Origin of the sequence: Galactobacter caseinivorans, from assembly GCF_003640665.1 — a bacterium.
Classification (GTDB): domain Bacteria; phylum Actinomycetota; class Actinomycetes; order Actinomycetales; family Micrococcaceae; genus Galactobacter; species Galactobacter caseinivorans.
Map to the genome: position 1 here is coordinate 1 of NZ_QQXL01000008.1, position 57,274 is coordinate 57,274.

51 protein-coding genes (1 of these 51 cut by a window edge) are annotated in these 57,274 nt (G+C 68.1%); 21 read left to right on the forward strand and 30 right to left on the reverse strand.

Going from position 1 to position 57,274, the window contains the following annotated elements:
* The 3 genes from DWQ67_RS13805 to DWQ67_RS11995 all read left to right on the forward strand — a co-directional run.
* On the forward strand, positions 1–918 hold a 918-nt coding region (locus tag DWQ67_RS13805; RefSeq protein ID WP_199712705.1), incomplete at its 5' end, for a hypothetical protein.
* Between the two features lie 131 nt (positions 919–1,049).
* Positions 1,050–1,358, forward strand: a complete 309-nt coding sequence (locus tag DWQ67_RS11990) for a hypothetical protein (RefSeq protein ID WP_121485855.1) — start codon at positions 1,050–1,052, stop codon at positions 1,356–1,358.
* 46 nt (positions 1,359–1,404) lie between these two features.
* Positions 1,405–1,821 (forward strand): hypothetical protein, encoded by a 417-nt coding sequence (locus DWQ67_RS11995; protein ID WP_147433692.1) that lies wholly within the window; start codon positions 1,405–1,407, stop codon positions 1,819–1,821.
* A 25-nt stretch (positions 1,822–1,846) separates the two neighbouring features.
* On the opposite strand, the gene DWQ67_RS12000 is transcribed toward DWQ67_RS11995, so the two are convergent.
* Positions 1,847–3,076: a M20 metallopeptidase family protein gene (locus DWQ67_RS12000; RefSeq protein ID WP_199712707.1), complete on the reverse strand. Its 1,230-nt coding sequence runs from the start codon at positions 3,074–3,076 to the stop codon at positions 1,847–1,849.
* A 192-nt stretch (positions 3,077–3,268) separates the two neighbouring features.
* Between DWQ67_RS12000 and DWQ67_RS12005 the strand changes: the two genes are divergently transcribed.
* Together DWQ67_RS12005 and DWQ67_RS12010 are read left to right on the forward strand one after the other, a co-directional pair.
* The gene (locus DWQ67_RS12005; protein WP_199712709.1) at positions 3,269–3,883 is read left to right on the forward strand and encodes a DUF308 domain-containing protein; all 615 of its coding nucleotides are present in this window, start codon (positions 3,269–3,271) and stop codon (positions 3,881–3,883) included.
* Positions 3,884–3,930: 47 nt separating this feature from the next.
* Entirely contained in the window at positions 3,931–4,677 is a 747-nt protein-coding gene (locus DWQ67_RS12010) for an SDR family NAD(P)-dependent oxidoreductase (protein WP_121485858.1), read from the forward strand.
* A gap of 39 nt (positions 4,678–4,716) precedes the next feature.
* Here the strand turns inward: DWQ67_RS12010 and DWQ67_RS12015 are convergent, their stop codons facing one another.
* The 3 genes from DWQ67_RS12015 to DWQ67_RS12025 all read right to left on the reverse strand — a co-directional run bounded on the left by DWQ67_RS12015 (position 4,717) and on the right by DWQ67_RS12025 (position 8,324).
* Positions 4,717–5,409 carry a histidine phosphatase family protein gene (locus DWQ67_RS12015; RefSeq protein ID WP_121485859.1) on the reverse strand — a complete coding sequence of 231 codons (693 nt, stop codon included), beginning with the start codon at positions 5,407–5,409 and terminating at the stop codon, positions 4,717–4,719.
* Between the two features lie 183 nt (positions 5,410–5,592).
* Positions 5,593–7,038: an aldehyde dehydrogenase family protein gene (locus DWQ67_RS12020; RefSeq protein WP_121485860.1), complete on the reverse strand. Its 1,446-nt coding sequence runs from the start codon at positions 7,036–7,038 to the stop codon at positions 5,593–5,595.
* Positions 7,039–7,151: 113 nt separating this feature from the next.
* Entirely contained in the window at positions 7,152–8,324 is a 1,173-nt protein-coding gene (locus tag DWQ67_RS12025) for an acyl-CoA dehydrogenase family protein (protein ID WP_233556080.1), read from the reverse strand.
* Positions 8,325–8,503: 179 nt separating this feature from the next.
* Between DWQ67_RS12025 and DWQ67_RS12030 the strand changes: the two genes are divergently transcribed.
* Positions 8,504–10,096 carry a PucR family transcriptional regulator gene (locus DWQ67_RS12030; RefSeq protein WP_121485973.1) on the forward strand — a complete coding sequence of 531 codons (1,593 nt, stop codon included), beginning with the start codon at positions 8,504–8,506 and terminating at the stop codon, positions 10,094–10,096.
* Here the strand turns inward: DWQ67_RS12030 and ppk2 are convergent.
* The 5 genes from ppk2 to DWQ67_RS12055 form a co-directional block, all read right to left on the reverse strand.
* Positions 10,066–10,956: a polyphosphate kinase 2 gene (gene ppk2 / locus DWQ67_RS12035; protein ID WP_121485861.1), complete on the reverse strand. Its 891-nt coding sequence runs from the start codon at positions 10,954–10,956 to the stop codon at positions 10,066–10,068. The two genes, DWQ67_RS12030 and ppk2, sit on opposite strands and share 31 nt — an antisense overlap.
* A gap of 236 nt (positions 10,957–11,192) precedes the next feature.
* The gene (locus DWQ67_RS12040; protein ID WP_121485862.1) at positions 11,193–12,299 is read right to left on the reverse strand and encodes a magnesium and cobalt transport protein CorA; all 1,107 of its coding nucleotides are present in this window, start codon (positions 12,297–12,299) and stop codon (positions 11,193–11,195) included.
* A 502-nt stretch (positions 12,300–12,801) separates the two neighbouring features.
* Entirely contained in the window at positions 12,802–13,935 is a 1,134-nt protein-coding gene (locus DWQ67_RS12045; RefSeq protein ID WP_121485974.1) for a CaiB/BaiF CoA transferase family protein, read from the reverse strand.
* A gap of 245 nt (positions 13,936–14,180) precedes the next feature.
* Positions 14,181–15,722 carry an APC family permease gene (locus tag DWQ67_RS12050; RefSeq protein WP_233556081.1) on the reverse strand — a complete coding sequence of 514 codons (1,542 nt, stop codon included), beginning with the start codon at positions 15,720–15,722 and terminating at the stop codon, positions 14,181–14,183.
* Positions 15,723–15,892: 170 nt separating this feature from the next.
* Positions 15,893–16,480, reverse strand: coding sequence for an ArsR/SmtB family transcription factor (locus DWQ67_RS12055; protein ID WP_199712711.1), 588 nt, complete (start codon positions 16,478–16,480; stop codon positions 15,893–15,895).
* A gap of 79 nt (positions 16,481–16,559) precedes the next feature.
* Here DWQ67_RS12055 and DWQ67_RS12060 point away from each other — a divergent pair, with 79 nt between their 5' ends.
* On the forward strand, positions 16,560–17,915 hold the full coding sequence (locus DWQ67_RS12060) for an MFS transporter (protein WP_121485863.1): 1,356 nt from the start codon (positions 16,560–16,562) through the stop codon (positions 17,913–17,915).
* A gap of 339 nt (positions 17,916–18,254) precedes the next feature.
* On the opposite strand, the gene DWQ67_RS12065 is transcribed toward DWQ67_RS12060, so the two are convergent.
* The 6 genes from DWQ67_RS12065 to DWQ67_RS12090 all read right to left on the reverse strand — a co-directional run bounded on the left by DWQ67_RS12065 (position 18,255) and on the right by DWQ67_RS12090 (position 25,819).
* Positions 18,255–19,058, reverse strand: a complete 804-nt coding sequence (locus tag DWQ67_RS12065) for a carbon-nitrogen hydrolase family protein (RefSeq protein WP_121485864.1) — start codon at positions 19,056–19,058, stop codon at positions 18,255–18,257.
* Positions 19,059–19,149: 91 nt separating this feature from the next.
* Positions 19,150–20,622: a tetratricopeptide repeat protein gene (locus DWQ67_RS12070; protein WP_121485865.1), complete on the reverse strand. Its 1,473-nt coding sequence runs from the start codon at positions 20,620–20,622 to the stop codon at positions 19,150–19,152.
* The gene (locus DWQ67_RS12075; protein WP_121485866.1) at positions 20,619–21,977 is read right to left on the reverse strand and encodes an AAA family ATPase; all 1,359 of its coding nucleotides are present in this window, start codon (positions 21,975–21,977) and stop codon (positions 20,619–20,621) included. Before DWQ67_RS12075 ends, DWQ67_RS12070 begins: the two co-directional genes overlap by 4 nt.
* Before the next feature lie 221 nt (positions 21,978–22,198).
* A complete protein-coding gene (locus DWQ67_RS12080; protein ID WP_121485867.1) occupies positions 22,199–23,497 on the reverse strand; it encodes an adenylosuccinate synthase in 1,299 nt (432 codons plus the stop codon).
* A 317-nt stretch (positions 23,498–23,814) separates the two neighbouring features.
* Positions 23,815–24,444, reverse strand: a complete 630-nt coding sequence (locus tag DWQ67_RS12085; protein ID WP_158595451.1) for a DUF1345 domain-containing protein — start codon at positions 24,442–24,444, stop codon at positions 23,815–23,817.
* A 55-nt stretch (positions 24,445–24,499) separates the two neighbouring features.
* Positions 24,500–25,819 carry a Gfo/Idh/MocA family protein gene (locus DWQ67_RS12090; protein WP_121485869.1) on the reverse strand — a complete coding sequence of 440 codons (1,320 nt, stop codon included), beginning with the start codon at positions 25,817–25,819 and terminating at the stop codon, positions 24,500–24,502.
* Between the two features lie 60 nt (positions 25,820–25,879).
* On the opposite strand from DWQ67_RS12090, the gene DWQ67_RS14285 reads away from it, so the two are divergent.
* Complete coding sequence (locus tag DWQ67_RS14285) at positions 25,880–26,404, forward strand: TetR family transcriptional regulator (protein WP_121485870.1); 525 nt, start codon at positions 25,880–25,882, stop codon at positions 26,402–26,404.
* A gap of 790 nt (positions 26,405–27,194) precedes the next feature.
* Here DWQ67_RS14285 and DWQ67_RS12100 read toward each other — a convergent pair.
* The 4 genes from DWQ67_RS12100 to fbaA form a co-directional block, all read right to left on the reverse strand.
* A complete protein-coding gene (locus DWQ67_RS12100; protein WP_147433693.1) occupies positions 27,195–27,398 on the reverse strand; it encodes a hypothetical protein in 204 nt (67 codons plus the stop codon).
* A gap of 113 nt (positions 27,399–27,511) precedes the next feature.
* Positions 27,512–28,135: a thymidine kinase gene (locus DWQ67_RS12105; protein ID WP_121485872.1), complete on the reverse strand. Its 624-nt coding sequence runs from the start codon at positions 28,133–28,135 to the stop codon at positions 27,512–27,514.
* A gap of 138 nt (positions 28,136–28,273) precedes the next feature.
* The gene (locus tag DWQ67_RS12110) at positions 28,274–28,693 is read right to left on the reverse strand and encodes a DUF3151 domain-containing protein (RefSeq protein ID WP_121485873.1); all 420 of its coding nucleotides are present in this window, start codon (positions 28,691–28,693) and stop codon (positions 28,274–28,276) included.
* Between the two features lie 2 nt (positions 28,694–28,695).
* Positions 28,696–29,718, reverse strand: a complete 1,023-nt coding sequence (fbaA, locus tag DWQ67_RS12115) for a class II fructose-bisphosphate aldolase (RefSeq protein WP_121485874.1) — start codon at positions 29,716–29,718, stop codon at positions 28,696–28,698.
* Positions 29,719–30,026: 308 nt separating this feature from the next.
* Between fbaA and DWQ67_RS13915 the strand changes: the two genes are divergently transcribed.
* The gene (locus tag DWQ67_RS13915) at positions 30,027–32,276 is read left to right on the forward strand and encodes a hypothetical protein (protein WP_199712712.1); all 2,250 of its coding nucleotides are present in this window, start codon (positions 30,027–30,029) and stop codon (positions 32,274–32,276) included.
* Between the two features lie 251 nt (positions 32,277–32,527).
* On the opposite strand, the gene DWQ67_RS12130 is transcribed toward DWQ67_RS13915, so the two are convergent.
* Entirely contained in the window at positions 32,528–33,124 is a 597-nt protein-coding gene (locus DWQ67_RS12130; protein ID WP_233556091.1) for a TrmH family RNA methyltransferase, read from the reverse strand.
* 174 nt (positions 33,125–33,298) lie between these two features.
* Between DWQ67_RS12130 and DWQ67_RS12135 the strand changes: the two genes are divergently transcribed.
* Positions 33,299–34,516 carry a magnesium and cobalt transport protein CorA gene (locus tag DWQ67_RS12135; RefSeq protein WP_147433694.1) on the forward strand — a complete coding sequence of 406 codons (1,218 nt, stop codon included), beginning with the start codon at positions 33,299–33,301 and terminating at the stop codon, positions 34,514–34,516.
* A complete protein-coding gene (locus DWQ67_RS12140) occupies positions 34,513–35,217 on the forward strand; it encodes a tyrosine-protein phosphatase (RefSeq protein WP_121485877.1) in 705 nt (234 codons plus the stop codon). Before DWQ67_RS12135 ends, DWQ67_RS12140 begins: the two co-directional genes overlap by 4 nt.
* Before the next feature lie 10 nt (positions 35,218–35,227).
* Here the strand turns inward: DWQ67_RS12140 and DWQ67_RS12145 are convergent, their stop codons facing one another.
* Entirely contained in the window at positions 35,228–36,763 is a 1,536-nt protein-coding gene (locus DWQ67_RS12145) for a sodium:solute symporter (RefSeq protein ID WP_121485878.1), read from the reverse strand.
* A gap of 162 nt (positions 36,764–36,925) precedes the next feature.
* Here DWQ67_RS12145 and DWQ67_RS12150 point away from each other — a divergent pair, with 162 nt between their 5' ends.
* From DWQ67_RS12150 to DWQ67_RS12160, 3 genes are all read left to right on the forward strand, one after another.
* Positions 36,926–37,501, forward strand: a complete 576-nt coding sequence (locus tag DWQ67_RS12150; RefSeq protein WP_121485879.1) for a helix-turn-helix domain-containing protein — start codon at positions 36,926–36,928, stop codon at positions 37,499–37,501.
* Between the two features lie 115 nt (positions 37,502–37,616).
* Positions 37,617–38,636, forward strand: coding sequence for an agmatinase (gene speB, locus DWQ67_RS12155; RefSeq protein ID WP_121485880.1), 1,020 nt, complete (start codon positions 37,617–37,619; stop codon positions 38,634–38,636).
* A 1-nt stretch (position 38,637) separates the two neighbouring features.
* A complete protein-coding gene (locus DWQ67_RS12160; protein ID WP_121485881.1) occupies positions 38,638–40,329 on the forward strand; it encodes a thiamine pyrophosphate-binding protein in 1,692 nt (563 codons plus the stop codon).
* A gap of 5 nt (positions 40,330–40,334) precedes the next feature.
* Here DWQ67_RS12160 and DWQ67_RS12165 read toward each other — a convergent pair whose 3' ends face one another.
* Positions 40,335–41,003 carry a CE1759 family FMN reductase gene (locus DWQ67_RS12165; protein ID WP_121485882.1) on the reverse strand — a complete coding sequence of 223 codons (669 nt, stop codon included), beginning with the start codon at positions 41,001–41,003 and terminating at the stop codon, positions 40,335–40,337.
* Positions 41,000–42,187, reverse strand: a complete 1,188-nt coding sequence (locus DWQ67_RS12170) for a CE1758 family FMN-dependent luciferase-like monooxygenase (RefSeq protein ID WP_121485883.1) — start codon at positions 42,185–42,187, stop codon at positions 41,000–41,002. Before DWQ67_RS12170 ends, DWQ67_RS12165 begins: the two co-directional genes overlap by 4 nt.
* A gap of 252 nt (positions 42,188–42,439) precedes the next feature.
* On the opposite strand from DWQ67_RS12170, the gene DWQ67_RS12175 reads away from it, so the two are divergent.
* Complete coding sequence (locus DWQ67_RS12175; RefSeq protein ID WP_121485884.1) at positions 42,440–43,048, forward strand: hypothetical protein; 609 nt, start codon at positions 42,440–42,442, stop codon at positions 43,046–43,048.
* 13 nt (positions 43,049–43,061) lie between these two features.
* On the opposite strand, the gene pyrE is transcribed toward DWQ67_RS12175, so the two are convergent.
* Positions 43,062–43,622: an orotate phosphoribosyltransferase gene (pyrE, locus tag DWQ67_RS12180; RefSeq protein ID WP_121485885.1), complete on the reverse strand. Its 561-nt coding sequence runs from the start codon at positions 43,620–43,622 to the stop codon at positions 43,062–43,064.
* Between the two features lie 87 nt (positions 43,623–43,709).
* Between pyrE and DWQ67_RS12185 the strand changes: the two genes are divergently transcribed.
* Positions 43,710–45,173 carry a hypothetical protein gene (locus tag DWQ67_RS12185; protein ID WP_121485886.1) on the forward strand — a complete coding sequence of 488 codons (1,464 nt, stop codon included), beginning with the start codon at positions 43,710–43,712 and terminating at the stop codon, positions 45,171–45,173.
* A gap of 11 nt (positions 45,174–45,184) precedes the next feature.
* Here the strand turns inward: DWQ67_RS12185 and DWQ67_RS12190 are convergent, their stop codons facing one another.
* Both DWQ67_RS12190 and DWQ67_RS13920 read right to left on the reverse strand, forming a co-directional pair.
* A complete protein-coding gene (locus tag DWQ67_RS12190) occupies positions 45,185–47,179 on the reverse strand; it encodes an HNH endonuclease signature motif containing protein (RefSeq protein ID WP_121485887.1) in 1,995 nt (664 codons plus the stop codon).
* A gap of 307 nt (positions 47,180–47,486) precedes the next feature.
* Positions 47,487–49,151 carry a hypothetical protein gene (locus tag DWQ67_RS13920; RefSeq protein ID WP_199712713.1) on the reverse strand — a complete coding sequence of 555 codons (1,665 nt, stop codon included), beginning with the start codon at positions 49,149–49,151 and terminating at the stop codon, positions 47,487–47,489.
* Between the two features lie 269 nt (positions 49,152–49,420).
* Between DWQ67_RS13920 and nadE the strand changes: the two genes are divergently transcribed.
* The 5 genes from nadE (at position 49,421) to DWQ67_RS12225 (ending at position 54,587) form a co-directional block, all read left to right on the forward strand.
* The gene (gene nadE, locus DWQ67_RS12205) at positions 49,421–50,245 is read left to right on the forward strand and encodes an ammonia-dependent NAD(+) synthetase (protein ID WP_121485888.1); all 825 of its coding nucleotides are present in this window, start codon (positions 49,421–49,423) and stop codon (positions 50,243–50,245) included.
* Positions 50,245–51,024, forward strand: a complete 780-nt coding sequence (locus tag DWQ67_RS12210; protein WP_121485978.1) for an HAD-IIA family hydrolase — start codon at positions 50,245–50,247, stop codon at positions 51,022–51,024. The genes nadE and DWQ67_RS12210 overlap by 1 nt, the downstream gene beginning before the upstream one ends.
* 148 nt (positions 51,025–51,172) lie before the next feature.
* Positions 51,173–52,897, forward strand: a complete 1,725-nt coding sequence (locus DWQ67_RS12215) for an AMP-binding protein (RefSeq protein WP_121485889.1) — start codon at positions 51,173–51,175, stop codon at positions 52,895–52,897.
* Between the two features lie 29 nt (positions 52,898–52,926).
* Positions 52,927–53,736, forward strand: a complete 810-nt coding sequence (locus tag DWQ67_RS12220) for an exodeoxyribonuclease III (protein ID WP_121485890.1) — start codon at positions 52,927–52,929, stop codon at positions 53,734–53,736.
* A complete protein-coding gene (locus DWQ67_RS12225) occupies positions 53,736–54,587 on the forward strand; it encodes a hypothetical protein (protein ID WP_121485891.1) in 852 nt (283 codons plus the stop codon). Before DWQ67_RS12220 ends, DWQ67_RS12225 begins: the two co-directional genes overlap by 1 nt.
* A 7-nt stretch (positions 54,588–54,594) precedes the next feature.
* On the opposite strand, the gene DWQ67_RS12230 is transcribed toward DWQ67_RS12225, so the two are convergent.
* The 4 genes in view from DWQ67_RS12230 to DWQ67_RS12245 are tightly spaced (at most 47 nt apart) and all read right to left on the reverse strand, a layout consistent with a single transcriptional unit that may run on beyond the window.
* The gene (locus tag DWQ67_RS12230) at positions 54,595–55,341 is read right to left on the reverse strand and encodes a hypothetical protein (protein WP_121485892.1); all 747 of its coding nucleotides are present in this window, start codon (positions 55,339–55,341) and stop codon (positions 54,595–54,597) included.
* 47 nt (positions 55,342–55,388) lie between these two features.
* On the reverse strand, positions 55,389–56,000 hold the full coding sequence (locus DWQ67_RS12235) for a hypothetical protein (RefSeq protein ID WP_121485893.1): 612 nt from the start codon (positions 55,998–56,000) through the stop codon (positions 55,389–55,391).
* A complete protein-coding gene (locus tag DWQ67_RS12240; RefSeq protein ID WP_121485894.1) occupies positions 55,997–56,596 on the reverse strand; it encodes an Asp23/Gls24 family envelope stress response protein in 600 nt (199 codons plus the stop codon). The genes DWQ67_RS12235 and DWQ67_RS12240 overlap by 4 nt, the downstream gene beginning before the upstream one ends.
* Positions 56,593–57,274: the 3' portion of an Asp23/Gls24 family envelope stress response protein gene (locus DWQ67_RS12245; protein ID WP_147433695.1), read on the reverse strand. Its footprint extends 194 nt past the window's final position; 682 of the gene's 876 nt are visible here — the last part of the coding sequence; its start codon lies off the right edge, out of view; the stop codon is at positions 56,593–56,595. Before DWQ67_RS12245 ends, DWQ67_RS12240 begins: the two co-directional genes overlap by 4 nt.

Here is a 57,274-nt window from a genome sequence, read left to right on the forward strand (position 1 = left end):
GTGGCGCTGGCACAGCTGGATCCGCTGGATCCGCTGGCGATCCTAAACGACGGCGGGTACTCCCTGAACACCCTGCAGGGCACGCTCCTTGCCAAACTGGCCTTGGCCCTATCCCTGGCCATCCCCGCCCTGCTGGCCTGGCTGATCCCGCGCCCGCTGCGCGCCCTGCCTTACGCTGCCCGCGACCACATTGTTGGCGGAGAGAGGTCCACAAACGCGGACGATGCCAGCAGGGGGATCCTCAGGCTCGTGATCGTCGGCGCTGCGGCGTGGATCATTCCCTCAGTTGTACTTGCAGCAGGTATCGATTTAAGGGACATCTGGTCTGAAATGCAGGACCTCTGGATGCTGTTACTGCTAGCGGGACTCATGGCCGCTCCCCTCGCCGCCATTTCATGCCTCGGCACGGGCTTCGCGACGCTAGGGGTGCTGTGGCCCATCCTTTGCCGCGCCGGAATGCGCACGTGGACTGCTGGGTTGGCGGCCGCTAGCCTGTGCCAGCTTGGGCCGGTCGTGAGGCACACCTGGGCACTCCTGACGTTGCCCAGCGAGGCCACCGACCCAAGCCAACGAGCTGATCTGGGCGGACAAGTCAGCCTCGCAACCGGGTCGTTGTGGCTCATCCTCTTCATCGTACTGATCAGCGCCGCGCTCTCCCGGCTGGCGACCGAGCGCGGGATCATCTATCGCACCCTGCTGGGGAGCATCCCCCTTGCGGGGTTCTCGCCGCACTACTGGCTTTGGGAAATTTTGCTGCAGTCAAGAGGGATCGACTTTCCCTTTCTGTTGCCAATCACTGGCGCGTCCACCATCGTCGTTATCGCGATCATTCTGATGGCGGCCAGGCGAAATACCGCGGCCGAGGGGCGGGACTGCTCGCTAGAGCGTAGGGATCCCCACCTTCGCGCAGACAGCTAGGCACCCGTTCCCACGCCAAGTCACCAGCTCCATGAACCTCACCAAAGCAGAGGACCCCACCCTGGGACCCCTTGAAGACCACGAACACCCCGGTGCCCCGGCCGGACACCCCAGCCCGGCAGGATCGGCCGATGGCCCGCCGCGAGCTGATCCTCAGGCTCGCCATCTTCGTGGTCACCTCGGTGGCGCTGGCACAGCTGGATCCGCTGGATCCGCTGGCGATCCTAAACGACGGCGGGTACTCCCTGAACACCCTGCAGGGCACGCTCCTTTCCAAACTGGCCTGGGCCCTGGCCATCCCCGCCCTGCTGGCCTGGCTGATCCCGCGCCCACTGCGCGAGCTCGCCAGGGCGCCCCGCCCGGGTCGGCCGGCAAACAGCCAGCCGACCGAGGCATTCTCCAGTTGGTCCTCATCGCCGCTGCCGCTTGGATCCCCCTGACCATCTTCCTCGCGGCCGTGAGGGACCTGACTGACAGCTCCACTGAGTGCCCAGCGTGTGGGCCCTCTATCTGATCGTCGAGGTGCTCAGGGCACCGTTCGCGGCGATCGCGACCCTTGGCGCCGACTTCGCCACCCTGGGAGTCCCGTTGCTGATCCTAACGAGGGCTGGAATGACCCCGTGGGCCGCCGGCCTCGCGGCAACGGCCCTGCGTCAGCTAGGCCCGGCCACGCTCCACATCGCCACTTTGCTGACGCTGCCCGGCAACGCGGAAGCCGTCGCCAGACCCGGAGGAGTGGAGCGGCAGCTCAATCTGCCCAGCGGCTCGCTGTGGGTCCTGTTCCTGATCGTGCTCTTGGTGCCGCACGGTCCCTGCTGGCCCCGGGTCGCGGGCTGCGGGCTGCGGGCTGCTCTACCGCACGCTGCTGGGGCCCTCGCGGCAGCGGCCCGGGTGGTGCTGTGATCATCCTGCTGACCGCCCAAAGGCGCTACGCGATCGTCGCCAAATCCCCCAGCGCAACCGGCGCCGTCCGCAACGCCAACTCGGCCAGCACCTCAACAGCGCGGGGCAACACCGCGTCGTCGAACACCGCCAGCGGCGAATGGTTGGTGGGCGCCGACGCAACGTCGACGCCGGGCGGCACGGCTCCAAGCAAGACGTACGCGCCAGGTACCTCGTTGAGCACGCAAGAGAAGTCCTCGCTCCCCGGCTCCGCGGCGGGGAGCTCCGCGAAGGCGTCCGCACCGTAGAGGTCCTCGATGACCCCGCGCGCAAAGTCCACGTGCTCGGCGGAGTTCACGGTGACAGGGAACTCGCAGTCGTGCTTGATGGAGACGGTCATCCCGTGCGCGTCGGCGATGCCGCGCACCAGCCGCTGCACTGCGGGAATCAGGCGCGAGCGCGCCTGGGCAGAGAAGGAGCGCAGGGTGATCGCGAGGGTGGCGAAGTCGGGGATGATGTTGGACGCGGTGCCGGCGGTGAGGTGCCCCACCGTCGCCACGACAGGGTCCATCGCATCAAACTGCCGCGTGACGAGGGTCTGCAGGCCAAGCACCATCTCAGCCGCAACGGGCACCGGATCAAGGGAGAGATGCGGCACCGATCCGTGCCCGCCCTCCCCGTTCACCGTGACGATCAGGTCATCACAGCCGGCCTGAATGGTCCCCGCCCGGGAGACGAACTGACCGTGCGGGTACTTGGCGGAGTAGACGTGCAGCGCGTAGGCGGCGTCCGCCTTGGGTCCGGCCACCGTCAGCAGCCCCTGATCAATCATCTTCTGCGCGCCGCCGTCCGTTTCCTCGGCGGGCTGGAACATCCCGATCACGTCCGCCGCCAACTCCGAGCGGCGCTGGCTCAGCCATGCCAGGGCGCCAAAGAGCCCTGCGGTGTGAAGGTCGTGACCGCACGCGTGCATGGTCCCGGGCACGGGCGGCGCATAGTCCAGCCCCGTCTCCTCCGTCACGGGAAGCCCGTCCATATCCCCCCGCAACAGCACGACGGCGCGCCGGGTCCCCTGCGGGATCGGCGCGGCACCCCGCAGCACGGCCACCACCGAGCTCATTCCCTCACCGGTGGTGACCTCTAGCCCCTCCACCCGCGCGAGCCGCGCCAGCACGGCGGCCTGCGTGCGCGGCAGGTCAAGGTCAAGCTCGGGGTGCGCGTGAAGCTCGCGGCGAAAGCTGATGACCTCTTGGGCCAGGTGCGTGGGAAGCGGCACGGGATCCTCCTGGGGTGACTCTGACGGCGGCGCGCTGGGCACGGGGCTGAGGCCCCGTCATCAGACCCTAGCCGTGCGTCGTAGACTCCGAAGCACAGAGCACCACGTCATCCACAGCGTGCCGCAGATGGCATGCAGACGGGCGGCTGCCTCTCGGCGGCCACCCGATGCACAACGTAAGGGAACAGATTCTTGAGCACCTCACCTGACTCCACACCACGCAACGCGGCTCCCGCTAGCCTCCTGGCCGGCCTAGGGGAAGACCTGCGCAAGCGCACCTTCACGTGGCTGCTGGTCCGCGGCATCCTGGCCCTGATCCTGGGCATCCTGCTCTTTGTGGCCCCCGGTTTTGGCGCCGCAGCCATCGGCATCTTTGTGGCCTTCAGCATCGGCCTGTGGCTCATCATGGACGGAACCATCCTCTGCTCCATGGCCCTGCGGGACAAGAAGGTCGGCGCCGCCAAGTGGGGCTGGGTCCTCGCCGGCGGCATTCTCACCCTCCTGGCCGGACTGGTGGTGCTGATCTTCCCGCTCGCGATCGCCGCGTTCCTTGGCCTGTTCATCCTCTGGACCATGGCCATCGCCTTGGTCCTGCGCGGTGTGGCCGACTTGGGAGATCGCCACCTGGGCGGATGGGGCATTGCGCTCGGCGTGATCAACATCCTGTTCGGCGTTGTCTTCGCGATCCTGCTGTTCGCCAACCCCACCTCCGCCCTGGTGTCCCTGGTCTGGGTGGCCGGGGTCTACGGCGTGGTGTTTGGCGTCACCGGCATTGTCACCGCCTTCCGGGTGCGCAACGCCGCCTAAAGCCACACCAAAAGCACCAGCGCCAGTACCAGCACTAAGGACACCCCATGAGCTTCCACGATCAGTCCGCCCTCGTGACCGGGGCGGGTGCGGGCATCGGCCGCGCCATCGCCCTGCGCCTGGCCGCCGACGGCGCCAAGGTGCTGGTCAGCGACGTCAACGATGAGGCGGGTGCTCAGACCGCTGACCTGATCACCGCGGCAGGGGGCACCGCGCTCTACCAGCACGCCAACGTCGCGGACGCGGCGCAGGTCAAGGCGCTCATCGGCCGCGCCGTCAGCGAGTTTGGCGGCCTAACACTGGCCGTGAACAACGCCGGGGTGGGCGCCCAGCCCAAGCCGCTGCATTACCTCTCGGACGCCGAGTGGCAGCGCACCATGGACGTCACCCTCACCGGCACCTTCCAGTGCCTGCGGGAGGAGTTGGGGCACATGGTCAAGAACGGCGGGGGCGCCATCGTGAACATCGCCTCCATCGGGGCCCTGCAGTCCACACCGCATCTGAGCCCGTACGGCGCCTCCAAGCACGGCGTCCTCTCACTGACGCAGTCTGTGGCGGCCGAGTATGCCGCACGCGGCATCCGGGTCAACGCTGTGGCGCCGGGGCCCATCGTGACGGACGCCCTGGCGTCCCTGCCGCAGGAGGCGCAGGAAGACTACGCCGCCGAGGTTCCCCTGCGGCGCCTTGGCCGGCCGGAGGAGGTTGCTGACGCGGCCGCCTTCCTGCTCTCCGAGCGGGCCTCGTTCATCACCGGCCAGATCCTGGCGGTGGACGGCGGCGCGCTGGTGCGTTAGCGGCGGGCACCGGCCCGCGGCGCGCCACCAGCTGGTGCGTTAGCGGCCCGTCGCCTCGCCGCCGGTGAGGAACGCCCACTGGGCGTCGTCAAGGCCGGTGGCCTCTGCGTTGGCGGGGCTGGGGTGGAAGCGCTGCCACTGATCAAGGGAATCCAGCGCCAGACGGATGAGCGTGCCGTGGGCCACCACAATGATGCGGTCCTCCGGGTACATGCCGTGGACCCGGCGCAGCGCCTCCAGGCCGCGTTCGCCGGTGGCACGCGAGCGCTCGACGCCCGGGAGCAGTCCCAGCCGGTAGCCCTTCTCCTCGACGGGGGTGGGGTCCGCGCCGTGGCCCGGGTGCAGCACGTGGCGGGTCTGCTCCGGCAAATCGGCGTCGACGGCGCCCTCCAGTTCGCCGTAGGCCCGCTCCACCAGGCCGGGGTCCGTGGTGGGCACGGGCAGGCCAAGGTGCGCGGCGATGATGGAGCCGGTCTCAAAGGCGCGGCCAAGCGGGGAGGTCACCACACGGGTAAAGCCCTGCCCCTCGAGCGAGCGCGCGGCCAGTTGGGCCTGCTCCTTGCCCGTCTGATTCAGGGGAATGTCCACCTGCCCCTGCAGGCGGCCCGCCTTGTTCCAGTCGGTCTGACCGTGGCGGATCAGCACCATCTGCGCGGCCCCCAGGGGCACGGCGCTGGCGGTTGTTGGGTCCACGGCGACGACGGGGGTGGCAGGGAAGAGCTCAGAAGTCATGTCCTCCAGCGTATCCAAGCCGCCCGCGCGCCGCAGTGATGGGCGCGACGCTTACCCTCGGAAAAGTCACATCCGCGCACCATGCCCGACGACGCGACGGTTCCGTCGCGTCGTCGGGCGCAGGGTTCCAGCGGGCGCAGGGTTCCGGCGGAGACGGGGCGCCGGATGCCGCCCGGTGCGGGGTCAGCCGCGCAGGTACACCGTGGTGGTGTGGGTGAAGAATTCGCGCGCGGCGAGGCCCTGTTCCTTGGGCCCGTAGCCGGAGCGCTTGGCGCCACCGAAGGGCACGTGCGGGTCGGCACCCGCGGACTCGGAGTTCACGTGCAGCATGCCCACGTCAATCCCGTCCACGGCGGAGAGCGCGGTGGCGATGTCCCGTGTGAACACCGCGCAGGAGAGGCCCAGATCGCCGTGGTTGGCCGCCGCAAAGGCCTGCTGTACGCCGTCCACCAGGCGCACGGCCAGGACCGGGCCAAAGAGTTCCTCCGTCCAGGCCAGGTTCTCCAGCCCCTCGTCGCCGTCCGGCAGCTGCAGGAGCGTGGGGGTGAGGAAGGCGCCCTCGGCAGGCTCGCCTCCCAGGAGAAGGGTGGCGCCCTGTTCCACCGCCTGCTGCGTGGACGCCGCGATGGTGGACGCGGCACGGGCGGAGATGACCGGGCCCATGGCGACCCCGGGGGTCTGCGGGTCCCCCACCGGCCAATCGGCCAAGCGGGCACGCAGGCGCTCAAGGAAGGGCTCGGCGATGGCGCGGTCAAGGACCAGGCGGGAGGTGGCCGTGCACTTTTGGCCGGTGGAGCGGAAGGCACCAAAGAGGACCTGCTCCGCGGCCAGGTCAAGGTCGGCATCCGCGAGCACCACGGAAGCGTTCTTTCCGCCCATTTCCGCCTGCATGGGCACCCCGCGGGAGGCCGCGCGCCCAGCCAGGGCGCGGCCCACTCCGGTGGAACCGGTAAAGGTCAGGCCGTCCAGATCGGCGTGGTCCACGATCGCATCGCCCATCGATGAGGGGCCCATGACCAGGTTCAGGACGCCGGCGGGCAGCCCGGCCTGGTGCAGGGCGCTGGCCAGGCGGTAGGCCAGGAGCGGCACCGCGGAGGCTGGCTTCCACACCACCGTGTTGCCGTACACCAGCGCGGGGGCAATCTTCCAGGCGGGGATGGCGATGGGGAAGTTGAACGGGGTGATCACACCCACCACGCCCAGCGGCTTGTGGGTCACCAGGATCTGCTCGCCGGCGCGCGGCGAGGCAAAGACCGCGCCCTGCTCGCGGTGGGCGGCCTCCGACTGGTAGCGCAGCACCTGGGCTGCGCGGGTCACCTCTCCGACACCCTCTGCCAGGGTCTTGCCCTCCTCGGCGCTGAGCTCTGCCCCCCACTCCTTGGCGTGGGATTCCACGATCGTGGCCGCGGCCGCCAGCAGCTCGCCGCGCGCCTGCAGTGGCATCCGCGCCCAGCCTGGGGCCGCGGCGCGGGCGGCGGCAAACGCCTGGTCCACCTCTGCCGGGCTCGCCGCCCGCCCCACGGAGACGACTTCTCCCGGGCGAGCCGGGTTGCTGGAGCCAATGGCGTCCCCGGCACCCTCGCGCCAGGTGCCGTTGATGAGGTGCTGCAGGGTGATGGGGGCGCTCATGCGGCTCTCCTGGCTAGATGCGTGCGGTCGTGTGGGGCGGTCGTGCGGGACGGGCGGGCCTGCGGGTGAGGTCAGCGGGCCTGCGGGTGAGGTCAGCGGGCCTGCGTGTCAGGTCAGCGGTACGCGGGAAGGCCCGTGAGCTGCTGGCCCAGAATCAGGGTGTGCACCTCGTCGGTGCCCTCGTAGGTGCGCACCGATTCAAGGTTCGCTGCGTGGCGCATGGCGGGGTGCTCCGGGGTGATGCCGTTGCCGCCAAGGATGGTGCGTGCCTCGCGGCAGATCTCGATGGCCTCGCGCACATTGTTGAGCTTGCCCACGCTGATGTGGTGGATCTTCAGGGTGCCAGCGTCCTTCATTCGACCGGTGTGCAGCGCCAGCAGGAATCCCTTGTTGATCTCCAGCGCCATGTCCACCAGCTTCTTCTGGGTGAGCTGGAAGCCGGCGATGGGCCGGCCAAACTGGATGCGCTCCCCCGCGTACGCCAGCGCGTCCTCGAAGGAGTCGCGGGCGGCGCCCATGGCCCCCCACAGGATCCCGTAGCGCGCCTCGTTGAGGCAGGAGAACGGGCCCTTGAGTCCGCGAACGTTGGGCAGCATGGCGCTGCCGGGCAGGCGCACATCCGTGAGCTCAACATCGCACTGCACGGAGGCGCGCATGGACATCTTGGGGGCAATGGGGGTGGCCTTGAAGCCTGGGGTGTCCGTGGGGACAACAAACCCCCGAATCCCGTCATCCGTCTGGGCCCAGACCACACCGACGGAGGCCAGCGAGGCCAGCCCAATCCAGCGCTTGGAGCCGTTGAGCACCCAGTCGTTGCCGTCGCGGCGGGCAAAGGTCTTCATGGAGGCGGGGTCGGAACCGGCCGTGGGCTCGGTCAGGCCAAAGAAGCCGATGGCCTCTCCGGCTGCCATGCGCGGCAGCCATTCCTGCTTCTGCTCCTCGGAGCCGTGCTTGTGGATCGCGGACATGGCCAGCGAGCCCTGCACGGAGACAAAGGTGCGCAGGCCGGAGTCCCCGGCCTCCAACTCGGCGCCCGCCAGACCGTACTCCACGGCGGAGCGTCCGGCGCAGCCGTAGCCCTTCAGGTGCATGCCGAGCAGACCCATCTTGCCCATCTCCGGCACCAGCTCCGTGGGGAAGTGCGCGTCCTCAAACCACTGCGCAATATTGGGGCGAATCTGCTCATCCACAAAGCTGCGCACCCGTGAGCGCGTGGCGAGTTCCTCCTCGCTGAGCAGCTCGTCGAAGTCGATGAGGTCTGCGGGGCTGGGGCCAAGGTTGCTCACGGGTGGGGCTCCTGTCTGGGTAGCCAGGCTGCACGACGGCGCGTGGCTGGCTGGGCGGGCATCGCTGCGTTCCGCGGCGCGGCGGCCACGGACGTTCTTGGTCCACCGTAGGCCCGCGGCGTGAGGGGGGTCATTAGACAAACTATCCAAACCGCCCCGCCGTGTTGGATGATGAAACCGTGATTACCCTGCCCCACCTCGTCTCCGCGCTGGGAAGCGAGCTGCGCGTGGCGCCCGGCCTCGCGGCGTCGAACAGGCCCTTGAGTGGCGTCCACGTGTCAGAGCTCCAGGACCCGACCCCGTACCTGGAGGGCGGGGAGCTGCTGCTGACCACCGGCATGCCGTTGGCCGCGGGCCAGGCGGAGGTGCACGCCTACGTGACGCGCCTTGCCGCGCGGGGCGTGAGTGCGCTCGGGATTGGGCTGGGCCCGTGGGCCGCCACCCCGCCCGCCGCCCTGACGCAGGCCTGCCGCGCTGCGGGGCTTGACCTGGTCCTGGTGCCGGACGGCGTCCCGTTTCAGAACGTCTCCCGCGCCTTTTGGGGCCTGACCCTCAAGGACGGCACCGCCGGCCTGCGTGACTTCCTTGGCACGCAGACGGCGCTGGCCAGGGCAGCCACTCGCCCGGACGCCACCGCCGCCGTGATCCGCGGCCTGGCTCAGGCCCTGGGCGGCTGGGCGGCGTACGTCCCGGCGGACGGCGCGCCCCCCACCGTCTGGCCAGGGGACGTGGAGCCGCTGCTACCCACGCTCCGCGAGGACCTGGCCCGCCTCAACCGCTCCGGCGCGCACTCCGCGGCCACCTTTGAACTGCACGGCCAACCCGTGGTGGCGCACCCGATCATGGGGGCCAGTCGCACCCACGGCTTTTTGGTGATTGGCTCCGGGCGCACGCTGGGAGGGCCGGATCGCCAGGTGATCTCCACCGTCTGCACCCTGCTCGCCATGCGTGCGCGCCAGCGCGAGATCGTCACCGATGCCACCGCCACCTTGGGCGGCGCCGTGGTGCGGTTGTTGCACGCCGGGCAGACCGAATCCGCCCGGCTGGTGGCGGATGAGGTGGGGCTTGGTCCGCTGCCGGAGCGCGTGCGCTGGCTGGTGCTGCGCACCGGCCCCGCGCGGGACGCGGCCACCGCGCTGGCCACGGCGGAGCGGATGCTGGGGTCAGAGCGGATGCTGGGGACCACTCAGATTCCCGGGGCGGAGGAGGGCCCGTTGCCCTGGTTCGATGCCATGCTGGGCGCCCTGCTGGGTGCCATGCACCGCGTAGAAGAGGACGGCACGCTCGCCGTCTTGCTGCCGGCCGGGGGCAACCCGCCCGGCCCGGCCAGCACCGTCGCCGCCTCTCAGCCCCCCACCAACCCGGGCCCCGAACTCCCGCCGTTGCCGGAGTGGGCCGGAGGGGCGCTGGGAGAGGTGGTGGCCCTCTCGGCAGCCAGCCAGGCGCTCACTCTCACTCGTCGCGCTGCCGAGCAGGCGGCGTCGGGCACTATCACCCTGCCTGGCACGCCGCGCCCCGAGCGCGCCGAGGGATGGCTGGAGGAGCTGCGTGCTTACGAGCGGGCGGACCTGCTGCCCACGGTGACGGCGTATCTGCGCTGTCGTGGGCGCTGGGAGGAAGCGGCCAGGGAGCTGGGCGCGCACCGCAATTCGGTGCGTCACCGTATTGGCGTCGCGAGCGATCTGCTGGGCGTGGACCTTGACGATCCGGACGTTTCTGCGGAGCTGTGGCTGGCGCTGCGTCAGTCGCCCACGGCGGCGCGACCGCGCTGAATGATCAGCGGGTCCGGCTTGCCGATGCGCTCGGGGTCCTTGCCCTCGTACTCCACCTGCGTCAGGAAGTAGCGGATCGCGTTCAGGCGCGCGCGCTTCTTGTCGTTGGATTTGATGCTGACCCACGGCGCCCAGTCGGTGTCCGTGCGGCGGAACATGTCCTCCTTGGCCTCCGTGTAGGCCTCCCACTTATCAAGTGACTCCAGGTCCATGGGGCTCAGCTTCCACTGCCGCACCGGGTCAATCTGGCGGATGATGAAGCGGGTGCGCTGCTCCGATTGCGTCACGGAGAACCAGAACTTGGTGACCTTGATGCCGGAGTCCACCAGCATGTGCTCCAGGCGCGGAACGTCGCGCATAAAGTCCTGATACTCCGCCTCGTCGCAGAAGCCCATGACCCGCTCCACGCCGGCGCGGTTGTACCAAGACCGATCAAAGAGGACCAGCTCTCCCGCCGCCGGCAAGTACTTCACGTATCGCTGGAAGTACCACTGCGTGAGCTCGCGGTCGCTGGGCTTGGTCAGCGCCACGGTGCGGGCGTGGCGCGGGTTCAGGTGCTCGGTGAAGCGCTTGATGGTGCCGCCCTTGCCCGCGGCGTCGCGACCCTCAAAGAGGATGATGTGGCGCTCGCCGGTGCGCTGCTGCCAGGCCTGGAACTTGAGCAGTTCCACCTGCAGCTCGTACTTGGCGCTCTCGTATTCCTCGCGGCTCATGCGCTCGTCGTAGGGGTAGTTCTCCCGCCACGTGTCCACGGCGCGCCCCACCGGATCAATGAGCTCGGGGTCATCGTCAAAGTCATTGCCGAGGCTGAAGCCGTCGGTCTGGAGCAGGTCGATGTAGGCACGCACGTCGTCAAACATGGGCTCAGGCTATGCACTGAAGGTGACCGGAAGGTGAACAGTGTTGTGACACTGCCCGACGCCGTGTGGCCGGGTCGGCCGCCGAGCGGTGACTGTCCCGGTGGTGGGAGCGATCCTTGCGCTACTCGCGGTCAAGGCCACGCGGCGTCGGGCAGAAAAAACGGGCGAGGCAGGAGATCACACCCGCCCCGCCCAGCTCAGCGGCGCAGGCCGCCGGGCCGGTTAAACCAGTCCGCTCACATCCACTTCTTCTTGCGGAACGCGATCCAGATTCCCACGGCGAGCGCCACCATGGCGCTCACGGCCATGGGGTAGCCCAGGCTCCAATGCAGCTCCGGCATCTCGTCAAAGTTCATGCCATAGACGGCGCCAATCAGCGTCGGGGCAAAGAGGATGGCAGCCCAGCCGGAAATCTTTTTCATGTCCTCGTTTTGGCGTTGCGTCACGAGGGTGGAGTTCACGGAAAGGATCTGGCTGAGGGAATCGCGCAGTTCCACCACAAAGAGCGTGACGCTAGTGAGGTGATCCGTCACGTCCTGCAGGTAGGCGCGCAGGTCATCGCCGGTGCCGTATTTGCCAAAGCCTGAGCGCAGCCCGGTCAGCACCGCGCCAAGCGGGGCCACGGCATGCTGCAGGTCAATGACCTCTTGGCTCAGGCGATAGATGCGCTCCGTCACCGCGGCGTCGCCACCAAAGACCTGGCGCTCAATCTGCTCCTTATCCACATCCAGGCCGCGCAGCACCGGAAAATACCCGTCTACCAGCGCGTCAAGGAAGGCGTACACCACGGCCTCGGCGCCCAGCTTGAGCAGCTCGGGATCACGCGGGATGCGCTGACCGGCCCACGGCGCATCATCCTGACGCACCTGGCACAGCACGACCACAACATTGCCGCGAGAGAGCGTGTGGAACTCGGAGAACGCCACCTCTTCCTTCTCATCCAGGTAGCTGGCGGCGCGCGTGACCACAAAGAGCACATCGTCATAGCGCTCCAATTTGGGGCGCTGCTTGGCCTTGAGTAGGTCCTCCACAAGCAAGGGGTGAAGGTCCCAGAGGGAGGCCAACTCGGCGATCTGCTCAGGCTGCGGCAGGTCAAAACCAAGGACCACCAAGCGGCCCTCGGCCTCCTGCTCCCAGGCGGTGGCCTCGGCGAGCGCCGTGGGCGTCTTGGCCGCCGCATACTCTTCGGTGCTCACCGCCTCGCCGTCCTGGAAGAGCGACACAGTGAGCGAGCCGCGTGCTATCCGATGCCCGCCGGGATAGGGATTGCGTCGACTCAGGATGTCGATAAAGCGGTGCGGGGTGTGTGTGGTGCCGGCAGTGCGGCGGGCTGGGTTGGTCATGAGACCTCCTGAAGGGAAAACGGCGCGGGCCAACACGGAAATGGTCAGCCGGGCGGGTGCCCTTGCAGGGGGTTCGCGGCGGTCGCGTGCAACGCGAGGGCAGCGGGCCAAGAGGCACCTTGCGTAGGTTATCCCTTGATTGCTATCGAAGCCACCGGGGGCGTCATAGAGCGCGCTCCGCCCGTGGGCGTCGGCACGCATCCCAGCGCCCCCAACACGCTCACGGCGCCGCGCGCCCCCTTGACGGGACCGATTCCCCAGACGCCGGCCTCGACACTTGCCCTGCCAGCCTCACAGGCGTGAGGGACTCACGACGCGCAGGCCGCCTGCACTAGGCGCCAGAGACCCCGCCGTCCGGCCGGGGCACCAGATCCCGGCTGAAGGTTGCACGAACGTTGCATGGCCTCAGGTTCCCCGGGTTCACCGGGCCCCAAGTTCTCCGCGCGCCCCAGCGCGACCCCAGCGCGACCCCAGCGCGACCCCGGCGCGACCCCGGCGCAGCTCAGTCGCGCACCTCAAGCCACGCGCGCACCGCGTCGGAGTGAGCGCCGAGCGCGGGCGGCGCAGCCGCCGGCGCGGGGAAGGCGGGAACCCACGTGGCAGGGTGGCGGAACTGGCGCCCCACAGGCTCTCCAGCGTCGTCGTGCACTGTCAGGACCGGCTCCAAACCCAACGACTCCGCATACTGAACGCCCTCCTCGATGGTGGCGACCTTGCCAGCCGGAACGCCGGCGGCCTCAAAGCGCGCCTGCCAATTCTCGGCAGTGTCCGCGGCCAGGCCGCCCTCCAGCAGCACCTCCAACTCCTCCCGGTTGCGCACGCGGGCGGGGTTCGTGGCAAAGCGCTCGTCGGATTCCAACCCGGCCAGGCCCAGCTCGGCGCACATGCGCGCAAACTGCCCGTCGTTGCCGCATGCCACCGCCAGCGGGGCGTCCGCGCAGCGCAGCGATTGATACGGCGCGATGGAGGGGTGCACATTGCCCTTGCGCCGCGGCACCGCGCCGGCACCAAGGAAGGCCTGGCCCTGATTCACCAGCGCGCCCTGCAAGGAGGAGAGCAGATTGACCTTGACGTGCGAGCCACGCCCGGTGGACTCGCGGGCCCGCAGCGCCGCCAGGATCGCAATGGTCGCGTCTTTGGCCGTGAGCACATCCACCAGGGCCACACCGGACTTCATGGGCTCCCCGCCCGCCTCACCGGTCACGTCCATCAGGCCGCCCAGCGCCTGCACCACAAAGTCGTAGCCCGCCAGCTGCGCCCCGCCCACATCCCCAAAACCGGAGACGGAGGCATAGACGAGCCCCGGATTGTGCTCGGCGAGCGCGGCGTAACCCAATCCCAGCTTGTCCATGCCGCCCACCTTGAAGTTCTCCACGACCACGTCCGCGCGCAGGGCAAGGGCGCGCGCCACCTCGCGATCGGAAGGATCACCGAGGTCAAGCGCGATGGATTCCTTGTTGCGATTCACGGACTCGAAGTACGTGGCGGCGCCGGCCTCGGAGAAGGGCGGGCCCCAGCTGCGGGTGTCATCCCCCGCGCCGGGGCGCTCCACCTTGATGACCCGCGCGCCCAGATCCGCCAGCGTCATGGTGGCCAGCGGCCCGGCCAGGATGCGAGAGAAGTCCGCGATCAGCACGCCCTCCAGCGGGCGGGGTTGCTCGGCGGGTTGTTCGGCGGGCTGCTCGGCGGAATGCGGGGACGGCACGTGCTGGCTCACTCGGAGGGCCTTTCGACGGAGGGTGTGACCCACCTTACGGGCGCCCTGGCGCGGTGCGTGTGTGCACTCCGACCACCGCTTGGACGATTGGGCCCGGCTCCTGACTGAACCACCGGCGTCGGGCCCCCGCTCACCCGCCCATCGCGGCCATGTGGGTTGCGCTGCTACCGGCCGGTGAGCGCAGCCGCGGCAGGAATCGCGTCCCCTGCCGGGGCGTCGCCCTTGAGGTAGGGCTTGGCGATCGCCATGTAGAGCAGGCCAAGGCCAAGCACTATCGCGGTGGAGATGATGACCATCCAGTCAGCCACCCAGCTGTCGTTCACCGGGCGCGGCCAGGCCATGTTGAGCATGCCGAGGATGCCCCAGATCAGCGCCCCAATGTTGACCGGGAGGCCCCAGGCGCCCATCGTGAATTTGCCCGCTGGGCGCCAGCCCTTGAGCCGGGCGCGCAGGGCGGCAAGGACCACCATTTGGAAGCCAAGGTACATGCCCATGGCGGCGAAGGAGATGATGTAGACCAGCGCATTGTCAGAGCCCATGGAGGCCAGGATGACGATCGCGGGGAGCACGCCTGCCACGACCAGCGCGTAGGGCGGCACGTGGCGCTTGTGGGAGAAGCGGGCCAGGAAGGTGGATCCGGGCAGGATCCCGTCGCGGCCCATGGAGTAAGCCAGCCGCGAGGCGGCGGCCTGCAGGCTCAGCACGCAGGAGATGAAGGAGATCAGCACCACGCAGACCACCAACTTGTAGCCCACGGGACCAAAGCCGGCCAGCAGCACCTCGGTGACCGGATCCGTGACGGTGCCATCAATGACCGCGCCGAAGTCCGGCACGGCAAGCACCAGTGAGAGGCAGATGAAGACGCCGGCCGCGCCACCGATGTAGATGGTCATACGCATGGCCTTGGGGATCTGCACGCCGGGGTTCTTGATCTCCTCCGCTACGTCGCCGCAGGCCTCAAAGCCGTAATACATGAAGATGCCGATCAGCGCGGCGGCGGCGAAGGCCCAGAAGTAGGACTGGCCCTCCCCCGCCCCGAAGGTCTGGAAGATCACGCCAAGGTCGTGGTGACGGTTGAAGATCAGCAGCCACAGGCCCACCACAATGGCGCCGCCCAGCTCGGCGATCAGGCCCACCATGGCCACCACGCTGAGCACCTTGGTGCCCATGAGGTTCAGCACGGTGGCGAGGGCAATCAGGACCAGGGCGCAGGTCACCGTGGCGGCGGTGCCGCTCTCCAACCCCAAGAGCGCGGCCACAAACGGGCCGGCGCCGTAGGCCACGGAGGCAATGGTGATCAGCAGCGCCACCAGGTAGACCCAGCCGTTCATCCAGCCCCACTTGCGTCCCCAGAGGCGCCGCGACCAGGGGTACACGCCGCCGGCCACAGGGTAGTTGGACACAATTTCGCCAAAGACGCTGGCCACCAGCCACTGACCAAAACCGACCAGCACCAGCGCCCACACCATGGGCGGGCCGCCATTCCCCAGGGCCGCCGCAAAGAGCGAGTAAATGCCCACCACGGGGGAAAGGTAGGTGAAGCCCAGGGAGACGTTGCCCCAGAAGGTCATTTCCCGTTTGAAGGACGGGTCGTAGTCGTAGCCCAGCTCCGCCAGCTGCGCGGCGTCGTCGTCTTGGGCGACGCCGCCTGGCTGGCTACGTGGCGATGGTTGCGCCGCGTGGGCGGCGTGGTTTTCAGCGGACACGGTGGTCCTCCTCGGGGGGCGGCGCAGGCAGAGCGAGCGGATGACGGGGTGCGGATGACGGGGTGCGGATGACGGGTGCGGACTTGCAGTGATGCGCGTCACGCGAGTGATGCAAAAGACCGTAGCGCTGAGGGTCTTAAGTCACAAGGGCGCCAGCGTCCAAGGACGACTCAGATCTCGTCGCTGGCTGCCAGGATCACCAGATCCCAACCCAGCGCATCCTCCGCCTCCTGCTCGCCGCGAAACTCCTCCACGACCCGCTCCATCGCGTCGATCATGGCAACAAAGCGCTCACGCGTGAGCCGCAGTCGCATATCCGTCAAGGCTCCGCGCACCACGGGGTCCTCACCACTGGTGTAGCCGGGCACCCAGGCGGCCACGCGGTTCAGCACCGACATATCGTCCTCCACCACGCCCGCCAACACCTGATTGCCCAGAAACTTGTCCGCGACCGGATGCTGCGGGGAACCCACCGAGCGGGCCTTGCGCACCGGCCGCCAGACCCGGTCGCGACCATCCCTCGCCAGCTCCGGAGCCTCCTCTATCAACCCGGCCTTGGCCAGGGTGCGCAAGTGAAAGCTGAGCTTGTTGGCCGGGACATCCAGGCTCTGCGCCAGATCCGCGGCGCGACCGTAACCCGCCACCGAAAGCGCCCTCACCAGGCGTCGACGCAAGGGGTTGGCCATGGCCTTGAGCACCTCGGTGGACATGGTCTCGTAGTTGCCCTGCGCCGCGTCGTGAGTCGAGTTCTCAGCCATGAGGCAAGCCTACCGATGCCCGAGAAAAGTTGCGCAATCATACTTGTGCAACTTTTCTTGCGTATGTAGTGTGAGCGGCATGTCCCCCGCCCCAGCCGCCCACAGCACCCGCCTCTTGGGCGGCGCCTACCCTTGGTGGCTTGTCGTGGACACCGCGACGATCCTCAACATCTCCCTCATCGGTTTTGCCGTGCCGCTGCTGGCCCTCATGGTCACCAACTCCCCCGCCCAGGCCGGCCTGATCGGCAGCATTGGAATCGCCATCCGCGTCCTGACCTCCATGCTCGGAGGCATCCAGGCGGACCGTCACCCACGCCTGCGCCTTATGCTCTTGGGGGCCCTGAGCGGCCTGGCCCTCGCGGCGATCTTCACCGCGCTCGCCGCGGCGCAGGCACTGAGTTTTCCCGTTCTCCTGGCGCTCAACGCGGCGATGGCCGCCCGCAACGGGCTCTTTGCCCCGGTCACGGACGCGGCACTCAAGGACCTGGTCCCAGCCCGAGCACTGGGCCGGGCCCAGGCCGCGAACCAAGGGCGCGACGCCGTGTTGTCGCTGGCCGCCGCCCCGCTGGGTGGGGTGCTGCTCGCGGTGGGCGGCTGGCTACTGGGCGCCACTCTCATCTTCAGTCAGCTGATCGCGAGCGCGACCGCTTGGGTGTTGCTGCGGCGTTGGACCCCCCAGCCCGGCCCGGAGGCCGAGCCGGGCGCCGTAGCCGACCCCGCGGCGTCGAGCACCGGACCTGATCCCGCGGCCCGCCGCCGCGGCCACCAGGAACTTGGCTCCGCGTTCCGCTGGCTGTGGCGCCGCCCAGACCTGCGCGGCGCACTGTTGGTCACCACACTCGTGAACCTGGGATTTAATGTGCTCGTGAGCACCTTGGTGTTTGCCATGCAGCAGGACGGCGTCTCGGTGGCGCAGATTGGGCTGGTCTCCGGCGGCATGGGCGCCGGGATGCTGCTGGGCGCCACAACGGCCCCGTGGCTGGTCTCGCGGCTGCCTGCCGGGCCGCTCTCCATCGCAGGATTGGTGCTCCTGGCCGCGGCGTCCGCCACTCTGCCGTGGATCACAGAGCCCCTGGGGCTGGCCATCGCGTTGGCCTGCAGCATGCTCGGCACGCCGGCCCTCAACGCCGCACTGCTGGGGTACTTCATGGTGGCCACGCCGCCGGACATGATGGGGCGCGCCAGCTCCATCGTCTCGGTCTTCTCCACCGGGGCCATGCCGCTCTCACCCCTCATCGCCGGCGTGGGGCTCAGCCTGGCCGGGCGCACCCCCACGCTGTTAGTTGGCATGGGGATCTGCGTGGCAGCCGCGGCGCTGGCGTTGGGGACGCGCCAGCTGCGTCGTCTTCCCAAGGAAGCGCAGTGGACGGCGCACGCGACGGCCGCCGCGGCGCCAGCCGGGCCCGCCGGGCCAACCAGACCAGCCAGACCCTGACTGGCTGTCTTACCCCGCCAGGTGAGGTACGGGTTCGGCGACCGTGCGGTAGTGCCGACCTGAGGCGCCGGGCGACGCCGCTCTGGGGGCGCTCAACGTTTCCGGGGGGCAAGTCCATCTCCCCAGGGCACCCCCGGCCCCGCGCCTGCCACCTGATACGACATTCGCCGCGTTGCACGACGGCGTTTGTCGTATGAAGTGTCACTCCGCGGCAGCGACGTCGTACCAGGTGGCATTTGTCGCACGGGGTGGCAACCCGGCCCCCCGCAGACCCGCGCCCGTCCGAACTCGAGACAGGAACCCCGCCAACCGCGTACCTCACCTAGCGGGGTAATACAGCTAGCCCTCTTGCGGGGCCGGCACACCGATGCGGCGGTTGGCGAGCACGGGCAGGAACTCGCGGACCTCGTCCACGCGCTGGCGCGTGATGTCCGCGGTGACCAGCCCCTCTGGCTCGTCCTCCAGGTAATCCACGGCCTGGGCCATGGGGTCCAGGATGGCGGAGTAGCCGATGGTGCGCTCGTTGGAGGTGCCGGCGGCGGCGACCCACACCGTGTTCTCCACCGCGCGGGCGGCCAACAGGGTGCGCCAGTGAGAGACCTTGCGATCACCCTTGTACCAAGCCGCGCCAATCAGCAGGGCGTCCACGCCCTCCAGTGCCAGGTCGCGTGCCAGCTCCGGGAAGCGGATGTCGTAGCAGGTCATGATGCCGAACTTCAGGCCACCCAGCTCAAAAGTGACGCGCTGATCCGCCGGGCCGGCCGTGATGCGGCTGGACTCCTTGAAGGAGAACGCGTCGTAGAGGTGGATCTTGCGGTAGGTGGTGAGGATGGCGCCCTTGGGGTCCACCGCCACCACGGTGTTGAAGGGGCGGTCCTCGCCGTTGGGCTCGTAGCCGCCGGCCACCACGGCGATGCCGTGCCCGGCCGCGATGAAGGAGAGGCGCTGCACAAAGCGGGACCAGTCCTTGGCCACCTGCTCGGCAAAGTCGCCCTTGATCTTGCCGATGGAGACCATGGATTCCTCGGGGAACAGCACCAGCCCGGCGCCGTCCGCCTTGGCCTGCCCGGCAAGCCGATCCATGGTTTCCAGGTTCTCGAAGACATCCCCGCTCGGATCAAACTGACCGACGCTGACCTTCATGGTGCTCCCTTAGCTCATCTCGCCTGACACGTGCTCTCACTCTATCCGGCGCAACGCTAGCCCATCATGGATCCCCGCGGGCTGGCCCGGCTCACATCAGCCCTGCGACGCGGCTTGCGCCCTGCGCAAACGCTCCCGCGCACACCAACAGGACCACCACCACGCTGGCGGCGGCTTGGTATTGGGCGGACCTGATCTTGCCCGACGCCGCTGGGTCGGCTCCGGCGCCGGAGGGCCGGTTGCGCAGGCGGTTGGCAAGGATGCGCCACGCGTCGCTGCCGCGCAGCATGGCCGCAGCAGCAACCCAGACGCTCAGGCCCATCAGCGCCAGGCCGGAGCCGAGCGCGGGGCCAGCGCCGGGAAAGACGACTGGTGCCAGCAGGAGCAACAGCACAGGGATGGTGACTAGCCAGCGCAGGCGTGGCGGCCCGGACCCACCCACCGCGGCTCGGCTCACCCGCAAGGAGGCGAATTGGGTTTGGATGGAGAGTGGCGAGGCTTGGTCCAGATCATCACGGAGCACCGAGCACCGCACCAGCTCCCCGGCAGCCCACGCCACGGCCGCCGTCGCCACGCTGGCAAGCCACCCCCAAGCGGCCACCAGCCCCGGGCCGCCCGGAAGGGCAAGTGCCGCCGCGGGCGCCCACGCCAGGAGGCTGCACAGCAGCAGCACCCACCGCCCCCAGCGCAGCCCAGGGTGAGCGCTCAAGTACTCCCTGCCCGCGTCGTCGGCCACTACTCCCGCCGCCGCCCGCTCTCCTAGCCACCACACCACCGCGCTGCCCAGCGCACCAGCGGCCGCAAACCCCGCGTTCCACGGGGTGGGAGCCAAGGCCGCGAAGCCGACCAAGCCGAGCGCGCACACGGGCACATAGCGCAGGCGCAGGTGCGCCCTGTGCTTGCGCCGCAGCAGTTCTCGGCGCGCCGAGGTCTCATCCGGGTGCTGGGCCAGGGCGGCCGTCAAGATCTGGCCGGCCCTCCGGTGCCCCTTGGCGTCCTCGCCCAGAATCATGGCGTAGTGCAGGCGTAGCGCTTCGTCCTCGGGATGGGCACCCAGCGCCTCCACCAGAGTGGAGCGCGCACCGGCAGAATCGCCGCGCTGCACCTGCAAGAACGCGGTGAAACGCGCCACCAAGACGGGGTGGGCGCCCAGCCGAGCGGCCTCGGCAATGGCCTGCTCCGCTTGGTCTAAGTACACCTCATCCCCCAGCGCCAAGAGAGCCCTGGCCAACTGCATGTGTGCGTCGCCATCCATGGGGTCAAAGTGCAGAGAGGTATTGATGTAGCTGAGCCCCGCACGGGCCTGCCCCAGGTCCAGCGCCGCGGAGGCACGGTTGAACCAGAGGGCAGCGGACTCGGGTTCAAGGCTCAGTGCGTGGGCCAGGATCTGCTCCGCCACCTCCGGATGCCCGTCCGCCATCTCTACCGCGGACAGCGACTTTAACCACTCGGTGTCATTGCCGTATTCGGACCCCGTGTCCAGTAAAACCCGGCGAGCCTGCGCGTACCGGCCGCCCGCGAAGTAGACGTGTGCTCGCCGGAGAACGTTCTCCAACTCGCTCACGACCACCAGCCTTTGCGCTGCCCCGACTTTCCGCTCGCCTCGCGGGTGGACAGGTATCTGCGCAGATCGTCATAGCGGCCCGAATCGTTGGCGAAACGCACCACGTTGCGGGCAGATTGCATCCATTCCCCCGTGGAGGGGCGGACCTCTGCCAGGGCAAGTTGCAGGTGGTGCATGGTGAGTGGCTGCACGGAACCGGCCGCGATGGACTCCGTCATGGCCTTCTCCGCGGCTGTCACGGTGAGATGCTCAAGATCCGCGCCGGAGAAGCCTTCGGTGGCCTGGGTCAAGGCGGCCAGGTCAATGCCAGCCACTGGACGAGCGGCGAGGTGCGTGCGAAGGATGGCCGCGCGAGCCGTGGCATCCGGTGGGCTGACGAGCACGGCACGGTCCAGGCGGCCTGGACGCAGCACCGCCTCATCCAGGTCCCACGGGTGGTTGGTGGCGGCCAGCACGTAGAGCCCGTCGTTGTTTCCCTGCATTGAATCCATCTCCAGCAGCAGCTGGTTCACGGAGCCGCGGAGCCAGGATGCGGGCCCGGTGAGGCCGGAGCGCTTCAATGCCAATGCATCAATCTCATCCAAAAACAGCACCGTGGGGCCGTCGTTGTGACGGGCCTCCTGGAACACAGAGTGGATATTCTTCTCGGTTTGTCCGCGATAGGAATCAACTACATCCGTCATCACCAAGGACATAAACCCGGCGCCAAGTTCACCCGCCACCGCTCGGGCCATGTAGGTCTTGCCGCAACCGGGCGCCCCGTACAACAACAGCCCGCCGCGCAGCGACTTACCGAAGGCCTTGGCAATCTCCGCATGGCGCATGGGCTGGATGAAGGACTCATTCAGGCGCTGCTTCACATCATCTAGCCCGCCCACGTCCGCAAAGCTGATGCGGGGCAGCCCAGGCTCCAAAGGCGCCACGCCCTCTGCCTGTGGCGGGCCTCCGGGGCGAAGGTGCCCGGTCTCCGCCTGTCGCGGGTCCACAAAGGGAGGCGGCACCGCCGCATCCAACTGCTGCTCGGCATGGTGCCAATCAAAGTCCGGAGGGGTGTCCGCTGCCGGCTCCTGTGGTGCAGCGGCTTCCGAGCTGGCCGTTTCCGGGCTGACCGTTTCCGCGGGGGCCGCTTCCGGGGTGGGGGCCGACGCCGTCGGGCCGTCTCCCACGCCACCGGTCACCAGCGCTAGCGCCTGCGCGTTTCCGGGGTCTCGCGCAAGCACCTTAGCGGCCTCCGTGACGGCCTCTGCGGGACGCCCGCTGGCCACCAAGAGGTCCGCGAGCGCCAATCGCAGTGGCACATTCTCGGGATCGGCGCTGACGGCTGCCTGGACTGCCTTGACTGCTTCGTGACTCATTCGCGGATCCCTTCGGGCTGAGCTGAGAAGGTCTAGCGCGGCACGGAACCCAGCGCCCGCACCGCTACTCCGGAACCAGCGTAGTGGGCGCCGCCGGGGCCGCCCTCAGAACCGCCCTCGATGGATCCCCCGGGTTCTTGGGGATCCCCTGCCCACTCGACGGGGGATCCACGAAAACCCGGGGGATCCACGCCGCACCCCAGCCAGCCAGCCAGCCGGCCTCAGTCCAGCACGGGGCCAATCAGATCGTGAATCACAATGGTCTGGTCCCGGTCCGGGCCCACGCCGATGGCGCTGAAGCGGCAGCCGGACATGGCCTCCAGGGCCAGCACGTAGTCCCGAGCGTTCTGCGGCAGATCCTCCAGCGTCTTGGCGCCGGAGATGTCCTCGGTCCATCCGTCGAAGTACTCGAAGATGGGCTTGGCGTGGTGGAACTCGGACTGGGTCATGGGGACCTCGTCCTGGCGCTCACCATCGATCTCGTATGCCACGCACACGGGGATCTTGTCGATGCCGGTGAGCACGTCCAGCTTGGTGACGAAGTAGTCGGTGAAGCCGTTCACGCGCGCGGCGTAGCGGGCCAGCACTGCGTCGTACCAGCCGGTGCGGCGCGGGCGGCCGGTGTTCACGCCAAACTCGCCGCCCACGGTGCGCAGCTGCTCGCCCATGGAGTCAAAGAGCTCGGTGGGGAACGGGCCGGCCCCGACGCGGGTGGTGTAGGCCTTGATGATGCCGATGGAGCGCTGGATCCGGGTGGGGCCAATGCCCGCACCCACGGAGGCGCCGCCTGCGGTGGGGTTGGAGGAGGTGACGAACGGGTAGGTGCCGTGGTCCACGTCAAGGAACGTGGCCTGTCCGCCCTCCATGAGCACCACCTTTCCCTCATCAAGGGCGCGGTTCAGGACCAGCTCGGAGTCAATGACCATGGGGCGCAGGCGCTCGGCGAACGCCAGGAAGTAGTCCACGATCTCGTCCGTGAGCACGGCCCTGCGGTTGTAAATCTTGACCAGCAGCTCGTTCTTCTGGCGCAGCGCACCCTCCACCTTTTGGCGCAGGATGGACTCGTCAAAGATGTCCTGGACGCGGATGCCCAGGCGCCCCACCTTGTCCATGTAGGCGGGGCCAATGCCGCGGCCCGTGGTGCCGATGGCGCGCTTGCCAAGGAAACGCTCGGTGACCTTGTCCATGGTCTGGTGGTACGGGGCCACCAGGTGGGCGTTGGCGGAGACGCGCAGGCGGGAGGTGTCCCCTCCGCGGGCCTCGAGCGCGTCCATCTCTTCGAAGAGCGCCTCCAGGTTCACCACGCAGCCGTTGCCGAGGATCGGGATGGTGTTGGGGGAAAGGATGCCGGCGGGGATGAGCTTGAGCTCGTACTTCTCGCCGCCCACCACCACGGTGTGCCCGGCGTTGTTGCCGCCGTTCGGCTTGACCACATAGTCCACGCGCCCGCCCAATAGGTCGGTCGCTTTGCCCTTGCCTTCGTCGCCCCACTGGGCGCCGACGATGACGATCGCTGGCATCGGATTCTCCCCCTCCGTGTGCCGCGAGTGCGGCGGATGTGGCCTGGTGGCCGCGGCCCGGTGTCCCGGTGTCCCGGACACAGGAATGCCTCCCGCGCCCCTCCGTGGTGGTGACCGGCGGGGCTTGCAAGAGGCTCTTGCGATCAAAGTTTACCCGCCGAAAGGAGAAAGCAGGAAGGCCAAGCACCTCGGCGGCCGGTTTTTGACGCGCTGGCGCGCATTTTTGGCCGCCAAGTTCCCTGCCCGACGCCGCGTGGTCGCCGTGAGCGGGCAGCGTCGGGCAGATGCGCTGCTGAGTGAGGGGCGCCAGCGCCGCCCTACTTGCCCAGCCCCATAATCGTATTGAACGCCAGCGCAATGGTCAGCGCGTTGAGCCCAAACGCGAGCACGGAGTGGATGGTGACCACCCACCGCGTGCGGGTGTCCAACACCGTGACATCTGAGGCGGCGAAGGTGGTACCGACCGTGAAGGCGAAGTAGACGTGATCCACCAGTCCGGGGTGATCGCTCTCGGGGAAGTCCAGCACCTTGCCCGGCCGGGCCTCCTCACTGCGCAGCAGGTAGAGCTGGGCGAAGCCCCAGTGGAGCATGGCCCAACCCAGCAGCATGGACCACACGCCGAGGAACTTGTTGATGCCGCGATCATCCGCCCCCACGAGTGAATCGGCGAGGATGACCTGCAAGGCGGCTAGGATGCCGATCAGTGCCGGCACCACCGTAAAGATCGTCACGATGGGCTTGCGCGCGCGGCCCAACCACCGCCGACTGGCTTCAGCCGGGGGCCCACCGCCGTTGCGCGCCATAAAACTCAGGACCACCACGGCACCGAAGGCATAGAGAGTGCTCAGCATGCACCACCACGCCGCGCCATCCAGCGTCTCCCCAACCAGGGAGTAGATCCCGATGGCCGCCAGGACCAGCTGGATACCCCAGTTGGACAGGACCACTGCCGTGGGGTGGCGGGGGCGCTGCCTGGGCTGCGGGCGCGGCGGCCTGGCCTGCTCAGCCAATGTTCTGCCACCCGCCATCGTTCGCGGCCGAGCGCTCCACGGCCGCGAGGACCTTTTGCACGCGCAGGGCGTCATCAAAGGAGGGCGAAGGCGTGCGCCCCTCCGCGATGGCATCCAAGAAGTCCACCGCCTGGTGGGTAAAGCCGTGTTCGTAGCCCAGAGCGTGGCCCGGTGGCCACCATGACGCGTAGGGATGGGAGGGATCCGTGACATCGATCCTGCTGAAGCCTGCCCCGCCCCCACCGCCGGAGGAGGAACCGCCCCCCGGCCCCGCGCCGTCGGCCACTGAAAACACCTCAAGAAAGTTCGAATCCGTCAGGTCAAAGGCGATGGCGCCGGAGGAGCCGGAGAGCTCCACGCGCAGCGCGTTTTTGCGCCCCGTGGCGTAGCGGGTGGCCTCAAAGGCAGCCAGCACACCGCCGTCCAGGCGCGCCGCAAACACGGCAGCGTCGTCCACGGTGACCGGCGCGGTGCCGCCGCCGCCGGGCAGCGGACGCTCGTCCACGAAAGTCTGGGTGAGGCCACTGACGCCCAGGACGTGACGCCCGGAGACCCACTGCACGGCGTCCACGATGTGACTCGCGATGTCCCCCAAAGCGCCGGAACCGGCCTGCTCGCGATCAAGACGCCACACCCACGGCGCACTGGGATTGGAGAGCCAGTCCTGCAGATACTGCGCGCGGACCTGCCATAGCTGCCCCAGGAAGCCGTCCGCCACCATTCGCCGGGCCAGGGTCAACGCCGGCGTGCGGCGGTAGCTAAAGCCACACATGGCGCCTGCCCCACTCTGCTGCGCGGCCGCCCTAGCCACATCCGCCATGCGCTGCGCCTCCTCCACCGTGTTGGCCAGCGGCTTCTCGCACAGAACGTGCTTGCCGGCCGAAAGGGCTGCCACGGCGATGGGCTCGTGCGTGTCACCCGGCGTGCAGACGTCCACGATGTCGATATCCTCCCGCGCCACCACCTCGCGCCAATCCGTCGCGACCTCCGGGATGCCCCAGCGGGTGGCGAAGTCCTGCGCCGCCGCGGCATCTCTGCCCACCACCACGGCCAACTCCGGGCGCCGCGCCGGGTCAAAAAAGGCCGGGGCGTTGCGCCAGCCCAGGGCGTGTGCGCGCCCCATAAACGAGTAGCCGATCAGCGCGATGCGCAGGGGGCGAGCGGACTGAGCGGCGGCCTCTTGGCCAGAGGCCGGTGCGGGTGCGGGTACAGCGGCCGGCGCGGGTGCGGGTGCGGGTACAGCGGCCGGCGCTGGTGCGGGTGCGGGTACAGCGGCCGGCGCTGGTGCGGGTGCGGATGCGGATGCGGTCATGGCACCAGCGTGCCGGGTCACGGGCACCGCGTCCAGCGGCGGTCTAGATAGGGTGGTCGCATGGCTTTAACTCGCGCGGACGTGGTGGCGACCGCCACGCGCATTCTGCGCGACTATGGACTGGCCGACTTGACCATGCGGCGCCTGGCGCGGGAGTTGGGGGTTGGCCCCGGTGCACTGTATTGGCACGTCGCGGACAAGCAAGATCTGCTGGTGGCGGTCACCGAAGGGCTGATGGCCAGGCTTCCTGTGCACCACGACGCAGCGGAGCTGGCTTGCTGGCTGGCCTCCACCTTGCTCCCGGTACCGGATGCAGCGGACGTGGTGCGCGTGGCCCTTGCCTGGCGTCCCGAGGCTGTTAGTGCACTGGGCGCGTTTGAGGAGCTAGCTTCCGCAGCCGGGGTGGGTGCCGGTGTGGCCCCTCGCGAGGCTTGGGCCCGCGGGGCACTGGACCTGGTGCTGGGTGCGGTGTCCGATCATCAGGAGGCGGCGCGGGCCGCAGTTGCACGCCAAAGCGAGCCACCCGCCGCGGGTCAGGCCGAAGCGCGAGTGCGTGCGGCACTGACTCGTTGGTCTAGAGGGTAGCTACCGGACTGTTAACGGCCACGAAGGGCGGTAGGCAGAGCGCTTCCTTAGTCGCCCCCCAACGCCCAGGGCACAGCGGTCACAGTCAGCGGCACCACCCTCACACCCACGGCCCCGGCCGCATGGGCTGGCGCGGGCGGTGTGGGCGGTGTGGGCGGCGTGGGTGACAAGAGCAGTATTGTTCTGGCTGGCTATTGGCAGAGAAGTAACGGCACCGCCCCCGGATAGCGCCAGCGAAAATTGCTGAGCAGGCGTCAGATCCGCCAATTGTCCCTTCATTAAAATAGACTCAGCAGCTGGCCCATGAGCCAAACCCAAACTCGCACCAAAATAGAGCCCGGGGTACGCGGCCCTCCATGCACCATCAATTCGAGTCATCGCGGCAATTACGAGTTTCGAAACAAGAAACGAGGGTCCAAAAGAGAACAGTACGATCTCAAATCCGGCGACGACGGCGGCGATGGACACGATGGAGAGAGATACCGCGGTGACGATCAAGCTCGCCAACCGCTCTGCACCAGAAAGCGGCCAAGTCGCAACGACGATCCAGATAACCGTTCCTAGCCCGATAGCAGCAGGCGCCCACGAAAGCCATCCCAAGATCAGAGCGGCTCAAATGGTTACTCCAGGACCCGCTGGGGTTCGAGGCGTCTGGACAGTTGCCGACTTCGCAGGATTGAACTCCTCCTCACTAACCCCAGACTTGACCTGATCGCCACCAAATGCGCCCGACGAGTTGCTCAAGCCTCGTGCCCTAAATTGCGAGAGTCTCCGTCAACTAACCCCGCCGCTAGTCCAGCCAAACCGGAGGCCGAACCGGCAAACGCTCCACCAGGGCCGGGTCGTTGGTGTGCTCCGTGCGCAACAACTTGGCGGCCAGCACGCGGCCATCTCCCGTGCCGACGGTCCACACTTCGCCAACAGCGCCGGAGCCCACTCGCTCCATAAACCGGTACCGCGCGCCCAGCGCCTCGCCGCTGCGCGCAAGTTCCACTCCGACCCCCATCAATCATTCCCCCAGTGAGTCCGCATTAATGCCATCCAAAAGAACTCATCGCTCTCACCGTCATGCGCGGGGACCGCCCTCCGCCCAGAGACCCAAACCGCCTAGCCCAGCCGCCCCCCGGACTCGCTCAGATAACACGTGGCGCACAGGGACTCGTAGCTGACCTCGTCCCCGTCTATCGCCACCTGGTCCCCATCAAACACAATCTGCCCATTCACGCGCCGGGTATTAAAGATGGCTTTTCGCCCGCAGCGGCAGATGGTCTTGAGCTCCTCCAAGGAGTGGGCCACCTCAAGCAAACGCTGGGCACCCGGGAAGGCATGCGTCTTGAAGTCCGTGCGGATGCCGTACGCCAGCACCGGGACATCGTCCAACACGGCAAGCCGCAACAGATCATCCACCTGTTCCGGCTCCAGAAACTGGGCCTCGTCCACGAGCAGGCACGCCACCGGGTCCACCTCTACGTGTGGCACCAGCGCCGCGGGGTCGTCGCCGCGCGCTATGGCAGCAAAGAGCGCGCGCACGTCCCCACCGGCCGGGATCACCAAGTCAACGGCTCGTGTCACACCGAGCCGGGAGATAATCGCAGACTCGCCTTTGGTATCCACGCCGGGCTTGGCCAGGACCACGCGCTGGCCGCGCTCCTCGTAGTTGAACGCCGCCTGCAACAGCCCAGTGGATTTGCCGGAGTTCATGGCTCCAAAACGGAAGTACAGCTTGGCCACGGAAGGCCTTTCGGTGTGGGAAGCGGGGCGCGAACCAGTCTAGTGCGCGGCCCAGACGAATGGAGATGGCCCCCACGGGAAGGGCCCCGTCCCACCGGTGGATACGGCAAAACGGGGCCCTGCCAAAACAACTGGCGGCTATGCGCCGCCCTCAATCCCGGCCACGGCCGCCGGGTCTGAGTCGTTGAGGAAGGTCCCGATACGGTCCACTTCCTCGCTCTCTCCCATCGCAGCGGCGGCTCGGCGTAGTGCGTACAGCGAGCGCAAGAAGCCACGGTTGGGCTCGTGCGCCCACGGCACGGGACCCTGCCCGCGCCAACCGGCCTTGCGCAGGGCGTCCAGCCCGCGGTGGTAGCCAACGCGCGCAAAAGCGTAAGACTCCACTTCCCGCCCGTCCTTCCACGCGTCGTCGGCCATCAACGCCCACGGAAGCTGCGCCGAGGGGAAGCGGCGTGCCAAATCCTCCGGCTCATCCCCCGCCGCGTAACGCGCCTCAAGCTCGGGATCCACGGGCAGCCGCGTCTCCGGGATACCCAACAAATTCTGTCCCAGCTCCATGCTTACTTCACGCTCTTGCCGGCGGAGCCAAGCTGCTTGACGGCCTCCACCACGCGGGCGGACATGCCGGCCTCAGCGGCGGCGCCCCACACGCGCGGGTCGTACGTCTTCTTGTTGCCGACCTCGCCGTCAACCTTCAGCACGCCGCTGTAGTTGCTCATCATGTGACCGGCCACGGGACGCGTAAACGCGTACTGGGTGTCCGTGTCCACGTTCATCTTGATGACGCCATAGGAAACGGCATCCGCGATCTCCTGATCGGAAGAACCGGACCCTCCGTGGAAGACCAGGTCAAAGGGCTCCGCCTGACCGACAGCCTCGCCGACCTCCGCCTGAATGTCCCGCAGAATCTCCGGGCGCAGCTTCACGTTGCCCGGCTTGTACACGCCGTGCACATTGCCGAAGGTCAGGGCCGTGATGTAGCGGCCGTTCTCCCCGTTGCCGAGCGCCTTGATGGTCTCCAGCGCGTCCTGCGTGGTGGTGTAGAGCTTCTCGTTGATGGCGTTCTCCACGCCATCCTCCTCGCCACCCACGGTGCCAATCTCCACCTCAAGAATCTGCTTGTTGGCGTGGGTGCGCGCCAGCAAATCCACGGCAATGCGCAGGTTCTCTTCCAGCGTCTCCGCCGAACCGTCCCACATGTGGGAGTTGAAGAAGGGGTCGCGGCCGGCGGCGACCTCCTGTGCGGAGGCCTCCAACAGCGGCAACACAAAGCCCTCCAGCTTGTCCTTGGGGCAGTGATCGGTGTGCAGGGCCACGTTGATGTCGTAAGACTTGGCGGCCTCACGGATGTAGGCCACGAACGCGAGCGAACCGCGCACCATGTCCTTCACGGAGGATCCCGAGAAGTAGGCGGCGCCACCGGTGGACACCTGCAAAATCCCGTCAGATCCGGCCTCTGCCAGCCCGGCAAGGGCCGCGTTGACGGTCTGCGAGCTGGTCACGTTGATGGCCGGGAAGGCAAACTTTCCGCTCTTAGCGGCGTCCAGCATCTCGTTGTACTTGTCCGGGGTTGCGACGGGCACGGTCACTCCTTGGCTCAGTTGAGGGTGGCTACATCCCGACTGCATCGGTGGGGTCGGTGACGTCCACCACCCATCGTAGCGATGCATATGCCCGACGGCGTGTGCTTTGGACCCAGCGTGACGCTGGGCGCCGTTTTTTGGCGCCCTTGCGGCGCCGTTCTGCGGGCGTCTTTCTGACGTTTGGGTGCGGCACAATGGGCCCACGGATTGCGGTTGGTCCACCAGACTGAGTATTTTTCTTTACAGCACCGCAAAGAATCCGGGGAATACTCGGAGAAGTCGCGAACATTCTTGGGAAGGACACCACCATGAGCGAGCCAACGCCGAACTCCGGATGGGGCGGAGGCCAGCCCAACAATGGGCCACAGGGCTCACCGGCCCAGAACGGGGCGCAGGGTCAGGGAGGCGCGCCAGGCCAGGGTGGCTGGGGCGCGCCGCAGCAGCCGGGCGGGTGGGGTCAGCCCCAACAGCCGCAGCAGGGCCAGCCCGCCTATGGGCAGCCGGGTCAGGGTCAGCCCGGTCAGGGTCAGCCCGCCTATGGCCAGCCTCAGCAGGGCCAGCCCACGCAACCCCAGCAAGGCCAGCAGTGGGGTGCGCCGCAGGGTCAGCCCCAGCAGCAGAACGCTTGGGGTGCTCCCCAGCAGAACCAGGGCCAGTGGAACGCGGGTCAGCGCCAGGGCGGTGCCGGCCTCGGAGTTACGTCCCGCCAGTGGATCACCGCTGCCATCCTCGGTGGAGTGGCGTACATCGCCGCGCTCATCGCGGCCGTGCTCGTGTCGCTGCTGCAGCTAGCGGCCGGATTTAAGACCAGCTTCGGCCTGTTCGTCGCCGACCTCTTCTCCAAGGTCCCCGCCGCCTTCGGTGGCACCAAGTCCATCACGAACTCAAGAGAGATCGGCGGCCAGACCTACGAGTCTTCCTCTCAGATCTCCAGCTTCACCCTGTTCATCGTGGCTTTTGCACTGGTGGCTGTGTGGCTGGTGGGGCGCCGTATTGGACGCAACCCCGCGGCCCCCAAGGCGCTCCCACGGCTGCTGCTCGCAGCGGCGTCGGGCTTGGTCTTTAGCGTCCTGACCATCCTGCTTGGCCTGCTCATCCAGCACCGCTCGGATGAGGGCACGTACCACGCAGTCAGCTTTGGCGGCGTGGTGGCGGGCTTGGTGACGGTCGGATTCGTCAGCTACCTGGCGCTCTCCCCGCGCGGCGACTCGCTGCTGCCCTCTCGCTTCCGCCAGGCCGGCAGCCAGTTCGTGGAGCACGTGGTGCTCGCCGGTGGCCTCATGGCCGTCGTCATGTTCCTTTACTACGGCTTCGCCGCCAAGTCCCAGCAGACCTGGTGGTCCTTCCTGCAGGCCATCCCGGGCACCCACGGTGACTTCCCCTGGAATATCGGCAACAGCTTCATCTTCATGCACTTTGGTGCCGTGGGCGGAACGACGACCAGCGGGTCCGCATCCGAGACGCGCGCCTTGAGCGTGTTCTCCAAGGATCTGATCGGCGATCAGGTGTGGATCTGGATCATGGCCATGGTCCTCATGCTGATCTTCCTGGTCTGGACCAGCCTGCGCTGGCGCCTGCGGGTGGGCGTCACGGAGCCGCGCCAGTCGTGGCAGTCCTGGGCGCTGCTTCCCGGCATGTACTTGGTGGGCGGGCTGGTCCTCATGATCGCTTCCATCACCTCCTACTCCCTCACCACGCCCGGGTTCAACGGCGGAGAGAGCAACACCTACGGCTCCACCACCATGCACGGTGGCTGGGTCTTCCTCATCATCGGTGTCGTCGGTGCAGTGATCGAGGTCCTCTCGCGCTACGCGGCGGATCCCATCCTTCGCGCGCTTCCCGCCGGCCTGCTTGGCTTGGTGGGACTCAAGACCGGTGCCGATCTCGCGGCGACTCGCCAGCACCTGATCACCAACCGTCCGGCCCCCCGGGCCCAGGGCGGTCAGGGTGGCCAGAGCGGTCAGCAGGGCTGGGGTGCTCCCCAGCAGGGCGGCCAGGGCGGTCAGCAGGGTTGGGGCGCGCCTCAGCAAGGCGGCGGGCAGAATGCCGGCCAGCAGGGTTGGGGAGCACCTCAGCAGCCTGTGCTCCCGCAGCGCCCCCAGCAGGGTGGTCAGCAGCAGGGCGGTCAGCAGTGGGGTGCTCCGCAGCAGCCCGCACAGCCGCAGTCCCCTCAGCAGGGTGGCCAGCAGTGGGGCAACCCGCAACAGGGCCCAGGTGGCCAGCACGGTCAGTCCAACCAGCCCGGCCAGCAGGGCTGGGGCGCACCCCAGCAGCCCGCGCAGCCGCAGGCCCCCCAGCAGGGTGGTCAGCAGCAGGGAGGCCAGCATGGCGCCCAGCAGCAGGGAGGCCAGCAGGGTTGGGGAGCTCCGCAGCAGGGTCAGCCCGGCTCGCAGCAGCCGGGCCAGCCGGGCCAGAACCCCAACGATCCGGCGCAGAACGCTCAGCCGCAGTGGGGCACTCCCCCGCAGCAGCCCGGTCAGCCAGGCCAGCCAGGTCAGCCCGGTCAGCCCGGTCAGCCCGGTCAGCCGGGTCAGAACCCGTGGGGCGGCCAGAACTAATCGCCGTGGCCGGCACCTTCGCCGGCACTCACACGGCGAAATGGATCTGAGAAGTAGATCCGAGAACTAACGGAGGGGCCCCGACCGGCATCGCGCCGGTCGGGGCCCCTCCCGCATTCGCCGCAGTGGCCGCGTCGCCGCCGTCGGCCCCAACCGATTTTCCACCGGGTTTCGGACTTTTCCCACGAGCATCGTTCGGTGCAAAAGCCAGAAACCCGGTGAAAATCCCCGGCCCCCCGAGGGCACCCCCTCTAGACCCGCTGCCCAAACTCCCAGCGCCGAATCCAGGCGTGCATGGCGACCGCCGCGGCGGAGGCGGCGTTGATGGAGCGCGTGGAGCCGTACTGGGCAATGGAGAGCGTGGCCTTCGCCGCCGCGCGCATCTCCTCAGACAACCCCGGCCCCTCCTGCCCAAAGACCATGACGCAGCGCTCGGGCAGCTCATAGGTCTCCAGCGGCACGGAGTCGGGGAAGATGTCCACGCCGAGCACCACGAGTCCCTCGCCGTGCGCCCACGCAACAAAGTCCTCCACGGTGGGGTGGTGACGCACGTGCAGGTATTTGTCCGTGACCATGGCCCCGCGCCGATTCCACCGCCGCCGCCCCACGATGTGCACCTGCGCCGCATTAAAAGCGTTGGCCGTGCGCACCACCGTGCCGATGTTGAGGTCGTGCTGCCAATTCTCAATGGCCACGTGCAGGGGGTGCCTGCGGGTATCCAGCTGCGCCACAATCGCCTCGTGTCGCCAATACCGGAACTCGTCCAGCACATTGCGCCGGTCGCCGTTCTCCAACAATTCCGGATCAAAGTGCTCCCCCGCGGGCCATTCGCCCTCCCACGGTCCCAACCCAACCTCTGGCTGGGAGGGGGCCGCGTCGTCGGGCGCTGTGTTTGCGTCTTGAGCTTCTCCCTGCCCGACGGCGTGAGGCTGGGCGGGCGGGGTCGCGGAGGGATCGTGGGAGGTCACCTCTCCAGCCTAGTCACCGCGCGGTGACCCGCCGTGCGGTGGCAGACTGACGGCGTGAGCACAGCACCGCATCAACAGGGCCAGCAGGGCCAACAGGGCCAACAGCAGGGCGAACACGAAACACGCATGGGCCAGCAGGACCTGGCGGAACGCGTGAGCGTCTTTGTGGACGGCACCGTCACGGAACTCGAGTCCCGCGACCGCGAGGCCATCCGTTCGGCTCGGGATCGGGGCGGATGGATCTGGGTTGAGCTTGCGGGGACAAGCAAGGATCAGTGGCATCTCCTGGCTCAGGATTTCACCCTGAACCACCTGGCGGTGGAGGACATGATGGAGTCCAAGCAGCGCACCAAGGTGGACCACTACGGCGAGGACACCTTCTTGGTGATGCACCCGGCCTGCTACGACGAGGACGCAGAGAGCGTGTCGGTGGGCGAGTTGCACCTGTACGCGGGGCGGGACTTCCTGATCACGCACCGGGACGCGGGGACGCCTGCCCCGGATCAGGCCCGCCAGCGCGTGGTCCATAGCCCGGCGCTGGCGGGGCTTGGCCCCCGCGGCGGGGCGTATTCCGTCCTGGATCAGATCGTGGATGACTACGAGCCGGTGGTGGATGAGCTGGCCACTGACATTGAGCAGATCGATGAGGAGCTCTTTGCCCAGTCCCAGGGTGAGGTGGCCACGCGCATCTACAAGCTTTCGCGGCAGGTGGGCCACTTTCAGCGGGCCGTGCAGCCCCTGGATGACGCGCTGATCGCCGCCCGCAAGAACATCGCCGGGGATGACCCCGGCGTGCTGCTGGGTGAGGCGGGCGTGGGGTATAGCTACGCCATGCCGGCCGCGGCCCGCGAGCCGAAGAGCGCAGGCACCCCGGGCTCCGGACATGACCAGGATGCCGCCAAGGACTCAGCGGACCAGCGCGGACGCGTGCTGATAGATGCCCTTTTGCGGGACGTCCAGGATCATTCCACGCGGGTGGAGGCGCGCCTAGATGGCATGCACGCGACCCTGGTCAACGCGCTCTCGCTGGCCCTGACCCTGGCCTCCGAGCGCGCGGCGCAGGTGGGCCTGGAACAGAGCGTGCAGTCCAAGAAGGTCTCCTCCTGGGCCGCGATCCTGGCGGCGCCGACCGTCCTGGCCGGCGTGTGGGGTATGAACTTCAAGTACATGCCAGAGTTGGAGGCCGGGTGGGGCTATCCGGCCGCGCTGGCGACCATGCTCGGCGCCGGAACCACGCTGTACGTGGTCTTCAAGAAGAAGGGCTGGCTATGACTGAACTGCTCAATTCCCGCGAGGTGGTCCCGGGGCTCGTGTACCGCTCGGCGGCGCCGTATGGCCTGGACGCGGAGGATGTCCACACCGTGGTGAACGCCCTGGCGTTGGGCGCGGTGGCGGATCTTCGCGGACCGCGCGAGCGCGTGTTGGTGCCCTGGCTTGGGCTGGAGAGCGCGGGTGTTGAGTTGCTCGACGTCGCGATGGTCGCCTCCGCGGACGACGCCGCGTTGGCGTTGCAGACGCCCCAGGACCTGGGCGAGTTGTACCTGGACTGGCTGGACCTGAAGCGGGAGACCGTGGTGCGGGCGCTCAGCCCTCTGGCCTCTGGCACGCCGTTGTTGCTGCACTGCGCGGCCGGCAAGGACCGGACGGGAGTGCTTGCCGCGTTGGTTGGCCTGCTGGCCGGGCACGAACGCGAGCGGATTGTGGCGGACTACACGGCGACCGCCGCCAACATGGGCCAGGTCAAGGCCGCCATGCTGCAGGCCTACCGCGAGGTGGTGCCTTCTGAGACGCTGGCACACCTAGCGGAGGAGAATGCGCCCATCATCATGTCCGCCCCTGCGGAGGCCATGGAGGTCTTCCTCGATGGGGTGGAGCAGCATTACGGCGGCGTGGGCGGCTTCTTAAACTCCACGCACCTGCACCCCGGCGTAGCCGCCGCATTGCGCGGGCGGCTACGCGAGGTGCAGGGCTAGGAGCCTGCCCTTAGGCGTCTACGCCTTCCTTGGTGCTGCGACCGGAACGGCGCTCGTCCCACTCGGCCAGCACCGTGGCGTCGGTCGGCTTGCCCACGAGGGAGACCACCACGTAGACCAGCGCGGAGGCGATCAGGCCCACGTAGATGGGCTCGTTGGAGAGCACGCCGGCGACGAAGTCTTCCTTGATCACGGCCATGACTCCCATGGTGGCCAAGGTGGCCAGAGTGCCGACCGCCATGGACCAGGTGGCCCCTTCTCCGGTGCCGCGGCGCCACAGCAGGCCGCCGAGGATCGCGACCAGAAGGCCGCCCACCAGGATGTCGTAGGAGATGGTCAGCGCTGCGACCACGTCCTCCACCGCGATGGCGAGGACCACCACGAACAGGCCGAGCCCAAGCACCCAGTAACGGTTGCCCTTCACGTCCTCGCCCGGATCCTTGCCCTCGTCGGTGCCGGTTCCGTCGGAGATCACGGTGCGCCCAAACAGGCGGGCCACCATCGGCACCACGTCGGTGCGGGCCACCGTCGCCGCGGCGATCAGTGCGCCGGAGGCGGTGGACATCATGGCCGCGACGGCGGCCGCCAAGACCAGGCCACCCAGGCCAACGGGGAGCAGGTGAGCCGCGACCTCTGCGTAGACGGCGTCCTTGCCGCCCTCTTCAATGTTGATGTTCGGCAGCGCAACGCGGGCGCCAAGGCCAATCAGGGCACCGGCAATTCCGTAGAGGATGCAGTAGATGCCGGCGGTGGTGCCGCCCCACTTGGCCACCTGCGGGGTGCGGGCGGTGAACACGCGCTGCCAGATGTCCTGGCCGATCAGCAGGCCAAGGGTGTAAACCACGAAGTACGTGATGATCGTGTCAACGCCGATGCCGCCCCACTGGAAGAACTCGGCGTCCAGACGCTCCTGGATCTGACCCCAGCCGCCGGCCGCACCGAGCGTGAAGGGCAGCATGAGCGCAAACACGCCGATGGTCTTGATGATGAACTGCACCTGGTCCGCCAGGGTGATGGACCACATGCCGCCGATCGTGGAGTACACGATGACAACCAGTCCGCCGACCAGAATGGCCGCCCAGCGCTCCCAGTTGAAGAGCACCACAAAGATGGTGGCGTAGGCGCCGGTGGACGTGGCGCACAGCATCAGCGTGTACGCGAGCATCACCACGGATGAGGCCTGCGTGGACTTCTTGCCGTAGCGCAGGGTCAGCATCTGCGAGACGGTGAAGATGCGCAGGCGCTGGATCACCCCGGCGAAGCAGAGGCTCAGCAGGAGCACTCCCACGCCGATGGCGATGACGAGCCAGGCCCCGGAGACGCCGAACTTGTAGCCAAGCCCCACGCCACCCACGGTGGATGCTCCGCCGAGCACCACTGCAGCCATGGTTCCTGTGTAGAGGAACGGGCCAAGGCGCCGGCCCGCCACCAGGAAGTCGGAGCTGGATTTGGTCTTGCTCTTGCCCCACCAACCGAAGGCCAACATGGCCAACAGGTAGAGGGCAACGATTGATGCGTTGATCAGTGTTGCTGTGTTCTGGTCCATGAGGTCCTCGACAGGTAGTTGATGACGAAACAAGAGTTGCATGGTTGGCAACTTGAGATGTTCTCAAAGGTAGACTGTGACCGCGCCCACAGTCAAGGCCCATGCCCGGCGGGGCGTCAGGTGGTGGCACAATCCTCCGAGAGAGAAAGGACCCCCTCGGTCATGAAGGCACTTCCAGTTGAGCCCTCCAATCAGCCCCTGGCGATCGGGTCTCGCATCCGCACCGCTCGGCAGTCCCAGCGCATGACCATTGAGCAGGTCGCGGACGCCACCGGACTCACCAAGGGCTTCCTCTCCCGCGTGGAGCGGGACCTCACCTCTCCCTCCGTGGCCTCCCTCGTCACGCTCTGCCAGGTGCTCTCCCTGCCGGTGGGTGACCTTTTCCTCTCCCCCAACACACAACTGACCCGCTTGGAGGACGCCCCCCGCATCTCCTTGGGCGGCGAGGGGCTCACCGAACGGCTCATCACCCCCCGCTCGGAGACGCGGGTCCAGGTGATCCACGCGGTGATAGACCCGCGCGGCAGCGGAGAGTCGGAGCAGTACACGGTGGACTGCGACCTAGACGTGATGCACGTGAGCAACGGGCATCTGCGTGTGTTTATTGGTCCGGAGACCTTTGACCTTGGCCCGGGAGATACGCTCACCTTCCCCGGCCGGGAGCCGCACACGTGGGTCAACCCCACCAATGAGCCGGCACTGGTCTATTGGGTGCTCGTGCCCGCAGCATCGCGCTAGACACACTCCCACACACCAAAAGATTCCCATGAGTAAACAATGGCTGTATCCTGAATCACATCCGGTCCCGCGCCGGGTCCGGCCCCGCCGGTGAGTCGCATCAGGAGAAGACGTCATGGAAGAGATTCGCGTCCAGAAAAACGGCAACATCGGCCCCGTGGATTCGTCCCGCATCCCGCGGTACTCCGGTGCGGCCACGTTTGCGCTGCTGCCGCGTCTTGACCAGGTGGAACGCGCCGACGTGAAGGTGGTGGGCATTCCCTTTGATGCAGGCGTCTCCTACCGCCCCGGCGCCCGCTTTGGCTCCACCGCCGTCCGCGAGGCCTCGCGCCTGCTGCGCCCCTACCACCCGGCCCTTGACCTCTCCCCCTTTGAGGTGGCCCAGGTCGCGGACGCCGGTGACATGGCCGTGAACCCGTTCAACATCGAGGAAGCCATCGAGACCATCCAGGCTGAGGCGCTGGAGCTCACCGAGGACGGCGCCTCGCTGGTCACGATCGGCGGCGACCACACCATCGCCCTTCCGCTGCTCCGCGCCGCCGCCCAGCGCGCAGGCAAGCCCGTGGCACTGCTGCACTTTGATGCCCACCTTGACACCTGGGACACCTACTTTGGCGCCGCCTACACGCACGGCACCCCGTTCCGCCGCGCCGCGGAGGAGGGTGTCATCGACACAGACGCCGTGAGCCACGTGGGCACGCGCGGCCCGCTGTACGGCAAGAAGGACCTGGAGGACGACGCCCGCTTTGGCTTTGGCATCTACACCTCCGCGGACGTGTTCCGCATGGGCGTGGACAAGGTGGTGGCCGGTCTGCGCGAGCGCGTGGGCGACCGCCCGCTGTACGTCTCCATCGACATCGACGTGCTTGACCCGGCGCACGCCCCCGGCACCGGCACCCCGGAGGCCGGCGGCATGACCAGCCGCGAGCTGCTGGAGATCCTGCGCGGCCTGCGCGGGCTGAACCTGGTGGGCGCTGACGTGGTGGAGGTTTCCCCGGCCTACGACCACGCGGAGATCACCGCCGTGGCCGCCAGCCACGTGGCCTACGACCTGGTCTCGCTGCTGGCGGACCAGGTGGCCCGCCGCGCTGACGGCGCCGCGAGCGGCACCGAGACCGCCGCGGAGGCCAACTAACATGGCCACGCGCAACGGCGGCGATCTGGTCGTAGAGACGCTCACAGCTTTGGGCGTCACCACGGTCTTTGGCATCCCGGGCCAGCACGCGCTTGGCCTCTTTGACGCACTGAGCCGCAGCGATCTGCACTTTGTGTCCTCCCGCGTGGAGAACAACGCGGCCTTCGCCGCGGACGGCTACGCGCGCGCCACCGGCCGCCCCGGCGTGCTGTTGCTCTCCACCGGCCCGGGCGCGCTGACCTCGCTCGCCGGGCTGCAGGAGGCGCTCGCGACGGGCGTCCCCATGGTGGTCATCTCCTCGCAGATCCCCCGCGCCGGACTGGGCGAACGCCACCGCGGCATGCTGCACCAGCTGGATGATCAGAAGTCCTCCGTGGCCAACGTGACGGTGTCCCGCCGCCTGGTCCAGCACGCGTCCGCCATTCCCTCCGCGGTCGCGGCCGCCTGGGAGGACGCCACCTCCGCGCCCATGGGCCCGGCCTGGATCGAGGTCCCCCAGGACATCCTGTTGGGCTCCGCGGAGCACGTCCCGCCGGTCGCGGCCGGCTTCCCGGTGCGCCCCCGCACTCCCGAGCCGCGCGGTGAGTTGCTCGACGCCGCCGCGAGGCTTCTGCGCCAGGCCAAGCGTCCCGCGGTGATCGCCGGAGGCGGCGTGCGCCGCGCAGGCGCGGAGGCGGAGCTGCTGGCGCTCGCTGAGCTGGCCGGGGCCCCCGTGGTCTGTGCGCCAGGCGGCAAGGGCGCCTTCCCCTGGGAGCACCCGCTCTCCCTGCAGTCATGGGTGGAGGACGTGGCCGTCAGCGAGCTGTTGGAGGAGGCGGACGTGCTCTTGGCCGTCGGCACCTCGCTGGGCGAGGTCACCTCCAACTACTTCACGCTCAGCCCGCGCGGCAGCGTCATCCACGTGGACGCGGAGACGCGTGTGCTGGAGGCAAATCACCTGGCCCTCGGCATCCATGCCGATGCCAAGCTGGCCCTCGCGGGACTGGCGCAGCGCCTGGAGAAGTCTCCCCGCGGCGTCGAGCCCAACTGGGACGGTTTTACCGCCCAGGAACTCACCGCCGGGACCCTCAAGACCGTGGCTCAGCGCCTTGACTCGCAGGGGCTGGAGCACGAGCGCGCGTTCATGGACGCTGTGCGCGCCGGCACGCCGGATGGCGCCCAGACCTTCTGGGACATGACCATTGCCGCATATTGGGGCTGGAGCTGCTGGGACGCACGGTCCGGGCAGTTCCACTCCGCGCAGGGCGCGGGCGGCCTGGGCTACGGCTTCCCTGCCGCGCTGGGCGCCGCCGCCGGGCTCGCGGAGGACCCCGACGCCGGGGCGTCCGCCCGCGTGCTTGCCGTGGCCGGAGACGGCTCCTCGATGTACTCCATCGCGGAGCTGGCGACAGCTGTGCAGCACCAGCTCAACGTCACATGGCTGGTGGTGGATGACGGCGGCTACGGGATCTTGCGCGAGTACATGCAGGACGCCTTTGGCAAGGCCACCGCCACCGAATTGGCCCGCCCCGATTTTGTGGCGCTGGCCCAGTCCTTTGGTGTCCAGGCCAAGCAGGTGGAACCCGGAGACGTGGAGGCGGCGCTGCGCCAGAGCTTCCAGACACAGGGCCCGCGCCTGATCGTGGTGCAAACCCTGCTGCGCATGTTCGCGCCCACCCACCTGGAGCGGGAGTCCACCCTGCCCACCGAGTGATGGGCTCAGAGGCTGCCGGCGTGCCCCTTGAGCAGAGAGGCGAAGTCCGGCGTGGCGCCGAGCTGATTGCCTGAGACGCGGCGCGTGAGGTCCGCATCGGACTGCACAAAGCCGCCCACAGCGCTGCCCGCCTGCATCACCTGGGTCACCAGTTCGCTGGCCGCCTGGCGCACCCGGCCCGCGAGCCCTGCCCCGTCCGCGCCCCCACCGAAGTCCTCGGTGGCGGCAAAGACGCCGGTGGGGACCACCAGGGCGTGCAGGTAGGTGAACAGCGGACGCATGGCGAAGTCCAGCACCAAGGAGTGGCGGGCGGTGCCTGCGGTGGCGCCCACGATGGTGGGGACATTGCGCAGCGTGTCCGGGTCAAGGACGTCAAAGAACATCTTGAACAGCCCGGAGTAGCTGGCGGTGAACGTGGGGCTCACCGCCACCAGCGCGTCCGCGTTGGCCAGGACATCCCGAGCGGCGGCCACCGCCGGGGTGGGCAGGCCGCCGGTCACCATGGTCGTGGCCAGCTCCTGCGCCAGCTCGCGCAGTTCAATGAACTCCACCTCAGCTGCCTCCCCACGCGCGCTGACCTGAGCGGAGACCGCGTTGGCGATCTGCTCCGCGAGCATGCGCGAGGTGGAGGGCTGGGAGAGCCCCGCGGAGACCACCGCCACCCGGACGCTCACTTGGAGCCACCCACCGCGGCGGTCCCGGCCTGGGTTGAGCCCTGGGCCGCCTCCTTGGCCTGCGCCTCGCGGGCCACCGGAGAGGAGATCACCTGGCGGTAATCCGCATCCGCGGGGAGGGCCGCAAGCTCCGCGTGGGAGGGGACGTTGGAGCGCACACCGGCGGGGCGGCGGGCCTCAAACTCCTTGCGCAGCACGGGCACCACCTCGCGGCCCAGGATCTCTATCTGCTCCATCACCACGTCCTCTGGCAGGCCAGCGTGATCCAGCAGGAACAGCTGGCGCTGGTAGTCACCCACCGCATCGGCCATGCCGAGGTAGCGCTCAATGACCTGTTCCGGTGTGCCGACGGTCAGCGGCGTCATCTGCGTGAAGTCCTCCATGGACGGGCCGTGACCGTACACCGGGGCGTTGTCGAAGTAGGGGCGGAAGGCATCCTTGGCCTTCTTCTCCGTCTCTCCCATGAAGACCTGCCCGCCCAGGCCAACAATCGCGTTCTCAGCGGCGCCGTGGCCGTACATCTCGTAGCGCTCGCGGTAGAGCTTGACCATCTGCGCGGTGTGCTCAATGTTCCAGAAGATGTTGTTGTGGAAGAAGCCGTCGCCGTAGAAGGCGGCCTGCTCGGCGATCTCTGGCGAGCGGATGGAGCCGTGCCACACAAACGGTGCGGTGTTATCCAGGGGGCGCGGGGCCAGCGTGAAGCCGTGCAGCGGCGAGCGGAACTGACCCTCCCAATCCACCACGTCCTCCCGCCAGATCTTGCGCAGCAGGTGGTAGTTCTCGATCGCCAGCGGGATGCCCTGGCGGATGTCCTTGCCGAACCAGGGGTACACCGGCCCCGTGTTGCCGCGGCCCATCATGAGGTCCACGCGGCCGTCGGAGACGTGCTGCAGCATGGCGAAGTCCTCCGCGATCAGCACCGGGTCATTGGTGGTGATCAGCGTGGTGGCGGTCGTCAGCTTGATGCGCTCGGTCTTGGCGGCAATCCACGCCAGGTTGGTGGTGGGGCTAGAGACCACAAACGGCGGGTTGTGGTGCTCGCCCTGCGCAAACACGTCCAGGCCCACCTCTTCCGCCTTGAGGGCGTACTTGCGGATGGACTGCAGGCGCTCGCGCTCATTCTGCGAGGGGCCGCCGGTCGGGTTGGGGGTCAGGTCGCCTACGGTGAAGATGCCGAACTCCATGTCGGTGCTCCTTCTTCCTTGCCCCTCTCGGGGCTGTGCTGAGAGCGTCCCTGACGCCCAAGTAACTGATACGTCAACTATAACGCAGAGTCCGCCAGAAATCTTCCCTGCCCCCCGACCCGGCTCATCCGCGCGGACGACGCGCCCCGGCCTCGCCGGCACTAGAATTCGGGGCAAGGCACTCCTCCGCGATCCGCGGTTGGCGCCCACGGTCATCACCAGTGAGCGCCCCGGCGCGGTAGAGGAGTCAGCGTGAATCAGGAAGAGTGGCTCGCCGAACGGCGCCGCCTGGGCCTGCCCGCGGACCCCGCCAAGGATTTTCCCCCCACCTTCCGCGAGGATCCGGGAGCCACGGGGCGCCGCCATGGATCCGCCGCGGCGCCGGGCGCCAACCGCTCCCCCGATCAGGCCGTGACCGCCCTCCAGGCCGAGCAGCGCCGCCTGGCCGAGGCCGCGCGCAGGGCGGCGCAGATTCAACCCGGCCCACCGCCGTCGAACACGTCACAGCCGCGCCCTGCCCAACCACACCCGGCCCAGCCACACCCTGCCCAGCCGCGCCCTGCGCCTCAGAATGTGCCGCATCAATACTCGCCGCCGATGCGTCCCATCCCGTCCGGCACCTACCCGCAGGGCACGGGCAACGCCACGCCGCGCGTGCGCGGCGCGGGCTGGTGTGTGGTGGTCTTCTTCGGGTTCATCGTGCTCTTCATCGTGAGCATCGCACTGGTCATCGCGGGCTCAAATCCGGAGCCGGACGAGTCCAGCGTCGAGGTCACGACGAGCTACTCCGTGGATTCCTCTACCGAGTCATACACGGAGGAATACATCGAGGAATACGGCTACTCGACCACGGAAAACTAGCCGGCTCCGAACGTCAGTCCAGGCCCAGCTCGTCCTTGCCAAAGACGGCCAGGTACGGGACGCCGGCCTCTTCCTCGATGCGCTCCTTGGCTCCGGTAGAACGGTCAACGATGACGGCGACGGCGCGGATCTGGCCGCCGGCGTTGCGCACGGCCTCCACTGCGGTCAGCGCGGAGCCGCCGGTGGTTGAGGTGTCCTCCACGACCAGGGTGGCGCGGCCATCCACTCCGGGGCCCTCCACCTGACGGCCCATGCCGTAGGACTTCTGGGCCTTGCGCACCACGTAGGCATCCACGGAGCGGCCCGCCTCGCGAGCGGCGTGCATGATGGCGGTGCCGACCGGATCGGCGCCCATCGTCAGGCCACCGGCGGTCTCAAAGTCGATCCCGGCGTCGTCCAGCATCTTGAGCATGACGCGGCCCACCAACGCGGAGGCCTCGTGGTGCAAGGTGATGCGGCGAAGATCGACGTAGTAGTCGGCCTCCTTGCCGGAGGACAGCGTCACCCGGCCGCGCACCACGGCGAGGTCTTTGACGAGTTGAAGGAGACGAGCGCGATCTTCGGCGTGGGTCATACGTGCAGTCTATCGGGGGCGGCCCACTCAGCCCGCCTTGGTAACCTGACGGAGTCCCACGACGCGCCACTACCAAGGGGGTGGACCGTGCCCGGTCCGCAGAACGACGACGACAGCACGCCCCACCGCCCCGACGCGGCCGAGGGCCCCGAGCTGCCTCCTGTAGCGCCGCCCGTCCCGCCGCCCTCGAGCGCGGCGGAAGAGCCGGCAGAGGCCGACGACGCGACCAGCATCCAGGAGCCGACGGCGTTGCCGTGGGGCGCGCTGATGTCCTCGCGTTCAGACGCGGCACCTTCCGACCCGGAGCCGCTCACCGCGACGGACACCCCGGTGGATCCGGAGCCGGCCACGCAGCTGGTGTCCACGTCCACGTCCCCGGCCGCCGCGTCGGCGCTGAGCCCCGTCCCGGCGCGCACGCCCGGCACGGCCTTTGCGGTGACCGAGGAGGATCAGGCCTCGACTCACGCCACCCGGAAGCGGATCGCGATCATCGCCGGCGCCGTGGTGGTCGCCCTCGCGATCGGTCTGTTCGTCTTCTTCCAGTGGCTGCAGCCCAAGGCGGCGCCGCGCGCGGCAGAAGACCCCGCGTCGTCGGGCGCTGAGGCCGGCACCGGCGGCACCCCAGCGGACGCCGTGACCAAGCTGGGCACCGCCCTCAAGGCGGGCGACGCAAAAACGGCGCTGGCGCTCCTGGATTTCACGTCTGTCACCGCGACCGGCGGCACGGGCCACCCGCTGCTGGAGCAAAGCATCTACAAGGCCGCCAAGGACCGCCCGACGGCGTTGGAGATAGACCCGGATTCGCTGGCTGTTCCCAGCGCGCAGGCCAAAACTGCCATGGTGACGGCCACCGCGACGCAGGCCGGAAAGTCGGTCCCGCTCACGCTGAACCTGACCCGCGAGGCCCCCAGCGATCCGTGGAAGATCAGTCTTGCGTCGCTGCCGTCCATTGAGCTGTCGGATGCCGGTGGCAGCACCCTCAAGGTGAACGGGGAGGACGTAAAGTTGCCCGGCGCGCCGGATGATTACACGACCCAGCGGCTCTTTGTGCTGCCGGGCGAGTACAGCCTGGAGCGCAAGGACGACAAGTACACCGAGTACCCCAAGGCCAAGACCGTGGCTGCGGATGTCGCGGCGCTGTCCTCTGAGAGCACGGGAGACAAGCGCCGGGTCGGCAGTCTTTCCTTTAAGGGCAAGCACAACAAGGCCTTCAAGAAGGACGCCACCAAGGTCGTGAACGCGTGGCTGGATAAGTGCGTGGCGTCCACTGACATGGCGCCGGCCAAGTGCCCGTTCTCCGCTCCCACTACGTACCAGGGCGCTGCGGTCACCGCGGCGTCGTGGGAACTGACCATCCCGCCCAAGCTGAGTTTCTCTGACGACGGCACCGGCGAGACTACGGTGGACGGCACCGGCGGAACCGCCAAGGTCGCCGGAACCGCGAAGATCGACGGCGAGGACACCGCCGTGCGCGGCACAGTCTCCAGCTTTGGTTTCAAGGGTGACCTGGTGGTGAAGGACAACAAGCTGAAGTTCACGTACCGCGGCTAATCTGCGCATCGTCATCGGCGGGTTTCGCGTTGTAGTTGGCGTTCGCGTTGGCGTTGCCGAGTGGTCCAGGAGCTGACGACGGTCCACGGGCGCCTGGCCGCCCCTCCGGGAGCCGCGCCCGCGGCGGGCGCGCCCGTGTTGGCCGGTCGTACTGCGGCTGGCTCGGTGGTGGATTCCACGACGAGGCGCCCCAGGTGCACCTCGTGGTGGTGGAAGTTGCACAGCAGCACGGCGTGGTCCACGTCGGTGGGTCCGCCCTCATTCCACGGGATCACGTGGTGGGCCTCGCACCACCCAGGAGGCGCACCGCACCCTGGTGCCTTGCAGTGCCGGTCACGGACCATCAACGCCCTGCGCTGGTGAACACTGAAGTGACGCCTGGCCCGGCCTAGTTTCAGTGGTAGCCCTGCTTCGTCGGTGAGCATGAACTGCACATCGGCGCTACAGAGCATGCTCATCACCTGAGACACCGGCACAGCAGCGTCCGACCGCGCCACCCTCGCAAACCGTTCATCCACCAGCGCTTGAGGATCATTCCCGGCCATCGGGCCCTGGGCACGACGAGGTGCGAGTGGTGGTGGTGGTTGGAGAGTCACGGCTGCTGGTGCTGGTGGTGGCGGTGATTCTGGTGGCGCCGCCCCGAAGGGGGCGCGCATTCCTGCAAAGGGATGGCGCGGTTCCGGCGGTGGTTCTGGCGACCTGCCCCACCCTTGGCCCGCCGAACGCAGATCCGCGAACACATCCACGCCGACGGTCGGGCCATCAGTCCCAGCCCGTTGGCCGGCACCGCGGTCGGTGGTCGCCACTGGCGCAGCTGTCAGGACCCGGCGGGGACTCGCGACGGGCTGCTGGGCTGGAGCGCTGTTGAGGAAGGCGTGAAGGGCCGGCAGGGTCGCAGTCACCAGCAACGTCGGCGCGGCGCCGTGATTGGTGGGAGCGTTCCCCGAGCTGGCATGGGACGCGAACAGGGAGGCCAGGGCGTCGAAGGCCCTCTGATCCATAGTGCGAGAGTCCTCCCCCGCCTCCACGTCCCCCGCATCGCTCGACACTGGGTCAGAGCTTGAATCGGGGTCAGTTGTGAGGTCAGGTGCGGGGTCTTTTCGCCGGGGCGAGGTGTAGGCATCCAGCACGGCGCGGATCGCGGCACCTTCCAGCTCGGGGGCGAACCCCGTCATCCTCCACCCGCCACCGCGGGCCATGCTGAGCTTGAACGAACGAGCCTTCACCTGCTTCTCGTAATCCGGCTCCACCCCATCCGGATCAATCGCATTAGCCCACGCCCTAGCAACCTGGGACAGGGCCGCGCTCTCCAGCCGTCGACCACCCCAAGCATCCACGGCGAACTCCACATCGGCCTCACACCCAAAGCCTGGTTCGCCCTCCCCCGGGAGTACCCGACCACCACTGGCCTGAGCCACCAGGGCAGCCTCGGCAAACCCCAACATCCCCGCGACCACGTCGGGATTCTCAGAAGTCTCGGGCACCTCCTGCGGCAGTTCCCGGTGGATGGTCAAAGCCTGCTCAGCGGACACCTCCCCGGCTTCCAGCCCCCGAGCAATCCCGGGCCGCAACGGCGCCAACACCCCGGCGGAGAAACCATTGCGCGGGGTGATGGCTCCGGCCACACAGATCCACCCCTGAGCCGTTGGGGCAGGGACCCCAAAGAGCTGCATCAACAACGCCTTAGAGCCGCGCGCACCCACCCGGTGCGCCAACGAGTCCGGCCCTGCCCTGCCCGCACCACCGTTCAACCCCTCAGACCTAGCCACCACAGCAGCCGCGGCACGCACCCGCAAAGCATCCATCACCACCGAAAGCTGAGCCAGCTGGCCCAGCACCGCCACCACCTCAGCATCACTGGCCTCTTCAACCCACCGCAGCGAGTCAGGCAACACCGTGCCCCGCAGCACCCCAACCACACCCGCCAGGGCCCCGGCGGCCGCCCCCGACCCCGGCTCTGGCCTCGACTCCGGCTCCGGCTCCGACCCTTCATGACTCTGATCCACGACCGCTCACCTCCCCAGGCGACTGGTGTTCCCCCTTGAACACCTCAAGCGTCTCGTGACCCCCTGACACTTTGCTCCGCTTTTGAACCGGTTTCGCCCAGATCCACCAAAGAATATTTCAAACCCATAGAAACAGGGTTTATCCACAGGCCCCGTCCCTCACAGGCCACCAACCCACACCCGCGCACCTGGGCGCGCCAACGACGTCGACCCCCAGGGAGAGAGCCGGCAGCGAGGCACAAAAAGGGCGGGCCACCAGTTGAAAAACTGGTGGCCCGCCCTTCTGTACAGCCCGTGGGCACTCCCGCTAGTCGCTCGGGGTGAACACCAGCTTGCCGTTGGTCACCTTGGACTCGCCGGAGAAGTACAGGCTCACGTCGCCGCGGACTCGGGCGCTGCCGGCCTTGCCGGTCACGCGCGCCTTGCCGCCGCTCGTGTAGACCCGGTCGCTGCTGGGGCTCGTGGAGACCGTGACGGTGGGCTGCTTGGTGATGGTCCACTTGAGACCGGTCGCTTTCTTGCCCTTGTAGTTCGGGTTAATGCGGAACGGGCAACCCTTGGGTGCCGGGTCCTTGGACTTGACGCACTGAGCCAGGTAGGCCTTCACCGCATTCTGCGTATCGGTCTTGTAGGCCGCGGTGCGGGTCTCCTTGAACTCGATGCGCTTCAAGCCGGATCCCACGCTGTTACGGTCAAGGCCGCTGGCGTTGACCTCAACGGGCGCCACCTTGCCGAAGGCCGAGTAACGGTCGCCAGCACGCTCAAAGGTGTAGGTACCCGGCAGCACTCGCAGGCGCGCGGAGCTGTACTCGCTGCTACCGGCGGGGATCTTGACGTCCACGCCGTTGACCTTCACCGTGGCCGCGTTGGCACCGGAAACGGAAATGGTCGGCAGGGAGAACATGTCGATCTGCCACGGGTTCTCAGCGTTGTCCGGGCCGGTCTTGACGACCTGGAACGTCACGCGACGCTCCTCGGCGCCGGTCACGATGACAGCGGAGACGTCCTTGCGGTCATCCGTGTAGCTGTCCTTGGTCTCCTCGATCCGGATGTCGGTGGGACGCTTGGTCGCCGCCGTGTACACCGCGTCAGTCAGCAGCACGTCAGACTCATCGCCGCTGCCGCTGAATTGTGTGGTGTCAATGAACTTCATCGCGTTGGCCGCCTGACCATCCTTCAGAGCCGTCACCAGGCCGGTCACTGCCGCGTCGGCAGTGCCCTGCGGGATGGTCTGAGGGGACGGGGCACCCTCGGTGGAGCCGGAGCTTCCCTCCGGAGCGCCACTGCTTTCAGGGGCGCCGCTGCTTGACTCGGGCGACGAGGAGCTCGCGGCGGTGGAGTCAGCCTGCTTCTTGTCGTTGTTGGCGTTGCCAACCAGCACAATCACCAGCACGATGGCCGCGACCACAAGCGCACCGATGATGCTCAGGATGATCGCCATACGCTTCTTGTTGCTGCCGCCGCCCTGACCCTGGCCACCAAACTGGTCGCCGGGGCCACCGGGGCCACCAGGACCTACCGGCCCGCCCGGCCCGCCCGGGCCACCGAACGGGGACTGCTGGCCGCCCTGACCAAACGGCGCGGCACCGGCCGCGCCGAACTGCTGGGGCTGATCGCCAAACTGCTGATTCGGGTCACCAAACTGCGGGGGCTGCGCGCCAAAACCGTCCTGCGGGGCGCCGTCGGGCCCCTGCTGTGGGGTGTTCCAATCCGGCTGACCGGACGTGGCACCAAGCTCGCCACCCTGGCCGTAGTTCTCCTGGGAGGCCTGCCACGGGGCCTGGGGCAGGTCGCCCCCACCCGGGGGAGCGATGTCCGGCTGCCCAAACTGGGTAGTCGGGGTCTCGTAGCCCGAGGGCTCGTTATAGGGTGCCGGCTGACCCCAGCTCGGGGGCTGCTGGCCGTCCGGATTGACCGGATCGGGAGTGTTCCCCGAATCCTGGCCAGGCGTGGACTGATCGTTGTTTGCCATGGTCTCCCCCACTGCGCGAGTGATGATTTAGTCTTGTGGATCGAGATACTACTGGAATCTTTGTGCGTCTGAACTAAAAAGGCGGTGTGACACAGTGCTTCACTCAATCTAGATCACACTGTGACACAGCATTGTGCCAGGACGCGCATTCAAGAAGCCACTATCCGGCTCCACAAGTCGGCGTCAAGCCGCCACATCGCGTCAGATCAGCCCACGTCACGTAGTCCCAGCGCTTCGCACCGGGGCCACACCTCATTAGGCTGGTGGGTATGCGAGAACTCCAGCGGCAGATTATCGAGGAGATGGGCGTGCAGCCCACCATCGACCCGGCCAAGGAGGTGGCGCGCCGCGTGAGTTTCCTGCAGGACTACCTGCGAGCCACCCACACGGCCGGCTTTGTTTTGGGTATCTCCGGCGGGCTGGATTCCACCCTGGCCGGGCGCCTGGCCCAACTGGCCGTGGAGGGCCTGGCTAGCGAGGGGATTGCCGCGGATTTTGTGGCTGTGCGGCTGCCTTACGGCGAGCAGGCGGATGAGGAAGATGCTCAGGCCGCCCTTGAATTCATCCAGCCGGCCACGCGGTGGACCTTCAACATCAAGCCTGGCACCGACGGGCTTTCAGAGGAATTCGCGGCGACGACCGGCCGCGAGATCTCCGACTTCAACCGCGGCAACGTCAAGGCGCGCATGCGCATGGTGGCCCAATACGCGCTGGCCGGCGAGCGCAACCTGCTGGTCCTCGGCACCGACCACGGCGCCGAATCGGTGGTGGGTTTCTTCACCAAGTTTGGCGACGGCGGCGCGGATATCCTGCCGCTCTTTGGGCTCAACAAGGAACAGAACCGGGAGCTGCTGCGCCACCTTGGGGCGCCGGAACAGCTCTGGGCCAAGGTGCCCACGGCGGACCTCCTGGACGGGCGGCCCGGCCGCGCGGACGAGGACGAGCTGGGCATCAGCTACGCGGACATCGACGCCTACCTGGAGGGCCACGAGGTCCCGGAGACCTCCGCGGCCCTCATCGAAGAGAAGTACCTACGCAGCCGTCACAAGCGCACCACGCCGGTGACGATCATGGATTCGTGGTGGAGGAACTGATGACTGACTCATCCCAGAACATTGAATGCTGGCTCACCGACATGGACGGCGTGCTGGTGCACGAAAACGCCCCAGTGCCCGGCGCAGGTGACCTGCTCAACCAGTGGCGGGACCAGGGCAAGCGCTACCTGGTGCTGACCAATAACTCCATCTACACACCACGCGACCTCTCCGCGCGCCTGTCCTCCTCCGGGCTTGAGGTGCCAGAGGAGAACATCTGGACCTCCGCCCTGGCCACGGCGGTCTTCATCGCGGACCAGCAGGAGCGCGCCACCGTGTATTGCATCGGTGAGGCGGGGCTGACCACCGCGCTGCATGAGGCGGGCGTGATCCTCACGGATCAGAATCCCGACTTTGTGGTGCTCGGGGAGACGCGCACGTACTCCTTTGAGGCCATCACCCGCGCCATCCGCTTGATTGCCGGCGGTGCGCGCTTCATCTCCACCAATCCGGACGCCACGGGGCCCTCCCTGGACGGCGTGCTCCCGGCGACCGGCGCCATCGCCGCGTTGATCACCAAGGCGACCGGCCGGGTCCCATACGTGGTGGGCAAGCCCAACCCCATGATGTTCCGCTCCGCCATGAATCGCATTCAGGCGCACTCGGAAACAACCGCGATGATCGGTGACCGCATGGATACCGACATCGTGGCGGGCATCGAGGCGGGCCTGAAGACCTTCCTGGTCCTCACCGGCATCACGCAGCGCGAGGACATCCGCCGCTACCCCTTCCGCCCCAATCACGTCCTGGACTCGGTCGCGGACCTGCTGGAGCGCTAAGCACCTGCCCGACGACGCGGGGTCGCGCCTCGCTGGAAGGTCACCAAGCGGCGTCGGGCACTTCCTCCCACCCGGCCGCGGCGATACGGTGAGGTGAGCCAAGTCACGAGGGCGCCCGCCCGCCGGGCGCCGCCGAGAGGGGACCACCATGTCCGTTACGGACCAGTACCGCGCCGCCCGGGATCAGCTCCTTGCCCTCCGCGAGGATTACGCCACCGCGAAGGCGGAGTTTGTCTGGCCGCAACTGACCCACTTCAACTTTGGGCTGGACTGGTTTGATGAGGTCGCCGCCAGCCCCCGCGGCACCACGGAGGCGCTGGTGATCGTGGAGGAGGACGGCCGCCAGACCCGGCGGACGTGGAAGCAGCTCTCCGCCCGCTCAAACCAGGTCGCCAACTGGTTCCGGGCCCAGGGCATCAAGCGCGGCGACCGGGTCATCCTCATGCTCACCAACCAGGTGGAGCTGTGGGAGATCATGCTGGCCGGCATGAAGCACGGCGTGGTCATGATCCCCACGACCACGCAGATGGGGCCCGCCGATCTGGCGGACCGGGTGGAGCGCGGCGGCGCCTCCTGGGCGGTGGCGCGCTCGGAGGATCTGTCAAAGTTCGACGCCGTTCCGGGCGCCTACCAGCGCATCACGGTGGATGAGCCAGTGGAGGGTGCGCTGAATTACGCGGACTCCGCCCAGCTGGAGACCGCTTACCACCCAGACACCCTGACCCGCGGGGACGAGACGCTGCTGCTGTATTTCACCTCTGGCACCACGTCCAAGGCCAAGCTCGTGGAGCACACCCACACCTCCTACCCGGTGGGGCACCTCTCCACCATGTATTGGATTGGCTTGGAGCCCGGGGACGTGCACCTGAACGTGGCCTCCCCCGGTTGGGCCAAGCACGCCTGGTCCAACGTCTTTGCGCCGTGGATCGCGGAGGCCACCGTGTTCATCTACAACTACGCGCGCTTTGACGCCAAGGCGCTCATGGAGCAGATGGACGCGGAGGGTGTCACCAGTTTCTGTGCGCCGCCCACGGTGTGGCGCATGCTGATTCAGGCGGACCTGAGCCACCTGAAGACGCCGCCGCGCAAGGTGGTCTCTGCCGGGGAGCCGCTCAACGCGGAGGTGATTGACCGCGTGGCGCAGGCCTGGGGGCAGACCATCCGCGACGGCTTTGGGCAGACCGAATCCACCGTGCAGACCGCCAATCCTCCCGGCATCCCCATCAAAATCGGGGCCATGGGCCGCCCCATGCCCGGCTACGACGTGGTGCTAGTGGACCCGGCCTCCGGCGTGGAGGCGGATGCCGGCGAGCTCTGCCTGCGCCTTGACCCGCGGCCGGTGGGGCTCATGGTGGGCTATCACGGTGACCCGGAGAAAACCGCGGACGCCTTCCGCGATGGTTACTACCACACGGGGGATATGGCGGAGCGGGACCAGAACGGGATCATCACCTACGTGGGCCGCGGCGACGACGTGTTCAAGTCCTCCGACTACCGCCTCTCCCCCTTTGAACTGGAGTCCGTGGTCATTGAACACCCCGCCGTGGCCGAGGCGGCCGTGGTGCCCTCCCCAGACCCACTGAAGCTCTCCGTGCCCAAGGCCTTTGTGGTCCTGGCCGCTGGCTACCCCGCGGACGCCGACACAGCCGAATCCATCCTGAAGTACTGCCGCGAACACCTGGCCCCGTTCAAGCGCATCCGTCGGCTGGAGTTTGCCGAACTCCCCAAGACCGTCTCCGGCAAGATCAGGCGGGTGGAGCTGCGCCGGGCAGAAGAGGCGCGGCATCAGGGGGCCGGCGCGGAGAAGACGCAGCAGCCCGCGGGCCTTGGCCACGAATACCGGGACAGCGACTTCCCTGGTCTGAAGGGGTAGCCCGGCCCTCAACTTGATAGCGTGTGCGGGTGAAGATCGCGACCTGGAATGTGAACTCCCTCCGTGCCCGCGCAGACCGGGTTGAGGCCTGGCTGGAGGCCAACGACGTGGACGTCCTGGCCATCCAAGAGACCAAGTGCAAAGACGAGAACTTCCCGTGGGAACTCTTTGAGCGCCTGGACTACGAGGTGGCCCACTTTGGCTTCAGCCAGTGGAATGGCGTCGCGATTGCCTCCCGCGTGGGGCTGGACGACGTGCAGCGCACCTTTGCGGGTCAGCCCGCCTTCGGCAAGGGCGGCAAGGACCCGGTGCAAGAGGCTCGCGCCATCGGCGCCACCTGCGGCGGCGTGCGGGTGTGGAGCCTGTACGTCCCCAACGGGCGCGGGCTGCAGGATGAGCACATGCCGTACAAGCTGGAGTGGCTGGACGTGCTGCGCCAGGACGTGGAGGGGTGGCTGGCGCAGGACCCGGAGGCGCAGTTTGCCCTGACAGGGGACTGGAACATTGCCCCGCGGGATGAGGACGTCTGGGACATGCAGTACTTCCTCGAGAACAACCTCACGCACGTCTCCGCCCCGGAGCGCCAGGCCTTCCAGGACTTCCTCGATGCCGGGCTGACGGACCCCATGCGCCAGCGGCACCCCGGCCCCGGCCCCGGCGTCTACACCTACTGGGATTACACGCAGCTGCGCTTCCCCAAGAAAGAGGGCATGCGCATCGACTTCCAGTTGCTCTCCCCCGCCCTGGCCTCCCGTGTGGTGGACGCCAACGTGGACCGCGAGGAGCGCAAGGGCAAGGGCGCCTCTGATCACGCGCCCGTGGTGGTGGAGCTGTCCTGATGCTCCCGGACGTGGCCCCTGGCGTGCGGCGCAACCTGCCGCCCACGGCTCACCTTCGCGTGTTTTCACCGCTGCGGGCCTTTGATGACACGGATCAGTTGCTGATTCGTGAGCAAGAGCCCGCGTCCCGCATGTCCTACGAGATCACCGCGCGCCGGGCGCTGCTCACGCGCGTGACCCGGGACGTCACGGACCCGTTCCCGCACGAGACGCTGGAGCGCTACCGGGTGCTGCACCACCCCACGGAGGAGGGCACGGGCACCTTTTACTGCCCGGAGCAGCTCCCGTTGCGCGCGGGCATGGCCGCGGGGCTGTTGGAGGACGAGCTCCCCTTTGCGCTGATGGACGCGGTGATTCCGGCGACGGCGGCAGAGGCCCACTCGGAGCGCCTCCAGGAACACGGGATGTGGCTGGATGATGAGCCGCTTTTCACCCGGGACGCCACCTGGGGCATCCCCTTGAGTTGGTTCGCCACGATCCACGAGGACGATCCCCACGAGGTGGATGATCACGACGGAGTGCTCACCTCCGTGCGCCTGCGCGTGCCGGTGGTGCTGGCGGTGGAGCGCACAGCGCGGGCCGTTGCGATCGTGGCCAGGGCGGCGGAGGAGCTACCGCTCCTTGACCAGCTCTCCGAGCTCAACGAGTGGCTGCAGCGCTTCCACCCGGATTCCATCCTTGAGATGGACTACGGACCCATGGCACAGACGGTGTGGCCGGACGAGACCCCGAGCGATCTGCGTGAGGGCCTGGACGCCCTGGATGAGGGCGATCTGCTCTCCGCCGCCGCGGCGCATCACCGGATCAGCCGGCGCTGGCATACCGTGCGCCTGCTGGGGCGGGCCAGCTAAAAGGCCCTCAGGCCCCGGTGCTGGGGAAGGTGGAGTAGTCGCTGTTCAAGTCGGCGGAACCGGTGGCCGCGATCATGAGCCCAATGAAGAGGAAATAGCTCAGAATCGGCGCCACGCTGGCCACCACGATGCCAAAGATCCCCAGGGCACGGCCCTTGTTCGTGACGGTGCCGATGATGCCCAGGACCAGCCCGGCGATGCCCAAGAAGCTGGCGATGCTCTGCGCAATCACGGCGCCCCCAGCGGCGGCCACGCCCGCTTCACTATTACCGGTTTCGATGGCTTGGCGCATCTGGTCGATCACAATAAAGTCCGCGATCACGCTGACGGCTAAGGCGAGGACCGCCAATCCCAAGCCAAGAATGCCCGTGAGGGGGCTTCCCGGCGGCCGGGGCGGCGTCGGGGCCGCCACGGGGTACATGTAGGCGCCTGGCTGCGCGTACCCGGGCGCCCCGTAGGGCTGCTGGTAACCGGGCTGGGCATACCCGGGCTGCTGGTAACCGGGCTGCGCATACTGCTGCTGGTACCCGCCCTGTTGGTAACCGGGCTGCTGGTACCCGCCCTGTTGGTACCCGGGCTGCTGGTAACCGGCCTGCGGGTACGACGAGTTCGTCTGCGTCCCCTTCGTATCCCAGGCATCCGGATCAAAGGTGGAGGGCTGCGCGGAGCCGTCCGCGGGCTCAGTGCCGGGGGTGCTACCGCTTCGGCGGGCCTCGTCATCTCCGTTGGGCGGGGTCGGCGGGAAGAGCGTCATGCGGATCTCCTGGGGACTGCTGGTTGGGAAACGACTGCACTGAGCAGTCAGCGTACGCGTTCGGTGCGGGCAAAGCGGGCGCGGGTGCCGCTGACCAATTCCACGAGCACCGGCCCCTGCAGGCCCACCCGCTCGTCCAGTTCTTGAACCCAGCGATCCATATCCTGGACCAACCGCAGCGGTTCCGCGCCGGGACGGGGCTGGATTCGCACACGCAACCCAGCGGCGTCGGCCTGCTGATCCCACACGCTCATGGAGACGCTGAGGATGTCGCCGCGGTCCGCGAGCGCGCGCTTGAGCAGCGCGGTCGGCACGGATCCGGTAATTTCTACGACGCCGCGGGCCTGGCCCTCTGGCACCGCCTCGCGGCTGTAAAGCGTGACGCGTCCGCGACCCTGCGAGAGCATCCAGACCACGGCAAAAACCACGATCAGGACCGCCGGAACCGCCAGGGCCAGCCACACCCACCCGCCGCCGCCGGTGGACGTGGCACCCCACGTCTCCGTGACCCAGGTGTTGATGCTCGCCAAGGGGGCCGCGACCGCGGAGGCGTACGCCGGCAGGACCGAGACAAGGATGAGGTGTGCCCCGAACAGGACACACAGGACGCCCAAGATGGCCAAGATGGTGCGGTTGAGGCCGCGTGGTGTGCGGTTCACTGTCCCACCACCCCCGTGGCGGTCACGGTGACGGAGACCGTGAAGACGCCGGCAAAGCCCTGCCGTTCCAGCTCGGAACGCACGCCCTCCTCCACCGCCGCCCCCTCGATGGAGACGCCGGAGGTGGGGCGGACGGTGACGAGCACGGCCGCGCGGTCCACGATCACCCGCACCTGATCCGGCCCGACGCCGGCGGCGAGGTGGGCCGCGCGGACCAGGGACTGCCCAATCACGTCGTCATCCACCAGCGCCACCACTCGGTGGGTGGGCAGGCTGTGCCTGCGGCGGGTCCCGCGGGTCAGCGCCGCGGCCAACAGGCCAACGCCAATGGCCAGGATCAGCCCGCCCGCCACGGCGACGCCCACGGGGGGATTGCTGCTGCCGGGCAGGCCCACGAACCAGGCCCAGGCCCGTTCCGGCGCAATCAGCCAGGGCTCATGACCCACGGCGCGCGTGCCGGTTTCCAGGGCAAGGTAGCCCAGTAGCGCAATGACCACCACACCGACCAGCACGGAGAGGCCGGAGCGCGAGGCCCTGGTTTCGCGCTGAAGAATGTCCTGGTTCAGCGTGTCCAGGTCGCGGGCGCGGCGACTCATGCGGGGCTCTCCTGAGTCGTAAGGGTGTTCTTGGTCTTGGCGGGAACGGCGTCCGCGTCATCAAAGATGACTCCGGTGACCTGCACGTCCACGCGGGACAGGCGCGCGCCGGTCACGGCCTCAAAGTCGCGCCGCAACGGTGCGCGCAACCCCAGGGCACGTTCGCGAAGGGACACTGCGTCCCCGTCCACTCCCGAGCCCGGCTCGGGTGCGGCGGAAGGCGCCGTGGCGCTCAGTGGGCGCACCGGCAGCGGCAGGTTCAGGCGCAGCGCCAGGTCCCCCGCGTCGTCGCGCAGTGAAATTCCCACCCGGTTCACCGGCACCGCAAAAGCCCTCGCGGCCAGCTGCTGCGCGGTGGAGCTCAGCGCGCGGCTGCCGACCCGGACGTGGCCGGGAATGCTGCCCGACGCCGCTTGGTCGGCTCCCCCGAGCGGCGCAGGGACGGTGCCGGGGCTGGGATTCTTCTCCTCGGCGGCGACCTCTAGCACGTCCACGTTGACCTCCGCCAGGGTGCGTCCGGCATCCGCCAGCGCAGCGGCGACGGCCTGCTGCACGCGGGCCGCTGTGTCCCGCAGCGGGTAGGTATAGGAGACAACGATGCCCAGATCCACCGCCAGCTCGGCGTTGCCCTGGGTCACGGAGACGCCGGCCGAGGAATCCTGCCCGATCGCCTGAGCC

What these genes read in the sequence shown, in the direction of transcription:
- DWQ67_RS12015 (WP_121485859.1), bottom strand. Translation starts at nt 5,409, where the DNA reads ATGACTTCTGAGCTCTTCCCTGCCACCCCCGTCGTCGCCGTGGACCCA.
- speB (WP_121485880.1), top strand. Translation starts at nt 37,617, where the DNA reads ATGGAAGAGATTCGCGTCCAGAAAAACGGCAACATCGGCCCCGTGGAT.
- DWQ67_RS13915 (WP_199712712.1), top strand. Translation starts at nt 30,027, where the DNA reads ATGAGCGAGCCAACGCCGAACTCCGGATGGGGCGGAGGCCAGCCCAAC.
- DWQ67_RS12110 (WP_121485873.1), bottom strand. Translation starts at nt 28,693, where the DNA reads ATGGAGCTGGGACAGAATTTGTTGGGTATCCCGGAGACGCGGCTGCCC.
- DWQ67_RS12160 (WP_121485881.1), top strand. Translation starts at nt 38,638, where the DNA reads ATGGCCACGCGCAACGGCGGCGATCTGGTCGTAGAGACGCTCACAGCT.
- DWQ67_RS14285 (WP_121485870.1), top strand. Translation starts at nt 25,880, where the DNA reads ATGGCTTTAACTCGCGCGGACGTGGTGGCGACCGCCACGCGCATTCTG.
- DWQ67_RS12090 (WP_121485869.1), bottom strand. Translation starts at nt 25,819, where the DNA reads ATGACCGCATCCGCATCCGCACCCGCACCAGCGCCGGCCGCTGTACCC.
- DWQ67_RS12225 (WP_121485891.1), top strand. Translation starts at nt 53,736, where the DNA reads ATGCTCCCGGACGTGGCCCCTGGCGTGCGGCGCAACCTGCCGCCCACG.
- DWQ67_RS12215 (WP_121485889.1), top strand. Translation starts at nt 51,173, where the DNA reads ATGTCCGTTACGGACCAGTACCGCGCCGCCCGGGATCAGCTCCTTGCC.
- DWQ67_RS12060 (WP_121485863.1), top strand. Translation starts at nt 16,560, where the DNA reads ATGTCCCCCGCCCCAGCCGCCCACAGCACCCGCCTCTTGGGCGGCGCC.
- DWQ67_RS12065 (WP_121485864.1), bottom strand. Translation starts at nt 19,058, where the DNA reads ATGAAGGTCAGCGTCGGTCAGTTTGATCCGAGCGGGGATGTCTTCGAG.
- DWQ67_RS12055 (WP_199712711.1), bottom strand. Translation starts at nt 16,480, where the DNA reads ATGGCTGAGAACTCGACTCACGACGCGGCGCAGGGCAACTACGAGACC.
- nadE (WP_121485888.1), top strand. Translation starts at nt 49,421, where the DNA reads ATGCGAGAACTCCAGCGGCAGATTATCGAGGAGATGGGCGTGCAGCCC.
- DWQ67_RS12150 (WP_121485879.1), top strand. Translation starts at nt 36,926, where the DNA reads ATGAAGGCACTTCCAGTTGAGCCCTCCAATCAGCCCCTGGCGATCGGG.
- DWQ67_RS12075 (WP_121485866.1), bottom strand. Translation starts at nt 21,977, where the DNA reads ATGAGTCACGAAGCAGTCAAGGCAGTCCAGGCAGCCGTCAGCGCCGAT.
- DWQ67_RS12210 (WP_121485978.1), top strand. Translation starts at nt 50,245, where the DNA reads ATGACTGACTCATCCCAGAACATTGAATGCTGGCTCACCGACATGGAC.
- DWQ67_RS12020 (WP_121485860.1), bottom strand. Translation starts at nt 7,038, where the DNA reads ATGAGCGCCCCCATCACCCTGCAGCACCTCATCAACGGCACCTGGCGC.
- DWQ67_RS12145 (WP_121485878.1), bottom strand. Translation starts at nt 36,763, where the DNA reads ATGGACCAGAACACAGCAACACTGATCAACGCATCAATCGTTGCCCTC.
- DWQ67_RS12040 (WP_121485862.1), bottom strand. Translation starts at nt 12,299, where the DNA reads ATGACCAACCCAGCCCGCCGCACTGCCGGCACCACACACACCCCGCAC.
- DWQ67_RS12080 (WP_121485867.1), bottom strand. Translation starts at nt 23,497, where the DNA reads ATGCCAGCGATCGTCATCGTCGGCGCCCAGTGGGGCGACGAAGGCAAG.
- DWQ67_RS11990 (WP_121485855.1), top strand. Translation starts at nt 1,050, where the DNA reads ATGGCCCGCCGCGAGCTGATCCTCAGGCTCGCCATCTTCGTGGTCACC.
- DWQ67_RS12140 (WP_121485877.1), top strand. Translation starts at nt 34,513, where the DNA reads ATGACTGAACTGCTCAATTCCCGCGAGGTGGTCCCGGGGCTCGTGTAC.
- pyrE (WP_121485885.1), bottom strand. Translation starts at nt 43,622, where the DNA reads ATGACCCACGCCGAAGATCGCGCTCGTCTCCTTCAACTCGTCAAAGAC.
- DWQ67_RS12230 (WP_121485892.1), bottom strand. Translation starts at nt 55,341, where the DNA reads ATGACGCTCTTCCCGCCGACCCCGCCCAACGGAGATGACGAGGCCCGC.
- DWQ67_RS13920 (WP_199712713.1), bottom strand. Translation starts at nt 49,151, where the DNA reads ATGGCAAACAACGATCAGTCCACGCCTGGCCAGGATTCGGGGAACACT.
- ppk2 (WP_121485861.1), bottom strand. Translation starts at nt 10,956, where the DNA reads ATGTTTGACGACGTGCGTGCCTACATCGACCTGCTCCAGACCGACGGC.
- DWQ67_RS12010 (WP_121485858.1), top strand. Translation starts at nt 3,931, where the DNA reads ATGAGCTTCCACGATCAGTCCGCCCTCGTGACCGGGGCGGGTGCGGGC.
- DWQ67_RS12170 (WP_121485883.1), bottom strand. Translation starts at nt 42,187, where the DNA reads ATGGAGTTCGGCATCTTCACCGTAGGCGACCTGACCCCCAACCCGACC.
- DWQ67_RS12240 (WP_121485894.1), bottom strand. Translation starts at nt 56,596, where the DNA reads ATGAGTCGCCGCGCCCGCGACCTGGACACGCTGAACCAGGACATTCTT.